At 43.9% G+C, this 57,671-nt stretch carries 57 protein-coding genes and 2 riboswitches (1 of these 59 running past the window's edge); of the genes, 38 read left to right on the top strand and 19 right to left on the bottom strand.

The window, feature by feature from the left end:
* The first annotated feature begins 111 nt into the window (after nucleotides 1–111).
* Both NB463_RS05030 and NB463_RS05025 read left to right on the top strand, forming a co-directional pair.
* On the top strand, nucleotides 112–1,038 hold the full coding sequence (locus NB463_RS05030; RefSeq protein ID WP_258431427.1) for a DMT family transporter: 927 nt from the start codon (nucleotides 112–114) through the stop codon (nucleotides 1,036–1,038).
* Between the two features lie 94 nt (nucleotides 1,039–1,132).
* Entirely contained in the window at nucleotides 1,133–1,795 is a 663-nt protein-coding gene (locus tag NB463_RS05025) for a flagellar brake domain-containing protein (protein WP_046875881.1), read from the top strand.
* Nucleotides 1,796–1,797: 2 nt separating this feature from the next.
* Here NB463_RS05025 and NB463_RS05020 read toward each other — a convergent pair whose 3' ends face one another.
* From NB463_RS05020 to NB463_RS04985, 8 genes are all read right to left on the bottom strand, one after another.
* Complete coding sequence (locus NB463_RS05020; protein WP_046875880.1) at nucleotides 1,798–2,835, bottom strand: DUF2955 domain-containing protein; 1,038 nt, start codon at nucleotides 2,833–2,835, stop codon at nucleotides 1,798–1,800.
* 12 nt (nucleotides 2,836–2,847) lie between these two features.
* Nucleotides 2,848–3,906 (bottom strand): HlyD family secretion protein, encoded by a 1,059-nt coding sequence (locus NB463_RS05015; protein ID WP_053807920.1) that lies wholly within the window; start codon nucleotides 3,904–3,906, stop codon nucleotides 2,848–2,850.
* Between the two features lie 35 nt (nucleotides 3,907–3,941).
* Nucleotides 3,942–4,397 (bottom strand): MarR family transcriptional regulator, encoded by a 456-nt coding sequence (locus NB463_RS05010; RefSeq protein WP_005397727.1) that lies wholly within the window; start codon nucleotides 4,395–4,397, stop codon nucleotides 3,942–3,944.
* Nucleotides 4,398–4,724: 327 nt separating this feature from the next.
* Nucleotides 4,725–7,301, bottom strand: coding sequence for a quorum-sensing autoinducer 2 sensor kinase/phosphatase LuxQ (gene luxQ, locus NB463_RS05005; RefSeq protein WP_258431423.1), 2,577 nt, complete (start codon nucleotides 7,299–7,301; stop codon nucleotides 4,725–4,727).
* Complete coding sequence (locus NB463_RS05000; protein WP_005397733.1) at nucleotides 7,301–8,398, bottom strand: autoinducer 2-binding periplasmic protein LuxP; 1,098 nt, start codon at nucleotides 8,396–8,398, stop codon at nucleotides 7,301–7,303. Before NB463_RS05000 ends, luxQ begins: the two co-directional genes overlap by 1 nt.
* A gap of 320 nt (nucleotides 8,399–8,718) precedes the next feature.
* On the bottom strand, nucleotides 8,719–9,039 hold the full coding sequence (locus NB463_RS04995) for a GIY-YIG nuclease family protein (protein WP_053807922.1): 321 nt from the start codon (nucleotides 9,037–9,039) through the stop codon (nucleotides 8,719–8,721).
* Complete coding sequence (locus NB463_RS04990) at nucleotides 9,036–9,686, bottom strand: YceH family protein (protein ID WP_053807923.1); 651 nt, start codon at nucleotides 9,684–9,686, stop codon at nucleotides 9,036–9,038. Before NB463_RS04990 ends, NB463_RS04995 begins: the two co-directional genes overlap by 4 nt.
* Nucleotides 9,687–9,851: 165 nt before the next feature.
* Entirely contained in the window at nucleotides 9,852–10,055 is a 204-nt protein-coding gene (locus tag NB463_RS04985) for a hypothetical protein (protein ID WP_031780656.1), read from the bottom strand.
* 241 nt (nucleotides 10,056–10,296) lie between these two features.
* Here NB463_RS04985 and NB463_RS04980 point away from each other — a divergent pair, with 241 nt between their 5' ends.
* Together NB463_RS04980 and NB463_RS04975 are read left to right on the top strand one after the other, a co-directional pair.
* Nucleotides 10,297–10,611 (top strand): DUF496 family protein, encoded by a 315-nt coding sequence (locus tag NB463_RS04980; RefSeq protein ID WP_005373603.1) that lies wholly within the window; start codon nucleotides 10,297–10,299, stop codon nucleotides 10,609–10,611.
* A 122-nt stretch (nucleotides 10,612–10,733) separates the two neighbouring features.
* A complete protein-coding gene (locus tag NB463_RS04975; protein WP_053807924.1) occupies nucleotides 10,734–12,071 on the top strand; it encodes an MATE family efflux transporter in 1,338 nt (445 codons plus the stop codon).
* 62 nt (nucleotides 12,072–12,133) lie between these two features.
* On the opposite strand, the gene NB463_RS04970 is transcribed toward NB463_RS04975, so the two are convergent.
* Nucleotides 12,134–14,770: a hybrid sensor histidine kinase/response regulator gene (locus NB463_RS04970; RefSeq protein ID WP_053807925.1), complete on the bottom strand. Its 2,637-nt coding sequence runs from the start codon at nucleotides 14,768–14,770 to the stop codon at nucleotides 12,134–12,136.
* A gap of 615 nt (nucleotides 14,771–15,385) precedes the next feature.
* Between NB463_RS04970 and NB463_RS04965 the strand changes: the two genes are divergently transcribed.
* A complete protein-coding gene (locus NB463_RS04965) occupies nucleotides 15,386–16,819 on the top strand; it encodes a glyceraldehyde-3-phosphate dehydrogenase (protein WP_074190481.1) in 1,434 nt (477 codons plus the stop codon).
* 240 nt (nucleotides 16,820–17,059) lie between these two features.
* A complete protein-coding gene (locus NB463_RS04960) occupies nucleotides 17,060–17,281 on the top strand; it encodes a hypothetical protein (protein WP_005397748.1) in 222 nt (73 codons plus the stop codon).
* 145 nt (nucleotides 17,282–17,426) lie between these two features.
* Here the strand turns inward: NB463_RS04960 and NB463_RS04955 are convergent, their stop codons facing one another.
* The 3 genes from NB463_RS04955 to NB463_RS04945 all read right to left on the bottom strand — a co-directional run bounded on the left by NB463_RS04955 (nucleotide 17,427) and on the right by NB463_RS04945 (nucleotide 19,550).
* Nucleotides 17,427–18,041, bottom strand: coding sequence for a LysE family translocator (locus NB463_RS04955; protein WP_048624827.1), 615 nt, complete (start codon nucleotides 18,039–18,041; stop codon nucleotides 17,427–17,429).
* Between the two features lie 95 nt (nucleotides 18,042–18,136).
* Nucleotides 18,137–19,051: a LysR family transcriptional regulator gene (locus NB463_RS04950; RefSeq protein ID WP_005396380.1), complete on the bottom strand. Its 915-nt coding sequence runs from the start codon at nucleotides 19,049–19,051 to the stop codon at nucleotides 18,137–18,139.
* A 43-nt stretch (nucleotides 19,052–19,094) separates the two neighbouring features.
* Nucleotides 19,095–19,550 carry an Lrp/AsnC family transcriptional regulator gene (locus tag NB463_RS04945; RefSeq protein WP_005396378.1) on the bottom strand — a complete coding sequence of 152 codons (456 nt, stop codon included), beginning with the start codon at nucleotides 19,548–19,550 and terminating at the stop codon, nucleotides 19,095–19,097.
* A gap of 327 nt (nucleotides 19,551–19,877) precedes the next feature.
* On the opposite strand from NB463_RS04945, the gene yjeH reads away from it, so the two are divergent.
* Nucleotides 19,878–21,140 (top strand): L-methionine/branched-chain amino acid transporter, encoded by a 1,263-nt coding sequence (gene yjeH / locus NB463_RS04940; protein ID WP_006741172.1) that lies wholly within the window; start codon nucleotides 19,878–19,880, stop codon nucleotides 21,138–21,140.
* Here the strand turns inward: yjeH and pdxR are convergent, their stop codons facing one another.
* A complete protein-coding gene (pdxR, locus tag NB463_RS04935) occupies nucleotides 21,141–22,586 on the bottom strand; it encodes a MocR-like pyridoxine biosynthesis transcription factor PdxR (protein ID WP_258431418.1) in 1,446 nt (481 codons plus the stop codon).
* Nucleotides 22,587–22,686: 100 nt separating this feature from the next.
* Between pdxR and NB463_RS04930 the strand changes: the two genes are divergently transcribed.
* Nucleotides 22,687–23,343: a pyridoxamine 5'-phosphate oxidase family protein gene (locus tag NB463_RS04930; RefSeq protein ID WP_258431417.1), complete on the top strand. Its 657-nt coding sequence runs from the start codon at nucleotides 22,687–22,689 to the stop codon at nucleotides 23,341–23,343.
* On the opposite strand, the gene NB463_RS04925 is transcribed toward NB463_RS04930, so the two are convergent.
* Nucleotides 23,324–24,646 carry an ATP-binding protein gene (locus tag NB463_RS04925; protein ID WP_258431416.1) on the bottom strand — a complete coding sequence of 441 codons (1,323 nt, stop codon included), beginning with the start codon at nucleotides 24,644–24,646 and terminating at the stop codon, nucleotides 23,324–23,326. The genes NB463_RS04930 and NB463_RS04925 overlap by 20 nt on opposite strands.
* 3 nt (nucleotides 24,647–24,649) lie before the next feature.
* Nucleotides 24,650–25,342: a response regulator transcription factor gene (locus tag NB463_RS04920; protein ID WP_005396371.1), complete on the bottom strand. Its 693-nt coding sequence runs from the start codon at nucleotides 25,340–25,342 to the stop codon at nucleotides 24,650–24,652.
* A gap of 366 nt (nucleotides 25,343–25,708) precedes the next feature.
* On the opposite strand from NB463_RS04920, the gene NB463_RS04915 reads away from it, so the two are divergent.
* Nucleotides 25,709–27,250, top strand: a complete 1,542-nt coding sequence (locus NB463_RS04915; RefSeq protein WP_258431415.1) for a hypothetical protein — start codon at nucleotides 25,709–25,711, stop codon at nucleotides 27,248–27,250.
* 12 nt (nucleotides 27,251–27,262) lie between these two features.
* On the top strand, nucleotides 27,263–27,952 hold the full coding sequence (locus tag NB463_RS04910) for a hypothetical protein (RefSeq protein ID WP_258431414.1): 690 nt from the start codon (nucleotides 27,263–27,265) through the stop codon (nucleotides 27,950–27,952).
* Between the two features lie 91 nt (nucleotides 27,953–28,043).
* Here NB463_RS04910 and NB463_RS04905 read toward each other — a convergent pair whose 3' ends face one another.
* Nucleotides 28,044–29,045, bottom strand: a complete 1,002-nt coding sequence (locus NB463_RS04905) for an AraC family transcriptional regulator (RefSeq protein ID WP_258431413.1) — start codon at nucleotides 29,043–29,045, stop codon at nucleotides 28,044–28,046.
* Nucleotides 29,046–29,152: 107 nt separating this feature from the next.
* On the opposite strand from NB463_RS04905, the gene NB463_RS04900 reads away from it, so the two are divergent.
* The 14 genes from NB463_RS04900 to NB463_RS04835 all read left to right on the top strand — a co-directional run bounded on the left by NB463_RS04900 (nucleotide 29,153) and on the right by NB463_RS04835 (nucleotide 43,821).
* On the top strand, nucleotides 29,153–29,479 hold the full coding sequence (locus NB463_RS04900; protein ID WP_258431412.1) for an MFS transporter: 327 nt from the start codon (nucleotides 29,153–29,155) through the stop codon (nucleotides 29,477–29,479).
* Nucleotides 29,479–30,702: an HlyD family secretion protein gene (locus NB463_RS04895; RefSeq protein ID WP_258431411.1), complete on the top strand. Its 1,224-nt coding sequence runs from the start codon at nucleotides 29,479–29,481 to the stop codon at nucleotides 30,700–30,702. Before NB463_RS04900 ends, NB463_RS04895 begins: the two co-directional genes overlap by 1 nt.
* 98 nt (nucleotides 30,703–30,800) lie before the next feature.
* Complete coding sequence (locus tag NB463_RS04890; protein ID WP_258431410.1) at nucleotides 30,801–32,123, top strand: ABC1 kinase family protein; 1,323 nt, start codon at nucleotides 30,801–30,803, stop codon at nucleotides 32,121–32,123.
* A gap of 112 nt (nucleotides 32,124–32,235) precedes the next feature.
* On the top strand, nucleotides 32,236–33,582 hold the full coding sequence (locus NB463_RS04885; protein WP_258431409.1) for a magnesium transporter: 1,347 nt from the start codon (nucleotides 32,236–32,238) through the stop codon (nucleotides 33,580–33,582).
* Nucleotides 33,583–34,386: 804 nt separating this feature from the next.
* Nucleotides 34,387–35,625: a cytosine permease gene (gene codB / locus NB463_RS04880; protein ID WP_258431408.1), complete on the top strand. Its 1,239-nt coding sequence runs from the start codon at nucleotides 34,387–34,389 to the stop codon at nucleotides 35,623–35,625.
* A 9-nt stretch (nucleotides 35,626–35,634) separates the two neighbouring features.
* Nucleotides 35,635–36,912 (top strand): cytosine deaminase, encoded by a 1,278-nt coding sequence (locus tag NB463_RS04875; protein ID WP_258431407.1) that lies wholly within the window; start codon nucleotides 35,635–35,637, stop codon nucleotides 36,910–36,912.
* Nucleotides 36,913–37,173: 261 nt separating this feature from the next.
* The gene (locus NB463_RS04870) at nucleotides 37,174–37,812 is read left to right on the top strand and encodes an HD domain-containing protein (RefSeq protein WP_258515970.1); all 639 of its coding nucleotides are present in this window, start codon (nucleotides 37,174–37,176) and stop codon (nucleotides 37,810–37,812) included.
* On the top strand, nucleotides 37,813–38,571 hold the full coding sequence (locus NB463_RS04865) for a helix-turn-helix domain-containing protein (RefSeq protein ID WP_258431405.1): 759 nt from the start codon (nucleotides 37,813–37,815) through the stop codon (nucleotides 38,569–38,571). It begins immediately after the preceding gene.
* A 145-nt stretch (nucleotides 38,572–38,716) separates the two neighbouring features.
* Nucleotides 38,717–40,570, top strand: a complete 1,854-nt coding sequence (locus NB463_RS04860; protein WP_258431404.1) for an MFS transporter — start codon at nucleotides 38,717–38,719, stop codon at nucleotides 40,568–40,570.
* Nucleotides 40,571–40,687: 117 nt separating this feature from the next.
* A complete protein-coding gene (locus tag NB463_RS04855; protein ID WP_258431403.1) occupies nucleotides 40,688–41,305 on the top strand; it encodes a triacylglycerol lipase in 618 nt (205 codons plus the stop codon).
* A gap of 104 nt (nucleotides 41,306–41,409) precedes the next feature.
* Nucleotides 41,410–41,549: riboswitch (FMN riboswitch) on the top strand.
* 113 nt (nucleotides 41,550–41,662) lie between these two features.
* Entirely contained in the window at nucleotides 41,663–42,319 is a 657-nt protein-coding gene (ribB, locus tag NB463_RS04850; RefSeq protein ID WP_005396354.1) for a 3,4-dihydroxy-2-butanone-4-phosphate synthase, read from the top strand.
* A 149-nt stretch (nucleotides 42,320–42,468) separates the two neighbouring features.
* The gene (locus NB463_RS04845; RefSeq protein ID WP_371343671.1) at nucleotides 42,469–42,969 is read left to right on the top strand and encodes a glutathione peroxidase; all 501 of its coding nucleotides are present in this window, start codon (nucleotides 42,469–42,471) and stop codon (nucleotides 42,967–42,969) included.
* A 10-nt stretch (nucleotides 42,970–42,979) separates the two neighbouring features.
* Nucleotides 42,980–43,423, top strand: a complete 444-nt coding sequence (locus NB463_RS04840; protein WP_258431401.1) for a DUF3429 domain-containing protein — start codon at nucleotides 42,980–42,982, stop codon at nucleotides 43,421–43,423.
* A 152-nt stretch (nucleotides 43,424–43,575) separates the two neighbouring features.
* Nucleotides 43,576–43,821 carry a hypothetical protein gene (locus NB463_RS04835; protein WP_005373664.1) on the top strand — a complete coding sequence of 82 codons (246 nt, stop codon included), beginning with the start codon at nucleotides 43,576–43,578 and terminating at the stop codon, nucleotides 43,819–43,821.
* Nucleotides 43,822–43,891: 70 nt separating this feature from the next.
* Here the strand turns inward: NB463_RS04835 and NB463_RS04830 are convergent, their stop codons facing one another.
* Entirely contained in the window at nucleotides 43,892–44,491 is a 600-nt protein-coding gene (locus NB463_RS04830; protein ID WP_005373667.1) for a thiol:disulfide interchange protein DsbA/DsbL, read from the bottom strand.
* A gap of 83 nt (nucleotides 44,492–44,574) precedes the next feature.
* On the bottom strand, nucleotides 44,575–44,955 hold the full coding sequence (locus NB463_RS04825) for a hypothetical protein (RefSeq protein WP_258431400.1): 381 nt from the start codon (nucleotides 44,953–44,955) through the stop codon (nucleotides 44,575–44,577).
* A gap of 284 nt (nucleotides 44,956–45,239) precedes the next feature.
* Between NB463_RS04825 and NB463_RS04820 the strand changes: the two genes are divergently transcribed.
* From NB463_RS04820 to NB463_RS04775, 10 genes are all read left to right on the top strand, one after another.
* Nucleotides 45,240–45,536, top strand: a complete 297-nt coding sequence (locus NB463_RS04820; protein ID WP_005396349.1) for an isoamylase early set domain-containing protein — start codon at nucleotides 45,240–45,242, stop codon at nucleotides 45,534–45,536.
* Between the two features lie 214 nt (nucleotides 45,537–45,750).
* Entirely contained in the window at nucleotides 45,751–46,464 is a 714-nt protein-coding gene (locus tag NB463_RS04815; protein WP_258431399.1) for a response regulator, read from the top strand.
* Nucleotides 46,464–47,759: an ATP-binding protein gene (locus tag NB463_RS04810; protein WP_258431398.1), complete on the top strand. Its 1,296-nt coding sequence runs from the start codon at nucleotides 46,464–46,466 to the stop codon at nucleotides 47,757–47,759. The genes NB463_RS04815 and NB463_RS04810 overlap by 1 nt, the downstream gene beginning before the upstream one ends.
* Nucleotides 47,760–47,876: 117 nt before the next feature.
* Nucleotides 47,877–48,269, top strand: a complete 393-nt coding sequence (locus NB463_RS04805) for a glycine zipper family protein (RefSeq protein WP_150916969.1) — start codon at nucleotides 47,877–47,879, stop codon at nucleotides 48,267–48,269.
* Nucleotides 48,270–48,412: 143 nt separating this feature from the next.
* Complete coding sequence (locus tag NB463_RS04800) at nucleotides 48,413–48,769, top strand: diacylglycerol kinase (RefSeq protein WP_145472743.1); 357 nt, start codon at nucleotides 48,413–48,415, stop codon at nucleotides 48,767–48,769.
* A gap of 22 nt (nucleotides 48,770–48,791) precedes the next feature.
* Nucleotides 48,792–50,447, top strand: a complete 1,656-nt coding sequence (locus NB463_RS04795; RefSeq protein WP_258431397.1) for a phosphoethanolamine transferase — start codon at nucleotides 48,792–48,794, stop codon at nucleotides 50,445–50,447.
* Nucleotides 50,448–50,570: 123 nt separating this feature from the next.
* The gene (locus tag NB463_RS04790; protein ID WP_258431396.1) at nucleotides 50,571–51,503 is read left to right on the top strand and encodes a Gfo/Idh/MocA family protein; all 933 of its coding nucleotides are present in this window, start codon (nucleotides 50,571–50,573) and stop codon (nucleotides 51,501–51,503) included.
* 217 nt (nucleotides 51,504–51,720) lie between these two features.
* Nucleotides 51,721–52,152 (top strand): YccF domain-containing protein, encoded by a 432-nt coding sequence (locus NB463_RS04785; protein WP_005373685.1) that lies wholly within the window; start codon nucleotides 51,721–51,723, stop codon nucleotides 52,150–52,152.
* A 633-nt stretch (nucleotides 52,153–52,785) separates the two neighbouring features.
* Nucleotides 52,786–53,124, top strand: a complete 339-nt coding sequence (locus tag NB463_RS04780) for a hypothetical protein (RefSeq protein WP_006741201.1) — start codon at nucleotides 52,786–52,788, stop codon at nucleotides 53,122–53,124.
* Between the two features lie 387 nt (nucleotides 53,125–53,511).
* Nucleotides 53,512–54,360 (top strand): patatin-like phospholipase family protein, encoded by an 849-nt coding sequence (locus NB463_RS04775; RefSeq protein ID WP_258431395.1) that lies wholly within the window; start codon nucleotides 53,512–53,514, stop codon nucleotides 54,358–54,360.
* A 143-nt stretch (nucleotides 54,361–54,503) separates the two neighbouring features.
* Here NB463_RS04775 and NB463_RS04770 read toward each other — a convergent pair whose 3' ends face one another.
* Complete coding sequence (locus tag NB463_RS04770; protein WP_258431394.1) at nucleotides 54,504–55,352, bottom strand: pirin family protein; 849 nt, start codon at nucleotides 55,350–55,352, stop codon at nucleotides 54,504–54,506.
* 391 nt (nucleotides 55,353–55,743) lie between these two features.
* Between NB463_RS04770 and cspE the strand changes: the two genes are divergently transcribed.
* The 4 genes from cspE to NB463_RS04750 form a co-directional block, all read left to right on the top strand.
* Nucleotides 55,744–55,953 carry a transcription antiterminator/RNA stability regulator CspE gene (gene cspE, locus NB463_RS04765; RefSeq protein WP_005396336.1) on the top strand — a complete coding sequence of 70 codons (210 nt, stop codon included), beginning with the start codon at nucleotides 55,744–55,746 and terminating at the stop codon, nucleotides 55,951–55,953.
* A 240-nt stretch (nucleotides 55,954–56,193) separates the two neighbouring features.
* Nucleotides 56,194–56,403, top strand: coding sequence for a hypothetical protein (locus NB463_RS04760; protein WP_053807947.1), 210 nt, complete (start codon nucleotides 56,194–56,196; stop codon nucleotides 56,401–56,403).
* Between the two features lie 50 nt (nucleotides 56,404–56,453).
* Entirely contained in the window at nucleotides 56,454–56,594 is a 141-nt protein-coding gene (locus tag NB463_RS04755) for a PA3496 family putative envelope integrity protein (RefSeq protein WP_005396335.1), read from the top strand.
* Between the two features lie 250 nt (nucleotides 56,595–56,844).
* Nucleotides 56,845–56,944, top strand: a riboswitch (purine riboswitch).
* An 89-nt stretch (nucleotides 56,945–57,033) separates the two neighbouring features.
* Nucleotides 57,034–57,671, top strand: the 5' portion of a protein-coding gene (locus NB463_RS04750) for an adenosine deaminase (RefSeq protein ID WP_104973475.1). The gene runs 376 nt beyond the window's last position; the window shows 638 of its 1,014 coding nt (coding positions 1–638); its start codon is at nucleotides 57,034–57,036; its stop codon lies beyond the right edge, outside the window.

Below are 57,671 nucleotides of genomic sequence, written 5' to 3'. Positions count from 1 at the left end.
TTATACGCGCTTTATCACCAACATCAAGCTTAATTACGTCAAACTTTGCCTCCCTTTGGCACGAGTTTTATTCAACAATTAACACATCATTTACAAATGGACATGCCGACAATGATATTGGGATACGCAGCTATATTAACGACCTTACTGCTTTGGTCTGGTTTCTTTATTTCTTTAAAAGGGGGCGCAATTTCTAGTTTGCAGCCAGCCGATATCGCGTTAGTTCGCTTTCTAATCCCAAGTTTAATTTTATTACTATTTGTGATTAAGCATAAGCAGGCGCTTCGCGTCGTGCCTAAACGCTACCTAACTGGTGTTGTGGTAGGGAGTGGCCTGCCCTACCTGCTGGTCGTCGGCACAGCTATGCACTTCGCTCCCGTGGCGCACGGCAGTGCATTAGTACCTGGTACTTTGCCATTATTTGTTTCTGCTATCGCGGTGTTGTGCTATCAACAGTCGCTGAGTGCTCACCGCTTAATCGGGCTTTCTACGGTGCTGTTAGGGATTTTCGTATTTCTTCTTTCTAATAGCGGTGCAGAGTACAACTGGTCTCAATTACAAGGCCACATCCTGTTTCTAACCGGTAGCATTATGTGGGCTGTTTTCACCATCAGTGCTCGTGTTGCTAACCTTAATGCGCATGTCTGTGCTGGATTCGTTGCAATCGCGTCTTTGGCACTGCTCATCATTGCGGTTGGCTTCGGATGGGTAGATAGTTACCTAGCGATAACGCCGATCAGTCAGTGGCCGTGGGAAGAATTATTTGGCCACGCGATGTTGCAAGGTGTCGGCGCAGGCTTAATCGCCTCTTTTACCTTTATCTATGCAATCCGAATTATTGGCGCCGAAGCCAGTGCTGCTTTTGGGTCATTAACTCCAGTCGTCGCGACACTTCTTGCCGTTCCAATCTTTGGTGAACAACCAGATTCACTGACTTGGTTAGCGCTGATGCTGGTAACCTGCGGCAGTATTGTGGCAAGCCAAATCTTTATGAAAGATGGAATGAGCCAAACTTATCGCCCACCACTTCACAGATAGCGATAATTTTACAAAAACTTTTGTCCTACTATCTTGAATAACAAAATGGCGTTTTGATAGCCTCGATTTAACCAATAATTAAAACGCCAATGTAATGCCTGCCACTCATACTAAAGATGAACTGCATAGATTCCTCAAACCGGGAATGAAACTTTCGACTAATTTCGAGTTTGGGCCTAAGGACCAGTATACGTATTCCACCACCTATCTTGGGATGAAAGAGAACGCGTATTTGATTCTTGATATACCGATGCGTTTGCTTGAAGAGCAAGTGATGAGAAAACTCCCAAACGCCGATGTCATCGTGCGTGGTGTATCAGATACGGAGTTAGGCCATGTCATTGCATTTAAATCCAGTGTTCTAACAACTGCGGTTCGTCCTTCGCCCCTTTTATTTATTCGAATTCCAGGAACATTTGCAACCAAACCAGTCCGGGAACACGAACGATATAAGCTGCAAATGGATTGTAAGATTGTTCACGCGGGGAATGTTTACGACGGTAACCTTATCGACTTCTCACTGGCAGGTATTGGTATCTCAACCTTTATAGAGCCAGAATTCAACGTTGGTGAAAGTGTCACTATCGACTCTTCTCTAAGTCACTATATCGGAGAAGAAAATCGGTGTGTCATTGCCAACATTAAGAAGTTGGTGAAAGGCTGGGTAATAGGAATTAAGTTTGAAAGCCCAATAGCGATGAGTCACGAGCTAAAAACAGAGTTACTGGAGCAGTCCTTTCTAACCAGTAACGTCTGAACTTACTGCTGGCTAAAGCGCGTCGCCTCAAAGCTGTTGAGCACTCTGTGCACCGCATAGGTCACGAGCAGAGTGACAACAATAGCAAACAAAATACTACTCACGCGATACAGCGCGCTGAACATTAAATCGCCATCCGGAGTAAGGTATTGGCCAAATAAAATACCTAATGTAGTTAATCCGCCAAACCCAGCTCCTGACCCACTAGACTCTTTTACATGCATATAGCTGAACATCATCGCGCCAATCCACAGCAATGGGACGATAAACAGCAAGGTATCCGACCAATCGTATAGTACGAGCTGCCCAGCAATACCAAAGGTTACCCCCATCAAGGTCCCCATTGCTCTTTTGCGCGCATACCCTAAAGCACCGTTCCAATGCATAGGAAACAATAAAAGCAAGGTTGTCGCCTGAGCGGACATAGAATCACTGAGGTCAAATAACTGGAATACAAGGAAAGACATTGTAGCGATACTCGCCCCCATAAGGGCTTCATGACGCATGCGGTGACTCTGTTTAGGCTGAGATGGTTTTGCCGGTGGCTGACGAGGCTCTGCATCAGGGATCAAAAATGTCACGACGTAGGCCACGATCACTGAAATAACGTTCGCTTGTAGGTTGCTGAATATTAGATCATTTAAGTCGGTTGTTGGATAACTCGCAAAATGCAGCATGATGCTTAAGCTCAGCACGCTATTTGCCCCAAACAGGAATAAGCTCCCTTTTGACATACAGGCGAACTTATACAAAAACAACCCGAAGGCGATGATCGTCATCATGCCAGGATGTCCACCAAATAGCCCACCAAGAATACCGACCTCTAATCCGCATACGACCGCTGAAAAAATCAGCTGTCGTGCAGCATGCAGGCTCATGACTGGTACCATTCCAAGTAACAACATCGGTGTTACGGTAAAAAATACGCCATAATTCCAGCCAAAGACCTTACATAAGGTGAAGCCAATGGTCGCGCCAGTTGCAATGCGCAAACACTGACGGAAGTCGTTTTCCGACATGGGATGATCCCATAACTTCATATCGCCTCCCCGTTAATAAATGTAATGAAGAAGACTCAAAAATCGGATCTGACATCTCGCTAACCAGCCAGATAACGAGTTTTCTGGCAACAGTTGCACAGTCGCACGTGCCCCGGCCGGAAATGCGCGCTGTTGAGGTTCATCGATAGCTAAATGTAAACGTAAACGCTGCGCGTCTCTCACCCAACGGTTTGAGTCTGTCGGTGTCGCTAAACGGCCATCCGCATCAAACTGGCCCGAGCTTACCCCCGCATCCACACTCGTAATACGAGCTTCAAATACGTCACCTGGCAAGCTATCAAAGGCCACTAACGCCCGACTGTTCTGATTGAAGTGTCGCAGACTCTTTTCACGAAAGTCGGCAATAATATCCACGTCATCCGAGACTAAAGCCACAAGAGGCGTACCAGCTGCCGCATAGGCACCCGTTTCCAGCTGCAAGTTAGCGACAACGCCATCATGTTCAGCAATTACTTGAGTGTAAGACAGATTAAGTTCTGCTTGTTTTAGCTGGTTTTGTGCCACGCGGATATTTACATTCGTTGCACCTAAATCGCCTCGGTTTACTTCCAACTCTTTTAAACGAGCGCGCGCGGCAAGTAAGTTTGCTCTGGCTGCCGTTGCACTACTTTGTGCGTCGTCACGCTGTTGTTGCGAGGTGCCATTGCGATGAAACAATGTATCAAGACGTTTGGCTTCGCGAACTTTTTGCTCGGCGACAATTTTGCTTGCTTCAACGTCCGCTTTTGCCGCTGCAATAGAGGCATCAAGCTGTTCATTATTTTGAATCACACGCTCAAGGTTAAGTTGAGCCTTTTCTACGGCGAGCTGATAAGGCTGTGGATCAATCTGGAATAGTAGATCGCCTTGGCTTATTTCTTGGTTGTTGGCAACATAAAGATGCGTAATCTGTCCACTCACACGGGGAGCTACTTTAGTTACCACTCGCGTTGCCATTGCCTGGGGCGTCAGTGGCATGGCGAGATCTGCGACTAGAAAATAGGCAAAGACAAGGACAAACGCGACGCAAGAATACTTGATCCAACGTGCGAATTTTTGATCTGGAGTCATAGGCGTTTACTTCTCTTTTAATTCGGGTTTCTGACTTATTCGCTAAGTGAATCAAGTGCATTGTGAGCAATCTGATCGAGGATCAATGAAAGCTTTTGAAGCTCTTGGTCATTGATTTCTGTCAGTAGCTTGCTCCGTACTTGAAGAATTCGAGTCTCCATTTGCTTGAGTAGGGTTTTACCTTCTTCTGTAAGGCTAACAATACGTGCTCGCTTGTCATGCTCACTGCAATGGCGAGTGATCAGAGATTGCTCTTCTAATAGCTTTAATGTGCGCATCAGCGATGCCAACTCAATCTCAAGCGCTTCAGCCAAATGCTTCTGACTAACGTTGTCGCCCATTCGATAAAGTTTCCATAACGCAGTCCAACGCGGGTACGTCAGGTTTAAAGGCTCCAACTCGCGATCTGCAACCATTTTCCACAAACGGGCTACACGAGATAACTTTTCAGCCAGAGAAAGGTCGCGCAAACTGTTGATGTCTTGAATCATAAGATCTACTCAATTACTTAGCTTGCTAAGTAATATAAAATAGTTAGCACGCTAAGTAATATAAAATAGTTAGCACGCTAAGTAAATAAGTTTTTGTGATTTAAATCACATAGAATATGCCATTGGGGAACAAGTTTGCGTAACGCAACGTAGTACTTGGGTTGAATAGTAGTGATATACGACACTAAAGGTGATATCAGCACTCCTGGCTTATCAACAAGTGAAGCATTGAGATACAAAAAAAGCACAACCCTAAGTTATGGCGTTGTGCTTTTCGGTTTAGTGAGCGATTGAATTCTCAATTAAGGCTCATAGCGAATGAGTTCATCACGTTCGTTCAATTAAGAATCGCTGCTTGAAGTCAACAAAGGCTTCATGCAGCGCATTTTCTTTAATCGGTTTGAGCAATACGTAATTCGCGCCCGCCTCCATAAACGCATCACTGGTTTCTTTCGCCGTATCGGCAGTACAAGCATAAATTGGCGTGCCTAACTTCAGCTTCTGTCGGATCTCTTTGGTTGTTTCAATTCCTCCAAGATGCGGCAGTTGGTTGTCCATCAAAATCAAATCGTAAGTATGATCTTTTAAGAACTCCATCGCTTCCAATCCATCTTTTGCCCAATCAACCTGCATTTTGTACTTGTTACAAAATGCTTTGAGAATGAAAGCATTGGTATGGTTATCTTCTACCAACAGTACTTTTAGACTCTCTGCGAATAACTCACCAGGTTTAACTCTCGAGCTTGAATCAAGAGGGGTGAGCACTCGCTCACGATCTTTCACCGGCATTGTAATAACAAAGGTCGTACCCAAACCTTTTTGACTACGTACTTGAACGTCACCTTCCAGCATATCGACGAGGCTTTTCACAATGGTCAGTCCCAAGCCACTGCCACCGTATTCTCGAGTGGTCGTTGCTTCCTCTTGAACGAAAGGTTCGAACATTTGGTCAAGCTTATCGGGCTCTATGCCGATGCCCGTATCCGTAATTTCCACTACCAACACACTATTTTCGGCGCCGTAGAACTGCTCCAGTTCAGCATGCAAGCGTACGCTGCCCGAGGGGGTAAACTTGACTGAGTTACTGACTAAGTTAAATAAAATTTGGTTCAGACGAACTTGGTCAGTAAAGATTTCAACATTGGGATCAATCTTGTTTTCAATGACGAGGTTAACGCCTTTATTTTCGCAAATTGGACGATAAATGTTTTCTAACGTTCGAATCGTGTCAGTGAAAGAAAACGGGTGCTTTTGAATATTAAACTTACCCTGCTCAATCTTCGAAAAATCCAAAATATCATTCAAAACAGCAAGTAAGTGCTCACCACTATGTCGAAGTACGTCAATTTGGTTATTCTGTTCTTCCGTTTCGACCGAGTCTTTTAATAATTGAGCAACTCCTAGAATGCCATTGATTGGCGTTCGGATTTCATGGCTCATTTTAGCCAGAAAATCGGCACGTGCTTGGGCGGATTTTTCTGCCTCTTTACGTGCCAAGTTACTTTGTTTTTCCGCTTCAATAAGCGTCGTAATATCCTGACCTTGAACAATGATACCGCTGATATCACCGTCAACTCGAATCGGCGATAAGTTCCAGCGATATACCTTGTCTCCAATTGGTACATTGACGCCAGTTAACGTGGCTCCTTGAGCTGCCATTCGCAGGTGCGGCATCAACTTTTCTTTGAAGCCTTTAAACACTGGGTGCATGGTTTCAATGTCGTTTTCCATGACCAATTCTTTGCGGGCTGCCGGATTGATTTGGATGAGTACACCAGACTCTGACCACACCATAATCGGCGATAACGCAAAGTTAAACAGATCGCGGAATGAACGCTTTTGCGCTTCCAGCTCTTCAAAGGTGTTTTCTAGTGTCGAACCAATATGATCGAACTCCTCGATATCCGATCCGCCAAATCGTTCGAACCCTTTTTCTTCACGAGCCGAACGAGTGTATGCCATCAACGAGCCAAGCTCTTCGACGACTCGATTCTCAATCCACTCTTTGGTCATCAACGCAATCATCACCATCCCGATAACCGAAGCCAGCATCGCCAAAAGGTGCTGGATTTGCAGCGTCACAACACTCTGATTGTCTTGCACGGTTAGTAAACACAAATCCGTCGTGGCAGCATTGACTTCGATAGGGGTTTTAATGATCAACAACTGGTCAAGCTTTTGCTGAGACTCTCGCCGCTTCAGAACATCAAATATCTTGTACGCTTCATCTCCGACTAGTGAGCTGGCTAGTGGCGTATCGTTGGCCACCAAAACAACATTATCAACGTTTCCTTCGTTTTTTAGTCTTTCCATCAACCCGAAGTTGTTATCTAGAACAACAACATTGTAAGAATACCCCATCACTTCACCGGTTTTAGGTTGTAAAACCGGTACACGACGCAGTAACAGGTGGCGAGTTCCCATTGGGGTATGTGAAGGAAGGTAATACCAATTGTTGCTAAAAGTCACTTGGCTCGCGAGATCATTGAGAATCAAGTTATTGATGCCATAGAAATGCGCATTCCCATCGTCCCAAATAATGCCTTGATGATCGGTGAGAAAGCGAAATTCTGGCGTATGGGAAGGATCACTCTGGTCAATACTCATGAAAAAGTAATTGAGAGCTTCTTCATCCCGTTCTGTATAAAAATCTAAAACAACATCACTCTTCGAGTTACTGTTGTGATGAATCTGAATCGCAGCAAAATGGCTATCAAAAATATTAAGAATCAGCGCTGACGTCTGTTGCTTAGTTCTGTCGACTTCCTGCCAAATAATTTGCTTCGAGAAGTAATAACTCTGAACGAAGATACCTAAAATGATCGGAGCAAGTACGAGAATGATTATTTTCGTAATAAGCGTCGACAATGAGCGACGCTTTCTTGTTTTTGATGTAGTTATCATCAATTGTCTGAGTATCTAAATGCGCGTTTTCTTAATGCTTCAATTCTTTCTGGAGAATCAGATTTCGTGACGACTTCAAAATCACCAGAATAAACGGTTGGAACGGGTTTCCCTTCAAGATCCCACTTAATCGCTTCTGCCATTGCAATGCCAGTATCATCGTTCATACGCATAACAGTAACGTCTAACTCCCCTTTCGAAAGCGCTTCTAATTCTGCAGAGCCGCCACCCCAGCCGTTGATCATGACATCTTCACGCCCTAATTCTTTCAGCGCATCAACAGCCCCTAGCGCCACATCTGTAGAACACGCATAAATAAAATCGACGTCAGGGTATTTTTCCAAACTCGCTTTTGCTGCTTCATACCCAGACTGCTTTGTCGCTTTGGTATAGTAAGCAGATTGTAGTTCAAAGTTGTTATCACGGTTGACTTGATTGATAAAGGTATTGCCTCTGATATCGCTGATATACCCTTCTGAAAAGTAGAGCACACTATAATGGCTCTGTTTTGGAAAACGCTTACCAAACTCCACTGCAAGCTCACGGCTGCCTTCAGCATGATCAAAACCAACATAAAGGAACGGTTGGTGATCCTCCCAATCTCTTACCGGTGTAGTGATATTTTGTAAGATCAACTTGGTTTTCTTTGAGTCTAAGACGTGTTCAACAAACTTACGATGCCTAGTGGTATCGAGAGTGAAAATAAGATAATCGGAGTTGCTCTTCAGCGCTTCCATTAAAGACAAACTTTGTTGCTTAATATCTGCGTTGGGACGGGTAAATACTTGATTAAGTTGATAGTCGATATCGAGTTTATCTAAACGCTGTTCAAATGCGTCTATATTTCGAATCCAATAATCCGAAATCTGTTGGCCTGGATAAACCACAGAAATTTTTAACGGACGTTTTTTGTCTCTTTCAACCGGAACAGGAGTCTCTCGCACGGCGTCAGCCAACGCATTCGTTAACTGCTTCTGTTCTGGAAACTGGTCTAAAAATTCTTGATATGCCCAATACCCATTGAGGACTTGAGTGGCTTGCGCTATCGGCGCGACAGTGGCCATTGACATCAGGGAGAATACTAACGCTTTTTTCATCTACTGCTCTTTTAGCTTTTTATGAGCCTAATTCAGCTCTATTCGTTACCTAGCCGAGTCATCCTTTACTCTTGTAATCTACCTTCCTCTGAGTGCCTGTTTCAATAATAAATTGGTTCTTAGTCTGAGTTGGAACGAATAAACGTTTATTGTGTACCTAATTGTAAGGTCACAAAATATCATTTCTCCTTTTCATACTCTGAGTGTTTAAACAGAACACCAACCCATTATGCGTCAGTTTGTTCTTACATGGTACTCCAAAACTAAAAAGAAACCGCCTCAGTGGACGGTTTCTTTGTTATTCGGCATGTCGCGAACGCTTATTTCGATAAAGCAATTTCTAACATCATCTGCTGATTTTCATCAACGACAATACTTGCTTTTGACGTAACAAGCAGCTCTTTCTTAGCTTTTGTTAGTTGCTTAATATAATACTCAGCCCGCATGGCAAGTGTCTTTGAATCAAAATCCGAAGACCACTCCAATACCAAGGGACCTTTTCCTTTTAAAGCTTTCGCTCCTTTGCCCGTTTGGTGCTGATTGAATCTTCGCTCAACATTGTTTGTGACACCGCAATACAGCGCATTGCGGTTATTTCGTATCAAATAGACACTCCAACGCTGCGCTGTATTTTCAATCATGAAAGTAGTGACTCGACCTTAGCTTTAAGTTCATCGAGCTCTTCTTTAAGCTGAGCAACTTCGAGCTCTAGCTGGCTGACTCGATCAGAATTAGAGCCAGCCGCTGACACTGGCACTGCTAGCTCAGAGACGTCAACGTCGCCACAGAACAAATGCATATAGCGTGATTCTCGCTTCCCGGCTTCACACGGTAACTTGACCACTAATGGTCCTTTTTCTTCGCTTGCTAAGTGCTCCAAAACCGTTTCAACTTCTTTTACATCATGAAATGTCGCGAGACGATTGGTACGAGTGCGAATTTCCCCAGGCGTTTGAGCACCACGCAAAAGCATACAACATACGATTCCCTTCTCTTGTTCTGTCAGTTTTAAATCACCAAACTCCGTATTACAGAAACGGTGCTGATACTTGCTAACACGGCTGTTAAACGCACTTTCGTCACTGACGAGCCTACGTTCAATTAGAGCATCAACGGCATCGAGAACGTCTGACTCAGAGAGCGACATTACGGGATCACGGTTGCTTTTTTGATTACACGCGTTGGTTAATGCGTTTAGGCTGAGGGGGTAAAGATCTGGGGTGGTGACTTCTTTTTCGATCAAGCAACCAATGACTCGTGCTTCAATTGCCGTTAGCTCAACTTTCATAATGCATTTCCTTATTATTTTTGCATTTGACTTGGTACCTAAATCGCTTCGATATCATGCATCATACATTGGCAAAGAGATGCAAGAAGCGTTAGCGATTCAGGTGTCGGTGTCAGGCTAAAGCATAGCGCAAGACCTGGCACCCTTTGCGAATCGGGTCAGGTATCAATGCTCCGAGAGAATTGGCACTTTCGTCAAATTGCCATCTTGATCAACCATCATTATTTTTGAACGATTCAGCTCAACTTCGATGATTTCGAGTTGCTCGCGAGCGTTGATATACGCTGTTTTTAACTTTTCAGCCACAGAGCGAGTGGCTTGCTCATTATCTTGACTACTTACTTGCTCCGCAGTGTTCCCAGAGTCCATATCAAGTTCATCATTTTGCATTCAATGGTGTTGATAATATAGTGAAGGCCACGTTATGACAATGAATCGATGGATTCTACGATGTTGCCCAAAACTCGATTAGAGAAGCGTGATTATGTGGACACATCGCAATTGGTTGAGAAATGTTCAACTCTGCATTGTGATTGATCTAAAGACTGTTATGCCACTGGATGTTGTGCTTTAATCGAGGAAGATATTCATAAAATTAGGAAAGAGAACTATGAGTAGCGTATTTGAAATCGTTAACCAAGCTCGTCGTAAAAACAAACTAAAACGTGAGCTGCTTGATAACGAAAAGAAAGTTCGTGATAACCGCAAACGTGTTGACCTTCTAGAAAACCTTCTAGATTACATCAAACCAGAAATGACTCACGATGAAATCGTCGCAATCATCAAAAATATGAAAGCAGACTACGAAGATCGTGTTGATGACCACATCATCAAAAGTGCAGAAATCTCTAAAGCACGTCGTGACATCAGCCGTCGTATTCGCGAACTGACTGAAGAAGACAAGCAAACTAGCGGCAAAAAATAAACGCTTAAGCTAGATTTTCCAACCCCGAGTAAAGCTACCTTACTCGGGGTTTATTTTTGTCTCTAAACTAAGCGCCGTGTACAATCAATCCAACTCTTATTTCCTAACGCATTCAGCTTTCTATGTCCTCAACTACGACAAGTACACAACCAACACTTGCAAAACAATTATTTACGATGACTTGGCCAATGCTATTTGGCGTTCTATCTTTAATGAGCTTTCAGCTTGTAGATAGTGCGTTTATCGGTCAGCTCGGCGTTTTACCTTTGGCCGCTCAAGGTTTTACTCTTCCGTTGCAAATGGTCATTATCGGCATTCAAGTCGGTTTAGGTATCGCCACGACCGCTGTCATTTCTAAAGCGCTTGGTGCGAATGAAAGTCGTTATGCCAAACAGCTCGGTGGCTTAGTTTTGATGATTGGCTCAATCGGCGTAGCCGTTTTTGGAGGGCTAATTTGGCTTTTGCGCTACCCCATTTTATCTCTATTAAGTGCTCCAGAGTCTGTGATGCCGATTATCGACAGCTACTGGCCTTGGTGGCTGCTAAGTTCATGGACTGGCGCGGTTTTATATTTTTACTACAGTATTTGCCGGGCTAACGGCAACACCATGTTGCCTGGCACAATGATGATGGTAACCAGCGGCGTGAACCTTGTGCTCGATCCACTATTTATTTTCACGTTTGACTTAGGTATTAACGGAGCAGCAATAGCAACCATCGTTGCTTTTGGGTTTGGTATTTTAGTCGTCGCGCCTCGCGTGAAGAAGAACCACTGGGCAACAACGCAGTGGCAAGACCTCAACGTAGCTAAAAGTGTTGCGTCTATCGGTAACATCATGGGACCTGCGATGATCAGCCAACTGCTGCCTCCGTTGTCGTCCATGTTAGCAACAAAGTTGTTGGCAAGCTTCGGGACCGCAGCAGTCGCCGCTTGGGCGCTCGGTTCACGCTACGAATTCTTTGCTATCGTTTCGGTGTTAGCGCTGACAATGTCTATGCCCCCAATGGTCGGGCGCTTACTTGGCGCAAAGAACTACCAAGATATCCAATCGCTAGTCAGTATTGCCGTAAAATTCATTCTGGGCTTTCAACTTTTGATCGCAGCCATTACGTTTGTCGTCGCAAACCCACTTGCACTACTGATGACCAGTGATGTTCAAGTAGAGCAAGTATTAGAAATGCATTTGCTGATTGTTCCTATCAGCTTAGGTTCACTAGGTGTATGTATGTTGATGGTTTCTCTTTGCAATGCATTAGGTAAATCTTACACCGCGCTCACCATTTCAGCGCTACGCTTGTTTGTCTTTTTCCTTCCTTGCTTATGGGTTGGCGCTCAAATGGGGGGAATCCGAGGTCTACTTTTAGGCGCTTGTATGGGCAACATTCTGGCGGGCATTTCCGCTTACCTAACCTATCGACAAACCATACGTAAACTCGCTGGCGCTCAAGCAAACGCATAACAATACATGGTTAAAATAAAGCCCCTTTGATTGGGGCTTTATCGTCTTGAAATGTTATCGATTTAGGCGAGTTTTAATTCATTGAAGAGCTCAAATAGCTGATTCGATTTATAAGGCTTAGGTAAATAAGCATCCATACCTGCAGCAAAACAGTTGTGAATGTCTTCTTCCAAAACACTCGCGGTGAGCGCAATAATAGTCGTTTTCTCACGCCCGGCTTTCTTTTCCCAACGACGAATTTCTTTCGTCGCGGTCAGTCCATCCATCACCGGCATCATACAATCCATTAAAATTGCATCGAATTCTTCTCCCTTTGTGATGGCTTCCAACGCTTCTTGTCCATTGCTTGTTATCAAATAGTCATATCCTGCTTTATCCAGAAAGAAACTCGCGATTTTCTGATTCATCAAGTTATCCTCCGCGATTAAGATCCTCCTGTGAGAGCGCGACGTTCGATATTCAGACTTTGGAATACTATTAGTGACAGCGTCACTTGAAATGGTTTTTTCTACCTTCGCTAAATCGTCAATGACATGCTTAAATCGATTGCCAAGAAAAGGCAATGTGAGCACAGCATGTACTCTTTCTGCATTGTCGTAGGGAGTGGATAGATGATGCTGACAAATAATCACACGACGAAGATCATACTTGAGTGACAACTCATCTAAGGCTTCATCCGTATTGGAGTCGTCACTATGGCACAGAAATATGACATCAAAGTCATCGTTTATTGCTTTTACTTCATTAACATTATTCGCACCAAAGAGATTGATTTTCGCTAATCGACACTCTTTCAAAAGTTGATCAGCGTAATCGTAATTTGTGCAGATCAAGAGCCCTTTATTTATCACGTCCGAGCGCCAGCCAAACATCGGAATAACGTCAACCTCAATAGAGAATTCAAAGCATGTGCCCACTCCTTTGGTGGATGTCGCTATAAGCTGCCCTCCCATCATGGATACCAGTTGACGACAAATTGCCAATCCCAGCCCCGTTCCACCGAACTGCCTTGACACCCCTTCATCTTCCTGAGTAAAGGGTTCAAAAATCGTCGTTAACTTATCTTGTTCAATGCCTATCCCGGTATCTTCGACTTTAAACATCAGCGTTCCGCGCTCGTTCTCAGGTAACTCGTCATAACTGACATCAACACGTATATGACCGCTTTCGGTAAACTTGACCGCATTCGATACCAGATTCGTGATGACCTGCTTGATGCGATGATCATCAACCATCACTCGAGTTGGAATGTTTTCAGCTAAGTTAATCCCCAACTCTAGCTGTTTAGATGTGGCTTTGGATTGAAATAAAACCATCGACTGGTACACCACCTCTCGGATATCGGCCTCGACTAACGACAACTCCAGTCGACCAGATTCGATTTTAGAAAGATCCAAAATATCGTTAAGCAAGGTAAGTAATGTTTGAGATGAAGAGTCAATGTCATCAACGACTTCTTGTTGATGGGAAGATAACTCACTTTGAGAGAGTATCTCCGTCATGCCCATAATACCGTTTAGGGGGGTACGTATTTCATGCGACATGTTGGCAAGAAATACTGATTTAGCGCGATTAGCAGACACTGCTGACTCTTTAGCATGGAGTATTTCGTCTGTTTGTCTCTGCTTTTCTTCAACCACTCGATTCACTTGCTGAGCGAAAATCGTCAGTTCATCACTGCCATCGACTTTGACTTTCGTCTGTTTCTCTTCATCGTTGATCAGCGCCGTTAAGGTATGAATAATCGCATCTAGTTTGCTATTAACCCGAAACCAAGTGCCAAAGCCAAGCCAGCAAAGCATGACGATAACCAAAATAACGCCAGAGGTAACCATCGCAATATTGGTCTTTTGTTCATGAACTTGTGTTAGGAGCGACTGCTCTGTTTGTTTCGTGAACCCATCAATGAGTACTTGCAAGCGTTGCACACGGAAATCGAGTTCTCTCAAATACGCTTCATAGTCACTACGTGACATGTCCCCTGACATTAATTGCCCACGAGATGCCAAATTTCTCTGATATCTCGGCGACGTAAACAAGCCTAGCAATTTATCAACTTGATCGTATGACCCTCCTAAATTTAAAAACGCATCCAAATTTTGCTGCTGTCGATCAATAGCCTGAAAAAACAGACTCTGACTCAACCGACTCTTAGGATCTTGAACTAGGCGATGTGTCAACCAGGCTTCTTTCTGTGTCCAAAAAGACAGCTGAGCAAGGTAAGCAATAAAATTCTGCATTCGAATGCCGTCCTCACTGCCATACCACTGATGATTTTGTAGCAAAGAGCGCGACATATTTTGAAGCAGTTGAAATGCCCAATCACCAAGGTCATCCATCTCGTCCAACCTACCTGATAATACCCCTAGCATGGCCTCTTTCAGCTCATCAGCATATTCAGCGGTATTGGGGTTACTGACGAATTTTTGATGCATGGAAGAAATAACACCGTCTTGTTCTTCTATATTAAGTGCGGCTGATGCTTGAAGCGTAGGCTGGCGGCGTGCTTTCTCTATGGAGTAAATAAAATGAGAGGCTTGGGATATCAACTGGAAACCTTGGATATTGATTACCGTTTGATTGAGACGGCTTACGCGCAACGCATTGTCAGAAAACTGCTGAACTGCAAAAACCACTATCACCACCGTGGGTAATAGTGCGAGGAGTGCTAAGCGTGTTTTTATTGATAATCTCAACATCCATCAGCCCAATGGTTGATCTCATCCGATTATTTAATACTAGACTAGTTTCTAGCATTGAAAGGCATATACGACATGGTTACTTTAAAACAACATTCACCTACCAAAACCATGGTCATTCCGCTTATTTCGCCATCGGTCAATGAAATGGTAATTGTGACTCGAATCATACTTTTTGATCTTCAAGCTGAGTACAAACAGTGAAGCTTCACTCATACCTAAGATGCACATCACTTTTCATAAAATTCCAAACCATATGTTCACCTATTTCGTTGCCTTATCGAGACAAATCACACAAAAATGCAAACGAATTAACAGTGACAACAAAACTAATTTGAAAACACACATTATCATCGCGAAAAAAGTGGATGACTTTTTAAATGTCAATACGTGAAAACCACCGCTTTAGTCACATTAATTCACCACTAACACGACCTTAACTAGTGTTTTACACTGGATTTAATTTTCCTAGCAGAATAAGGGCTCCGACCTTAGAATCCGCACACATAACTATTACAACCCGATTACATAACCCACCACACTCTTGCACGCTGCCGAAGAGGCAACAGCAGAGAGTATGGTTAGCCCCCAAAACGTGAAAGGTCTAATACAACAATGAGTCCAGAGAAATATCTCCAAGACTGGCAAACTAGCCAAACGATTGCTGAATCTATTTCCCCTCTAATTGGTAAGCTATATCGTCAAAAAGGAATCGAAGTGGTTCTGTTTGGTAAAACGCTTATCAATGCTACTACTATAGACATTCTCAAAACTCATCGCGTTGCAAGACGTTATACAGGCAGCCCACTCTCACTTGAGCACACAATGCCTATCATTCAAGCGCTATGTGAAATGAGCATTTCTTCGTGTCGTGTCGATGTTGGCCAATTGGCAACTAAGTACTGGAATGAGCATGACGATACTGCGTCTCTAAATGATTTCCTTATCACTGCACTTGATGGCGCACGCGATGCAGACTCTTCATTGAAAGCGCGTGATGTAGTTCTTTACGGTTTTGGTCGCATTGGTCGACTACTAACTCGCCTTCTGATCGAGAAAAGTGGCCCAGGTTACCCACTACGACTACGAGCGATTGTGGTTCGTGGCGGTAAAAAAGGCGATTTAGAGAAGCGTGCTAGCTTACTGCGTCGTGACTCAGTCCATGGTCAGTTCAACGGTAGCATCGTGATCGATGAGGAACGTAAAGCTCTGATCGTTAACGGTAACTACATCCAAATCATCTACGCAAACAATCCAAGCGAAGTAGACTACTCTGCTTACGGTATTAACAACGCGCTTGTTGTTGATAACACAGGTGTTTGGCGTGATTCTGAAGGCCTAAGCCAACACTTAGCGTGTCAAGGTGCAGAGAAAGTGCTGCTAACGGCACCAGGTAAAGGCGATATTAAAAACGTTGTATTCGGTGTAAATGAATCAGTTATTCAAGAAAATGACACCATCATCTCTGCAGCGAGCTGTACCACAAACGCAATCACGCCGGTTCTTAAAGCGCTGAATGATAAATATGGTGTCCTTTCTGGTCACATCGAAACCGTGCACTCATACACAAACGACCAAAACTTGATCGACAACTTCCACTCTGGTGACCGCCGTGGACGTAGTGCTTCTCTGAACATGGTTCTAACTTCAACTGGCGCAGCTAAAGCAGTAGCAAAAGCACTGCCAGAGCTAGCTGGTAAGCTAACAGGTAACGCAATTCGCGTACCGACACCAAACGTTTCGATGGCAGTCGCTAACCTAAACTTAGGTGAAGACGTAGACCGTGATTCACTGAACGATTACTTGCGTGAAATGGCGTTGAACTCTGAGCTTTCGGCACAGATTGACTACACCGATTCAACAGAAATTGTATCAACTGACTTAGTTGGTTCTCGCCATGCAGGCGTCGTGGATGGTCAAGCGACTATCGCACAAGACAAACGTTGCGTACTTTACATCTGGTACGACAACGAATTCGGTTACAGCTGCCAAGTTGTGCACTGTATGGAACAAATGATGGGTGTTCGTTACCAAACATTCCCTCGATAGGTGAACTTTGCTCCACAACGTTAACCACATAGCGTAACGGACAATATCTCATATTTGTTCTAAATAATAAGCGCGAAGCGCATTACTAATATTTTTCCCCGTTTATACGCCTGATCACCCTCAGGCGTTTTTTCATTTCGCTCATTTGACACTCTCCGGACAAAGTGAAGGCTATCATTCATGTTTTGTTCATGTTCACAGCATTAATCTGAACACATGAATTACAGAGAGGTCATGATTATGAATCGGATTATTGTTACCGCACTGGCACTGATTACGGGCTTTTTTACATTAGTATTTAGCTTGATCATTGCGATTCCGTTGACCATCGCAGCATTGATTACAGGCAAGCGTATTGAGAAGCGCGTGAAGAAAATGCAGAAAGAAATGCATGAAGAGTATGAATTCAATACTGGTAAAGCCGATGCTATTGAAGGTGAGTTCGAAGAGGTTCGCCGATAAGTAAATAGAATTTATATAAGTTTCTCTCCCCCGACTGCTCCTGAGAAACTTCTTGCTTTCACCCTGTCTTTACAATGGCAGGGTGCTTTTTTACAAAAAAGGCAGCCATTCGGGCTGCCTTTAATATTTTGTTGTCTTTGCAAATTTATACGGTTACGACCACTCGAAGTGCCAATAGCATTAGAACAATCCCTGACAAACGATCAATTAACACCGCTTTAGAACGAATTCTGTCCACCACTTTAGAGCTTGATAACACTAGGGTGATAAAGGTATACCAAAGCCCGTCCACAACAAATGGTGTAGCAACAATGATCATTTGATTGCTCAAATCATTACCTAGCGCTACAAACTGACTGAATAATGCGATAAAAAACAAAGCAATTTTAGGACTTAAAATCGAGATAAAAAAACCTTCTCGAGCAGACTGGCTTACCGTTGTTTCCTCGCCTGACTCCAACTTCGCCGCCACACCGCCTTTCGAACGCAGCGCATTGAACCCTAAATATGCAAGATATGCCGCGCCTGCAAGGCTGATCGTCTTGAACAACATCGGGCTTTGCTGCAAAACAACAGCGAGGCCAATCAGCGTGATAAAGGCATAAACGCCAATTCCAAAAGCGTGTGCCCAAGCCGTTGCCAAGCCATTGATGCGTCCACCAGCCAAGGCATGTTTTGCCACAATCGCTAGGCTAGGCCCAGGTGACATAGCACCGAGTAAACACACGGTAAAAAGTGATAACCAAACTGTTAGTGTCATAAATAACCTCTCTCCATTTGAATTCAATCTATCAATTGAAGAGCTATAATTTGAAATCAAAGCTTCGCATAAAAGTCATGATTTAAAATCATAACCTAATGGATGGAGTATTCCGATATTTTCATCACCGCGTGGATTTGCTCTCGCACCCACTGATGAGCTGGATCATTGTCGTATTTAGGATGCCACATCAGCCAGTATTCATGGGTAGGTGTCTCAAAAGGAAGCGCTTTATGAACCAAAGGCCAGTGCTTGGCCAAATTATTTGCAATGTGCTCCGGAACTACCATTAAGTGCTCACTTGAGACCAAACGATTTACCGCCGCAGAGAAAAAAGGCACTTTAAAGGTAACATGACGCATCAGCCCCCTGTCTTTTAGTGCCATATCAGTACTTGAGTCTTTGTCTCCCCCACCCGTCACTTGAATATGCGAATGACTGATGAGGTCCTCTACAGAAATCGAAGCCTTACCTGCTAAAGGGTGAGACGCCTTCATCAAACAAACTGACTTATCAGAACCAATATTGATGCTAGATACACCTTCAGGCTGAGTGGGATACATAGAAGAAGCAAGGTGGATTCCTAACTCGTGAAGCTTATCGATAAAATCTAGCTGCCACAGTCGATACGCCAAATCCAATTGTGGTGCTTGTTCACCCAAGTGAGATGCAATATCGGGCAAAACGTATTGTGCTACGTAATCACTTGAGGCAATAACCAGCTCGCCTTGCCACAGTTGCGGCTCAAAAGGTTTGTCATCGAGTAAATGGTCAAACTCAGCCAGTAACGCATCAAGCTTTGATTTTAACGCTATTGCTCGCGGGGTTGGTATCAGCTGATTACCTTGACGAATAAGCAGTGGGTCACCACACAGATCGCGCAATTGTGCAAGCTGTCGGCTAACCGCAGACTGCGTAATGTGCAAACGTTCTGCAGTTCGGCTGACATGACACTCTTCTAAAAGTACATGCAAGGACCTAAGTAGATTCAAATTGATGTTGTTTAACATACCGGCTCAAGAAGGTTTTAATAAATAATGGCACCCATGATGCTTATTTCACAAACTGGTTGCCAGTCGTATTAAAGAACTCAGCTAAAACGGTATGAGTCATGAGGTGCCTTAGCTCTGGGTAACGTTGAATTTGATCTCTGATTTCGTTCAAACGAGTCATCGTAGGTACTTCGACAAAAACCATCATATCCGTTTCACCACTGATTGCATGGCACCATTTTACGCCATCGATTTTGTATAGTTCGTCGGCATATGATTCGCAATAATACGTGGATGTAGATTTATCGAACTTTAGAGCAAAATAAGCACAAATCGAGTCCCCGCCTGAAGAGGCAATTTCAGCGTGATACCCGAGAATCACTTTGTCATGTTCTAACTTACGAATACGAGCCGTCACCGCAGAACGAGAAAGGTTCACTTTATCCGCAATTTCAGTCACCGACAGCCGAGCGTTGTGTCGGAGAAGATCCACAATCTTGTGATCAAACTTGTCCATATACTTACCAAGCTTTCCTTATTTTTCTCATTCTATACCGATTCTAACTGCATAAGAAACCAACATTTTGTTGGAAATATTTAAAACAACCGTCATATTGACGGTTCAGTAAATCATTTTGTTATTAAGATTTTGGATATGCTATTTGGTAAGCATGAGATGAGCACCGTTATCCATTCAAATAAAAGAGCGATAACGCATTGAAATCAAATACGCTTCTTATGTATTCAGCGCACTAGCGGGCTCATTAAACTCCAATAAATGAGATAATTAGAAGCCACAAGCGTTTTCGTCATAAGCCCTACAACATTGGATAAATCAATTAGCATGGAACAGCTCAAAAAAGACATTTCACTCACATCCGGTATCGCCCAACTATCCACAACATTAATGGGAACGGGACTTTTTATGATACCAGCCATTGCAGCAGGCATAGCGGGTCATTTTTCACTATGGGCCTGGATTTTATTATTCATCGCCATTTGTCCTATTGCGCTGACTTTTGCCCAGCTAGGCAAGCGATACCCCAACGCGGGCGGAACCGCATTTTTTGTGCGTAAAGCATTTAACGCCAAGCTGGAAAGTAGTGTAGCTTGGCTATTTGTTAGTGTCATTCCGGTAGGGGTTCCGGCCGCGATTGCACTCGCCGCAGGCTTTCTACAGCAAATATTGCCAGAGCCTATTAGCAATAATCTGTTTGCACAAATTCTAACGGTATTACTTCTTGTGTTCGTCAACTTGATGGGCACTAAGTCATCAGGTCATTTACAAACTCTTATTGCTTTGAGTGTCTTTGCGCTCGTTGGCACATTTTTATGGAAAGGTGATGTTAACAGCGCCGATCTCGTGATGCCAGCTATCACACAAGAGTCAATTTGGCCTATTACCGCAGCGCTTGGCGTGATGTTCTGGTGTTTTGTTGGCATAGAGGCTTTTGCTCATATGGGGGAAGAATTCAAAAACCCTCAAAGAGACTTCCCTATTGCCATTATTGTCGGTTGTTTTGTAGCGGGAGCTACGTACTGGGCTTGCTCTGTTGTTATTTTAAAGTTTGGTGCATATGGTAATGCTCAATTCGATAATGCATCGATTCCATGGTTGAGTGCTCAACTACTTGGCGATGGGGCCAAATGGATAATCAGTTTGATCGGATTCTCCGCTTGTTTCGCGAGCGTTAACTTATACACACAGAGCCTAGCGCGAATGGTCTGGGCTCAAGCTCGGGAACATCGTCCTTACAGCCCACTAGCCAAGATTTCGCGTCGTGGTGTCCCTTTCTCAGCCACCTTATTAGTTGGCGGCGTACTGCTAATATCTTGCGTGATAGGAACGCTATCGCAGCTCGATCTGGAGTTTTTCCTAAAACTAGCAAATAGTGTATTCGTTTTGGTTTACATGTTGGCGATGTTAGCCGCTTATAAATTGCTTCGTGGGTTTGGTAAAGCGCTTGCGGGACTTTCTCTACTGCTTTGTACCGGTGTTTTTATATGTTTAGGCTGGTCAATGTTTTATGCACTTGGCATTTTCACTCTACTTTTACTGCCTTGGAAACAGTGGCGACATAAACGACAAACACGCGCAGTTGAATAGTCACCGCTTCCCATGTCGAAAAATTTGGGCTAAACGTTGGATACCAGCGTCTATGTTCTCTAACGCGATATTACCGTAACCAAGCACGGCACCATGCCAGTAACGTGCTTGGAAACCTGGATGTTCATAATAGCTCAAAGGTCGCAAGATGATCCCTTCATGCTCTGCCAGTTTTGTAAAACGCAGCTCATCTATACCGTTTTGCCATTTCAACGTAATATGAAGCCCCGCCGCTTGGCTAACGACGCAAACACTGTCGCCAAAATGCTGTTGAATGGATAAATGCACCTGTTCATGCTTGGTTTTATATAATCGGCGCATTTTTCGGATATGGCGCAACAACCCACCCTCGGTAATAAAATCTGCCAACGCTTCTTGAGTGTGCGTCGGTGAATCACCATTTAACGCATCTTTAACCACCAAACATTGCTCTACTAAACGTTCAGGAACTACAAGGTAGCCAAGCCGCAATCCGTTAAACATCACTTTACTGAAGGAACCCACATACAACACACGATCATCTCGACCCATTTGAGCTGCTAGCCCCTGTAAGCTGGTGTAGGGACGATGAGCAAACTGAAATTCGCTGTCATAATCGTCCTCGATTATCCAACTTGATTGTTCGACCGCCCAGTTGATGATCTTTCCTCTTTGCTCCGTATTGAGCGTGGTACCCATCGGATATTGATTACTTGGTGTGATATACAGTGCATCGGCATCGCTTGAGGTCACAGCTTCCACATCAAAACCTAATTTCTCTCTTACGAACAAAGGCTCAAATTGATAGTTTTGGAACTGAATCAACTTCCGCATTTGCGCGTAACCTGGTTGCTCCATCAGAACCTTATCACCTTGTTTGAGCACTACCATCGTCGCAATTGACAACGCTTGCTGCGCCCCAGAGGTAATAATAATGCGCTCTGGAGAACAATTCACTGAACGGCTTGATGCGAGGTAGTCAGCTAAAGCACAGCGCAATGCCCAACTCCCCTGAATATCTTGATTCCCCAGCAAGCAAGTACGAGACATATGGCGAGTGAGTAACTGTTGCCATTGCGCCATCGGAAATGCGTCCAAATCCGGCACACCCGGTGCAAATGCGCGGTTGATGTCAAAGTTGGTTTTCGGTGATGAGTCTCTCTGAACTGAACTAGGTTCAGGCAAGTACTGCTCAGGCAGTTCTACGGCAACATAAAAGCCCGAACCTTTCTGACTGTTCAAGTACCCTTCCGCCACTAACTGTTCGTAGGCAGAAATCACGGTATTCCTACTTAGATTAAGCTCTTGTGAAAGCTTTCGCGTAGAGGGTAATTTCCCGTTCTTCAACCACAGTCCTTGAACAATTTTCTTGCGAATAGCAAAAAACAACGCTTGCTGACGCGTTCCATCACTGTCTTTTAAATGCAGGTCACCGATATCAATCAAAGACAAACTGGATCCATCCATTAGTTAAAAGTGGCTCTCTTTAAGCTACCAGTTAAACGCTACATTGCAATCAAAGAATGAGGATCAATCGCTCGTAATCGTGAGCAAACAAGGAGAGAAAATGCTATCCAACACCAATAGAACGGAAATTAAGAAAGGCGCACATAAAGCCGTCTCTGATGTTAGCAAACTGCACGCCATCATAGACGAAAGCCTAATCGCTCATATTGCGATAACCAACGAGTCAGGCCCTGTGGTCATCCCTATGCTGGCATGGCGTGTCGATGATTACGTGTATATCCATGGTGCCAACAACAGTCGACTGTTACGCTCACTCAAACAAGGAGTGCAAACGTGCTTAACCTTTACTTTGTTTGATGGTTGGGTATTGGCTCGAAGTGCGTTTCACCACAGTGCGCATTATCGCAGTGCTGTGGTCTTTGGCCAGTTTGAGGTGGTGGAAGATAACCAAGAGAAAGACAGGTTGCTGAATCACTTTATTGAACAGATCGCTCCGGGGAGAACAGAACAAGTCCGTTTGAGTAATGAAAAAGAACTCAAAGCCACCATGCTGCTGCGTATTCCACTCCTAGAAGCATCAGTGAAAATCAGCAATTTTGGCGTCAACGACGATGCGGAAGACATGGACATTCCTGTTTGGTCAGGTGTCCTACCCTACCGAACCGTCGTAGGTCCACTGCAAGCTTGTGAAGATTTGTATGAAGGTATCGCTGAGCCAGACTACCGCAGAGCCTACTCTAATCGTTGGCAGGAATAAGCACCGTAAAACGTGCACCGCCTAAGTGACTCTCGCCGACAGAAAGCTCCCACCCCAGTTGCCGCGCTGCACTGGTAGCGATGGCAAGCCCTAAACCAAAGCCTTTCATGTCGGCGTTGCGGCTTTTGTCTAAGCGCGAAAATGGCATAAATACTTCTTCTCGCATCGCCTCAGGGATGCCCGGGCCATCGTCCTCAATATCGATGCTCCAGCAATCCGCTACCGTTCGAATCGTCACCTCAACGCAGGATTCACCGTAACGCTTGGCGTTTTGCAGTAAATTATCGAGGACGAGGTTACCCAAAGTAGGCTGAAAGTGAATCAATTGGTTCGCGAGTTCATTCTCTGCTCTCAACATGGCGGACTCTAAGCCTAGGTAATTCATGCGGCTTTTACACCAAAGTCGCAGTTCCATGGTTTCAACAGAATCGATCCATGAGTGGTTTTTCACACTCAAGCGAGACAGCATGACGATGTCGGATGTTAAATCCGTCACTACATCAACGTATCGTTCAATATCGTCATGTAACTCTGCCTGCATTTCACCACTCGTTCGTCGAGCTAAATCCGTCGCTAGCTGAATACGACTCAGCGGAGTGCGCACTTCATGAGGAATAGCTTGAGTAAAGATGTGTGTTTGGCGCACTCGTCTCTCAATCTCTTCAGACATGCAGTTGAAGCCTTGGGCGAGCTCTTTCACGGGTTGCGAAAATTGCTTTAGATCGACTCGCGTATTCAACTCACCAGAACCAAATTGTTGTTGCGCAGCCGTTAGTTGCCGAATTTGGCGGTCAAGACGTCGTACAGGTATGTAAACCATAATGCCTAAACTGCATACAACAACCAAAAGCAGAGTAAGTATAAATACAATCTCAGAATCTTCATTCCAATCAACGTGTGGGCTAAAGAAATCCGCTTTTTCTTTGAAAACTAAACTCTTCGAAGTGTTAGGCAAAGGGAATACCGCAGCATAGGTACTGCCATCAATAAGATAAACAGGTATCCCTTGTATTCGGTACAGCAGCTTACAATCTCGACAAGGCGGTGATCCGTCCCAGTTTTCAACCAATGTTAAATCAAAGATAAAGAAATCTTGCTTGCCGTTTTCGGTTAACTTCTTGTAGAGAGAATCCGGAGTGCCTCGTTGCTCAATGTATTGATCGACAAAATAAGCACCGTCACTCAAAAAAACGCCGACTTCTGTTTTGCGCATGTACTCTTCCCCCATAAAGAGAAACAAAGCAACAGTCAGCGCAAGGCCAGTAACTAACCCCACATATAGACGAGTAAACAGGGAAAACATGCGTCATTTACCTGTCAGCATGTAGCCGTGGTGACGTATGGTCTTAATGGTAGCGGTATGGATATGAGCCTTAGAGAATTTCTTCCTTAGTGAGGATATACGCATATCAATCGAACGATCAGTAATGCAGTATTCAATACCTCTGGCAAGACGGCAACATGATTCACGAGATACTGGCTTATCGACATTCAGCATCAGGAGCTCTAAAATTTCAAACTCAGAACTCGTCAAACCAATATCTTTTTGCAAATAAAATGCTTGGGAGCGACGAAGACAAAGGCTAATGCCATATCGGCTCAGCTTTTCTTCTTCAACGGTATCAACTTGACGACGATAGCGACGCAACGCCGCTTCAATACGGGCGAGAAGGATGTTGCCTTTTATCGGTTTGGTAAGGTAATCATCAGCACCGAACTTAAATAAGCTCACCTCGCTCATTTCATCATCGGTTGCAGTCAAAACAATGATAATCCCATGATAAAATTTACGTGCCTCTTGGCATATTTCTGCGCCATTTTTTCCTGGTAACATCAAATCTAACAGCACTAGGTCCGGCTTGAGTTCCTTAATCGTTTCTAATGCATTTTGACCGTTGTCGATAACAGTTACTGTATAGCCTTCGGCTTCGAGGTACATTTTGGTTAATCGAGCAATCTCAGAGTCGTCTTCTACCAGTAAGATTGTATTGCCCACCATGAATCATTTACTCCACCAATATGATGGAGGGAGTATATCGCTCGTCCTATACTGCGCAACCCACTTAAATGATAATTTTAATAAAAAGCAGGCTTACATACGCTTACAAACTATACATATACGATAATCCTAATCATTCTACGCCCCTAAAACCATGCAATAACCTGATGTTTTATTCATTAGCAGAATATAGCTTCACATAAAAAATAAAGTTCGGAATAAAAATCTACTATATTTTTAAATATATCGAATGATAGTCCTTACCAAAAAACAATATCAATATATATGACTCGATTTGCTTATATAGACAGGACTTTATGTTGCTTCTAAGTTTCTTGCTCTAATAAAGTCTACGAGTAACATGAAATGAGATATTCCCAATTAACACCTTTAGCCATATTTTGCGCTATAAGTCTAACTGCTTGCGGCGGCAGTGAATCTAATTCGAAACCATCAACAACGACACCTCCAACACCACCAGCGCCAACATTGAGCACTGTCACAATACCAACTGTCGTTTCTACAGAGCTTCCAGCCAAGTTAAAAGTGGCTGCTGATGCTGGCTTCACCCACTATGTGAAAATCTCCCTTTCTGAAGCAAATAACAATGATACATTTCACATTGTGGCTGTTGATGACGGTGCGAATAATGAAAAAATCTTTCGTGCAGCCAAAATCATCCAACACCTTCTCACAAACCAACCAGACTCTAAGTACGGTGCTGACAAGTCTCGTATCGCTAAGACATTAGCCGAGCGTGATGCCACACTAATGCTGACCGAAAACGACGAACAGAATGATGAGATGTTAACCAAAATCTTTATCAACGAACTGATTCGCCAAGACAAATTGAACGATGCAGTGACAAACTCGGGCTTAGCACACTCTTTTGATACGAGTTCTCTAGAAAAGTTTGTTGTAAGCATGATGGTACTTAACGAAGAAGATATGAATACACTTGTCACATCTATCGTGGCAACATTAGTAAATAGTAAAGAAACACCAAACTGGCTAAGGAACAGCCAATCTCTGATGTATCGAGAACTGACAGTTGAAGGCGATTGCCATTACATGAGTAATTTTGCCGATTACTGTGCCAATCTTGGTAAAAAAGCCGAACGAGACGCCGCTTTTGAAGAAATTTTACACTTGGTCCAAGCGCAAGGTATTGCACCTAACACGGGGACTGCGGCACTGCAAAATGACGTTCAAGCTCATGCGTTAACAATCTATAACGATATTCAAGCGGGCAAACCGACGGTGTGGCGCCCAACTCAGTATGACTGGGACGATTGGAAATCGGACGACTTCGATCCTGAAAGTGTTAAACAAACGGGCCCTTCATATTCTCACGAATATTTTGCTGCCGCTTTTGAAGCTTACATGGGCGTAGCAAAAGCAAACGGACATGGTTTAGATGGCTACCAAGCGTTAACGCGTGAAGAAATGCAAACCCAAGATCCACAAGCCGTTGATTGGATCAGTGGCTTATTCCACGGATACTTGCAATATACCGCGAATATCGACTCTGCGGGCGTCAAGCTCTACACAGAAAAGACAAATCCAGGCACAGTACCTACCTTCCGTATGGCTCCCAACAAAGACGGTTTGATAGAAGCGTACACCTACAAATCTCAGTGGCTAACAAAAGTGAAGATCATTGGCGACGACGCGATGAATGTGATCGGTAATGATCAAAACAATACTTTTGAAGGCAACAGCAAAGACAACAGCATTTATGGTGAAGGCGGTATCAACACCTATATCGTGCCACACAAACTGGCGGAATGTACTGTTATCAAAGCAAAGAGCGTTTCTGTTGAGTGCCCAAATACAGGCACTGACGAGTTGTACGACATTCAGAACATCCAATTCACCGACCAAACCCTAGATGTAACCAAGCTATAAACAATGAAAAACATGAAGAAACTTATTCTATTCGCTCCCTTGCTCCTTGCTGGTTGTGGTGGCCTAGCCGTCATGGATCGTACTGATGCCGTAAAAGCACAACCAGAAATGCTGATCAAAACCGACGGTGATTTTTGGGGATTCGGTGCAGATGGCCATTTTGATTTTGCTGGTAAGTACAAAGGCAAGTATTCACGCAGTGCTTCTAACTCAAGTTGGTTTAACCGTATCTCTTTCAAAGAAGGTTCAATGGGCGCAGAAGTGACTCGTATCGACAGCGGGGAAACTTGGCTTTTGAACTGCACTGGAGGCGGTATGTCGGTTAACTACATGGGCGTCGATTTTGGTGGGAATGATCCTTACACCTGTGACATTGCTCAAGATGGTAAAAAAGTCGGTGAGTTTGCGATGGAGCCAAAATCGGCTCTCATCGACATCAGCTTTGAGAAAAAAGAGGCAGGCGTAGTGCGTATTGGTAGCACCCACTTTAATGTAGAAACTGTACATACTAGTCCTGACGCCATGATGGCGGTAGACATTCCATTGGGTTATAGCTTTAAGGAAGGCACACAAGAAATTGCCGCTGTGCAGACGAACGGTACCATTGCGGTACAGATGCTCCCTGAACTTAGCGAACAAAAAAAGGATGTAATTGCCATCGGCGCTGTTGCAAGTGCACTAAGTTGGCGCCCTAAAAAATAGCCATTACATAAAACAACAACACACAAAAAAACAAAGCCCTCTACTTTTTTGAGGGCTTTTATTGCTTGTACTCATAGAGATAAGTGGAGCACTACTTCTCTAATCTTCCCGTATACTGCTTGGGCGTTAATCCACGATGCTTCTTAAACATACGATTGAAGCTCGCCACATTGGTGTAACCAAGGCGCATGGCTATGTCATCAATACTCACGCGCTTACTCAATAACCCAGCCGCAACATTACTCAATACATAGCCGGATACCATCGAGAAGTTGAGGCCTAATTTGTGCAAACGACGTTGAAACTGCTGTTCAGATAAATCAAGCAGAGAAGAAACGCGCTCTAACGTTGGCAATCCATAATGACTGCTGTAGTTCACCACTTCATAAATCACTTTCAACTCATCTTCTGGGTCGGGCATATTAAGCAAATCATCCAAATCGGAAAAACTCATCGCTAGACGGCTGTCCTCGCGATGGCTCACTTGGCGGGAAGCTAATCGGTCATCTCCCGGGATCCATATTTCTGTTTTTGGCTGACTCCATTCCACCTCGCAGCCGAAATATTCCCGGTATCGCTCAGTATTTTTTCTCGACCCTGAAATCTTGACGCGCAAAGGCTGATAGTCTTTACCAAGAAATTCGCGTAGCACTTTAATCATAAATACCGCACAGCGGATACTATCGTGCACCTTTACTGACGTTTCTATAAACGGATTGTGGTAAGTCCATTTGATGATTTTGCCCGACTGTTCGCCAGCGAAAAACGCCCCAGATTGTAAGTTACTCGCACCATAATTAACGCGTCGAATCGCGCTGGCTAAATCATTCCCAGAAAATAGCCAGCGTCCCACAGGTCCAAGCTTTTGCAGTTCAATACCTCTGCTGAGACTCAACACCACATCCGGGTCACTACTGGCTTGTTCAACACAACGATACCATTCTGCGACGGCTTTTAGCGGGATCAGTGTCATTGGGTTGTGAAACACCGACGACGGAATCCCCAGTTCCCCCGAGCCCACATTATATTTAGATAACGCGAGGTTATGCATGTTTAGAATACCCATCGCGCGAATAAACCGAACCGTCTTCATTACCAATCACATCAAATTCAATCCTCTATTGATTGAATCTGTCACAAAGAAAGACCTAAATCAAATCCAGATCACAATACGCCAACCGTTTGATAGAGGAGTGTTTAATGAGTTTACTGAGTGTCCCATTTGTCGGTACAGGCGCAGATACGGCGTTACATGTTGTCGCTGCTGTCATTTTAATCGCGAGTGTCGCGGGCGCGTGTTACGGCTTTTGGAAAATCCATGAGTTGCCAATTAATAAGGCGCACAGCAAAGACCATCATCAGATAGGGCTCATCACTGCGCTCACCTGGATAGGGTTTGTCTGGCACTGGGTTTGGGTGCTAGCTGTTATCTTTGCATTCGTTGATATGGAAAAAGCCATCATCAATCTGCGTGATACATGGAGAAGTAAACCGCAAACAGAAACACAGCCAAAAGAGGAAGCGTAATGTTAGAAGGTTTAGCGGTATGGGCTCTCTTCATCTATTTGCTGCGTTTGGTTGGCATGCCTTGGAACAAAGCAACCAAATCGTTCGCTTATCTTGGCGGTTTGAGTTGGCTGATGTTCGTATGGGTAGGTTTGATTAACTTCACCCCGATGGATTTATCCGGTGGTTCTGTCGTGCAGTCACCACACATCCAATTGCGTCCAGATTCAACCAATGTGAAGGGTAAAGTTGACCACATTTACATTAAGCCAAATCAACAAGTTAAAGAAGGTCAGCTTATTTATGAACTTGACCCAACGCAATACGAAATCGCATTAAATCAGGCGAGCGTATCCGCCGATTCTGCACGAGTCGCATTAGCTACGGCAAAAGGCGACATCGAGATTGAAGAAGCGAATCATCAAGCATTGGTGCAAGATCTAGAAACATCAAAGAGCCAATTGGAAGCGGCGAAAGTTGACTACAAATTGCAGAAAAAGATGCTAGATCGTTATGTTGAGCAAAACCGAGTGGTGCAAAACACCATCACGGAAAGCGACATCGACAAACAATCGAGTGCGGTTGATATGGCACGTCACAACGTGTTAACCCTTGAGTCTCAAATTAAGAAGAAACAAGTCGATATTTCACGTGCAAAACTGGCGATTCATAAAGCAGAGCTCGCAGTTGAAACCAAACAAACCGAACTGCGCCAAGCTGAAGAGCAAATTGCAAAAGCGCAATGGGATTTGAACAGCACCAAAGTTCATGCCCCAACAGATGGCTTTGTCACCAACTTTATCCTGCGTGAAGGTCAGCGTGTTTCGATGATGCCACGTATTAATATGTACACTAACGAGAAGTATGTGCTGATGCGAGTCAACCACCAGGCGATTCGTAACATCAAACCGGGTCAACCTGCGGAATTCTCTTCGTCCGTTTACCCAGGCAAGATCTTCTCAGCGACCGTCGAAGGCATTGTTGAAGCAACAGGTGAGTCACAAGGTAATCTGCTGGGTTTCGATGATTCTGTTCGCGTTACAACCGGCAAGAACTTACAGAACAAACACCACTTTGTTCGTCTTAAGATTGATGAGCCAGAAGGCTACGACATTCCTGTTGGCTCTGTTGGCCTCGCATGGATCAGCGGTGAAAAACCGATAGGCTTCATGGCCTTCTTGGATGTGATTCGCGGGATCATCATTCGAATGAAGTCTCAGCTGTACTTCTTCTACTCCATCTAAACTCACAAACCGCCAGTTTCGCTGGCGGTTTTTTCATTTGTATCCAAACACATCCTTTTCCCGTATAACAATTAGTTAGTAAACAGCGGAGAAGATTCATGTCGGCAAAGGAAAGAAGCCTACCTACCCATCGTATCTCAAGGTTCAGCAAGTTCGCTTCACTTGCTACCCGTGTCGCAGGCAATGTGATTGCAGAAGGCACGAAACAAATCGCCAAAGGCAATAAACCAAAAGCGAAAGACCTCTTGCTGACGCCACAAAACATCGCGCGGTTGACAGACCAACTTGCTCACCTACGTGGCGCTGCAATGAAGCTTGGTCAAATGCTCTCAATGGATGCTGGTGATGTTTTAGAACCTGAACTCGTCGATATTCTCTCCCGCCTTCGCTCCAACGCAGACCCAATGCCTGCAAAGCAACTGAACGGAGTCATGGAAAGTTCGCTAGGAACGAGTTGGAAAGCTGACTTTCTGTCATTTAACTTCAAACCAATCGCCAGTGCATCAATAGGACAAGTGCACCAAGCCTACAGCGATGCGGGCGATAACCTAGCCGTCAAAGTGCAATATCCGGGCATACGAAAAAGTATCGATAGCGACGTAGACAACGTAGGTACGTTGCTTAAAGTGGTTGGGTTGATTCCAGAATCTGTCGACTACAAAGGATTGCTCGAAGAAGCGAAAAAGCAACTGCATGATGAAGCCGATTACGCACGAGAGGCGCAATTTGCCATTCGTTATCATGACGCTTTGAAGGAGCATCCTCATTTTGTCGTACCAAAGATTCACACTGAAAGTTGCTCAGACTCCGTTCTCGCCATGGAATTTATTGACGGCGTACCCATTGAACACATCGAACATTATGATCAAAGTACGCGAGATTTTGTCATGCACAGCCTACTCGAATTACTGTTCAGAGAGCTGTTCGAATTTAAGATGGTACAAACTGACCCAAACTTCGCCAACTACTTATATATCGAAAACACTCGTCAAATCGGCTTGCTAGACTTTGGTGCGACCCGCGAATACAGCGAACGGTTCAGTACCGGCTATCGCCAAGCTTTTGCGTCCGTTATGAATAATGACGAACAAGGCTTGAATGACGCGCTTGAGCAAATTGGCTTCTTCAGCCAAACCATCCTACCTGACCAGCGCCAAGCGATTCTCGATTTAGTAAAAATGGCATGTGAACCCATGTTGGTTGATGAGCCATATGATTTTAAAGCCAGTGGCTTAGCGCAAAAACTTCGCGAAGCTGGCACTATTTTGAGCATGGAACAAGAGTACTGGCATACCCCACCTGCCGATGCCCTATTTTTACATCGTAAAATTGGTGGAATGTATTTGCTCGCAGCGAGAATTGGCGCAAAAGTGAACATTCGCCAATTGGTACAGCCATATCTCACTATCAACAGCGAATAGCCTATTGTTTTTCTGTTACTTTCAAGTACCTTGAGCAAGGTTAAGATGCATAGTTGTGCATCTCAATAACATGCCATACTTCCATAAAACGAATTAACTATCGGGGTACTCGGTGAGCAAGTTTCAAGATCTCTCCACTCTAATCCAGCAAATTGGCCAAGCCGAAGAAGCGGATCAAGTCGCAACGCTCAATGAATCTATTGAAGCGGGTCTCGAACCTGGCGCAGTCGCCCTAATTCTGGAAGCCTTTCCAATCGATGATCGTGTTCGCTTGTGGCGAGCTTTGCCACTAGAACTGCATATCGACGTGTTAACGGAAATGCGTGCCGACGTACGTTTTTCTATCATCAATGCATTATCTGAAATCGAGCTAAAACTCACCCTCGCTAAACTTGATAACTTATCGCTGATCGAATGGGCAGATTCGTTGCCTGAGTCGATCATCAACGAAGCGCTCGCGTTAATCGAAAAAGATGAGTTAGAGCTTTACGATCAGGCAAACGAATATGAAGATGAAGAACTCGGCCACTGGGCTGAGCGTAAAATCATCACCCTACCCTTTAATATTACGATTGGAACGGCTAAGCAGTTAATGGAGCGCTATAGCTACGACACGCCTCAACAGGTCTATCTGATCAACCGTAATAAACAGTATCGAGGGACAGTCAATTACTACGAAATTTTACGTAGTGACCCTGATACTCGCTTGAAAACACTCGTTATTGAAGCGGTGACGGTGCTAGACAGTAAGATGATGCTTCCCGAAGCGGTAGAAGCATTAGAGCACAGCACACTGCCCGCTCTGCCTGTGACTGATGCAGACCAAACTCTGATTGGTGAAGTCGATTGGCAATTTGCATTAAGTACGCAACGTGAAATCTACGAAGCGCGCTTAATGGCTGGTACTGGTATGGATGAAGGCGATGACTTGTTTGCGCCAGTATTAAAAAGCTCGCAAAAGCGCGGGGTTTGGTTAGGCATCAATCTGCTTACTGCGATTTTGGCGTCTGTCACTATCGGACTATTTGAAGATGTAATTGCTCAGGTAGTGGCTTTGGCGGTGCTCATGCCAATTGTTGCATCGATGGGTGGCATTGCAGGCAGCCAAACGCTGACTCTAATGGTTCGTGCGATGGCGCTTAATCAGATTACCCCAGGTAACCGGTTCAAATTCTTAAAAAATGAGCTGGGTATTGGCTCACTGAACGGCATTGCTTGGGCGCTAATCATCGGCGGGTTAGCCGGATTGTGGTTCCAATCGCCAGTTTTAGGTGGAACCATCGCGCTGGCCATTATCGTCAACATTATTACCGCTGCTTTATTTGGCGTGTTGATACCCATTATTTTGGATAAGTTTAAATTGGATCCCGCCTTAGCAGGTTCGGTTATTCTAACGACGGTGACAGATGTGGTTGGTTTCTTCGCCTTTTTGGGAACGGCGAGTTTAGTCATGCTCTAAAAAGTCCACTGTTTATTAATCAATCATTAGCATAATAGAATCAAATTGCATAACGCAGTTGCAAATTGCAAAAAAACTCAAACTTTAAGCAACGCATGTCACAGAAACTACGTATTTTAGGGCATATTAAAGTTGGCACAGTAACTGCATTATATAAATCGACCCTTCTTAAGCCGAGGGTCACCTAGCCAACTGACGTTGTTAGTGAACTTGATTTTGTTCACATGTATATAAGCCAATCGCACTCTTTGCGGTTGGCTATTTTTTTATGTGGCTATTGCTCTCTTACCCTCCGACCGAGCTCGGTTGTACTTTTCTTGCCCACAACAGATTGTTTACTGTTTATAAAATTCAAATATTCGCCCACTAAACCATTAGAAACACCAGCTTCAACAAAAACAAATCACCTACATGAAATAAAACCAAGAAAACACACCAAAAAAAGAGTAAATAACGCCCAAACCAAAACACTCATCATGAAATCGTTTTTTTTTCATAGAAATCGACTGAACAATCTAGAGTTATAGATAAATTTAATCCATAAAAACAAATAGCAATTCAAAACATTCATTTCACATAGAAAACCTGTCTATAAATCATAGAAAACACGTAAAAACAAACTTTTCACTTTTAGAATTTAAAAACCAAGACATTGTTATTAAAAGAAAAAATAGACACCAAAAATCAAGCAAACGTTCAAATTGCAATTTTATCATTGACTATTAAATTTACATCACGATAATACGCGCCGTTTGCCTGAAAACCAGGTGCTATAATTTAATATTTCAATGTGCGGAGGTAATAATGGCTGGAGACAATAACTACAGTCTTGGACCAGTTCCCAACACGGCCAGAAAAGGCGTGGCATCACTAACCATGGTGATGTTAGGACTCACTTTTTTCTCCGCAAGTATGTGGACAGGGGGTTCTCTCGGTACTGGGCTCTCCTTTAATGATTTTTTCCTCGCTGTTCTCATCGGTAACCTAATCCTCGGTATTTACACTTCTTTCCTCGGTTACATCGGCGCTTCTACTGGTCTCTCTACTCACCTTCTTGCTCGTTTCTCTTTTGGTTCTAAAGGCTCTTGGCTTCCTTCTGCTCTTCTTGGCGGTACTCAAGTTGGGTGGTTTGGAGTTGGTGTCGCGATGTTTGCGATTCCGGTGCATAAAGCAACGGGCATCGATACCAATACATTGATCCTCGTTTCCGGTTTGCTCATGACCGCGACCGTTTACTTTGGCATCTCAGCACTGATGGTGTTGTCAGCAATTGCCGTTCCTGCCATTGCGCTACTTGGCGGCTACTCTGTCATCGAGGCAGTAAATAGCGTTGGCGGTATTAGCGAACTGCAACAAGTTCAACCAACCGAGCCACTCGATTTTTCAATAGCTCTCGCGATGGTTGTCGGCTCTTTTGTCAGTGCTGGTACATTAACGGCAGATTTCGTGCGCTTTGGCAAAAAGCCGCGCAGCGCCGTGATGATCACCATGGTGGCATTTTTCATCGGTAACTCATTAATGTTTATCTTTGGCGCGGCAGGTGCGTCGGTGACGGGTCAATCAGACATCTCTGAAGTGATGATTGCGCAAGGTTTATTGATTCCTGCCATCATCGTACTTGGGTTAAACATTTGGACGACCAACGACAACGCGCTCTACGCATCGGGTCTTGGATTTTCCAACATCACTGGCTTACCAAGTAAATACATCTCGATGGCGAACGGGCTTATTGGCACACTTTGCGCTCTCTGGCTCTACAATAACTTTGTTGGCTGGCTAACCTTCTTATCGTTGGCAATTCCACCGATTGGCGGCGTGATCATCGCTGACTTCTTCACGAACCGTAAGCGCTACGCAAACTTTGAAGCCGCCCAGTTCCAAAGCGTAAACTGGGCTGGCATTATCGCTGTAGCGATTGGCGTTGGTGCGGGACACTTCCTTCCTGGCGTAGTACCGATTAACGCTGTACTTGGCGGCGCAATTAGCTTCCTGATTCTTAATCCTATTCTCAACAAAAAAGCACTGGCTACACACCCAGCGTAAGGAACCATCATGACAACACTACTGATCAAAAACGTAACGCTAAAAGGACAAGAAGGTCTGCAGCAAATTTTGATTGAAGATGGTCAATTCAAGCGCATTGAAAGCAACGATGTGGAGCTTAATCACAACGGTGACCTCATAGATGCTGAAGGCGGCATGGCGGTGGCGCCTTTCTGCGAGCCGCACATCCACCTAGATACAACGCAAACCGCAGGCGAGCCAAGCTGGAACATCTCTGGCACATTGTTTGAGGGTATTGAACGTTGGGCTGAGCGCAAAGAAATGCTGTCGATTGAAGACGTGAAAGCGCGCGCAAAACAAACCTTAAAATGGCAGATCGCAAATGGTGTACAACACGTTCGTACCCACGTCGATGTTTCAGACCCTACCCTAATTGCCCTAAAAGCGATGGTAGAAGTGCGTGAAGAGATGAAAGAGTGGGTAGACATCCAAATCGTTGCGTTTCCGCAGGAAGGTATTCTCTCTTACCCAAATGGCAAAGAGCTACTAGAAGAAGCCGTCAAATTAGGTGCGGACGTGATTGGCGCGATTCCACACTTTGAATTCACACGCGAATACGGCATTGAATCGCTGCACTACGTGTTCGAATTGGCGCAAAAATACGACCGCCTGATCGACGTGCATTGTGATGAAATCGATGACGAACAATCTCGCTTCGTTGAAACACTGGCAGCATTAGCGCACAAGTTTGATATGGGGAATAAAGTCACGGCAAGCCACACAACGGCAATGGGTTCCTACAACGGTGCGTATGCATCTCGCCTGTTCCGTTTATTACGCATGTCCGGTATCAACTTCGTGGCAAATCCATTGGTGAACATTCACTTACAAGGCCGCTTTGATGATTACCCAAAACGTCGCGGCGTAACACGAGTGAAAGAGATGCTGAATGCCAACATCAACGTCTGCTTTGGACACGATGATGTATTTGACCCTTGGTACCCACTAGGCACTGCAAACATGCTGCAAGTGCTGCATATGGGTCTGCACGTGTGTCAGGTGATGGGTTACGACCAAATCAACAACTCATTGGATCTGATCAGCACCAATTCAGCACGTACACTGAACATTCAAGATAAGCACGGCATTGAAGAGGGCAAACCAGGTAGTTTACTGATTCTTCCCGCAGAAAATGGTTTTGACGCAGTACGTCGCCAAGTGCCGGTTCGCTACTCTGTTCGTCACGGTAAAGTGATTGCAGAAACACAGCCTGCGACAACTCATATTCATCTTGAACAAGCAGAGCATGTGACGTTCAAGCGCTAAGGTTAGTAAAAATACCGACTAAAACGAAAAAGGGTCTGACGAAATCATCAGGCCCTTTTACTATTGGCAAACCTCACTGCTGCTCTGTGTCTTACCACCTTAGTAGCCAACCGAACACACAAAAATGCTATTTAAGATGACCCGGTACTTACTAAGTTGCATAAGGTTCTGATGGCTAAATCTCAATTACACTATCGAACTTGGAAATTCCTCTCTGCGTTCGGCATACTTCTGCCTTCACTTTAGTTGTAGATATAACTCATGACCTTATTAAGCCAGATAGAATCGCAATTTTTGGAATTTATGCAGCAAGAGATGCAAGTCGATGCGGCGCATGACATAAGCCATGTTCAACGGGTCGTAAACACCGCAAAAAAACTGGCTATGGAAGAAGGCGCCGACTTATCTATTGTGCTTCCCGCCGCCTATTTACATGATTGTTTTACCTATCCGAAAGATCATCCAAACCGCAAGCAGAGCTCAATCATTGCAGCCAAAAAAGCGGTCGCGTTTTTAGAAAGTATCGATTATCCGCAGCAGTACCATGATGCCATTGCCCATGCGATAGAAGCACACAGCTTTAGCGCTAATATCAGACCCAACACATTGGAGGCAAAAGTCGTTCAAGATGCCGACCGTCTGGACGCTTTAGGCGCAATTGGCATTACTCGCTGTATACAAGTGAGCACTGAGTTTGATGCGCAACTTTACGATGACAAAGACATCTTTGCTCAACAGCGAGAGCTCGACGATAAACAATTCACCCTGGATCACTTTCAGACCAAGTTATTCAAAATCGCTGAAACCATGAACACAGAGTCAGCAAGACGCAAAGCGCAAAAACGCAAAACCTTTATGCAAACGTACCTAGAGCAGTTACACGACGAGGTAACAGCGTAAATGTCAGAAAGCTATACGTTAATTAAAGAGCTTAAACGCCAACTAAAGTTAGCTGGGCTGCATTATGCTGATGTTGCACAACGCCTTGATTTAAGTGAAGGAAGCGTCAAACGTTTACTCGCTGAAGGTCAACACATTAGTCTTGAACGCTTAGAACGCATTTGCCAATTGATTGGTTTAGAAATGGCGGAACTGTTTAAGCTTGCGGCTGCGCACAATAAAGGTCTAGAGTCGCTAACGTTAGAGCAAGAAAAGCAGTTGGTTGATGATAAAGCCCTGCTACTCGTGGCAATCTGTGTTGTAAATGGCTATCAGTTTGAGCAAATCGTTCAGCAATACACCTTCAATGAGTTTGAACTGGTGCAAAAGCTTGCTCATTTGGATCGTCTGAACATCATCGACTTGCAGCCAAATAACAAAATTCGTTTGCGTATATCTCCGACATTTAAGTGGCAGATGGGCGGCCCTATTCAACGGTTCTTCCAACAGCAAGTTCAAGACGCCTTTTTCCAAAGCTACTTTTCTGGTGAAGATGAAAAGTTCTCCATGGCAACAGGATTGATGAGTGTACCAACCAACAAGAAGCTACAACAGAAACTGCAAAAGGTCATCGATGAGTTTTATCAGGCTTGCCAAAGTGATAGCTCTCTCGATATGGACGAAAAACACGGCACCTCTCTGATTATTGCGATGCGTCGCTGGACGTTCCCTCTGTTTGAACCATGGGAAAGAAAACTCACCAATAAGTCTCGCAATTAGTAACTCAATAAAAAATGGAAATAAAAGTAACGAATTTCGTTACTTTTGGTGGCATACAACGTCACTTGAAAGAGAAAGCTGGTTTAATCGTTCATTGAGCATAAAGTGCTCCCATCTCATTCGACTTTGTTTAATCGGTGCCCGTATGTTTTTCTCAAAACGCTTTTTTCCTTACTTTGTGACGCAATGCCTTGGCGCACTCAATGACAACATCTACAAAAACGTTCTGTTATTGATGGTGACATACAGCCAAATTGATAACCTACCAATATCCGTCAATCTATTCGTTAATTTGGCGGCAGGCTTATTCATCCTACCTTTCTTTCTATTCTCAGCGCATGCTGGTGCCGTCGCTGACAGCATGGACAAAGCCAAATTAATCCGACGTCTAAAGCTCATCGAGCTGGCTATCATGTCTTGCGCAGCAACCGCTATTGCCACCCAAAGTGCCATGCTGATGCTGGTTTTGCTGTTTATGACAGGCACTCAATCGGCCTATTTTGGCCCCGTGAAATACGCCTTACTACCACAAGCGCTCAAACCAAATGAGCTTGTTAAAGGAAATGCTTGGGTTGAAATGGGCACGTTTCTTTCGATTCTTATAGGTACGCTTAGCGCAGGCCTGCTGCTAGCCATTCCTAATGGTACCTTGATTGCTTCTTGTACCGTGATTGCCTTGTCTTTGCTTGGGTTCATGAGCAGCGTGAATATTCCAACGATGCCTAGCCAATCGAATGACAAAGCGAAATTTGAACCGATTTCTGGTTTAAAGAACACGTTAAAAGTGGCAAAAAAACAGAGAGGCATTTGGATGTCTATTCTAGCCATCAGTTGGTTTTGGTTCATGGGTGCGACTTACCTGACTCAATTCCCTAACTTTGCGCGTGAACATTTGTTTGCAGACAGCACTGTCGTTTCTTTACTGTTGGCATTGTTTTCCATTGGCATCGCGACAGGCTCTTGGTTGTGTGAAAAACTTTCCTTCAACCACGTTGAGCTTGGTATTTTGCCATTCGGTATCCTTGGTCTGACAGTCTTTGGCGTCGACTTGCTATGGGCAGTCCCAAGTTATCCATCACTTCCGATTCACTTTTATGATGTGCAAAGCTTCGTTGCTGAATCAAAACATCTGCGCGTCATGATTGACCTGTTCCTTGTTGGTGTAAGCGGCGGTGTCTTTATTGTTCCTCTTTATGCGTTCATCCAATCGCGCTCAAACAAAGGGGAGTGTGCACGTGCCATTGCTGCTAACAACATCATGAATGCGTTGTTTATGGTGGTGTCTGCTTTGGTTTCTATCGTTGTACTCAGCGTACTAGAGCTTTCTATTGTGGAACTGTTTGCCATGATGGCAATAGGTAACTTCTTCGTGGCAATCTATGTCTATCGTCAAGTACCAGAATTTACACAACGCTTTATCAGTTATTTACTCAGCCATTGTATGTATCGTGTGTCAGTAAAGGGGCGCCAACATATTCCTGAACAAGGTGCTGCGTTAATCGTGGCTAACCATGTTAGCTATGTCGATGCGTTGATTTTGATGGGAACCTCTACTCGCCCGGTTCGTTTTGTGATGGACAAGTCCATCAGCGAGCTGCCTGTTCTTAAATATGTTTTCCGTCATGCCGGTGTTATCCCGATCTGTTCTCCACGTAAGTGTGCCGACACTTACCGTCGAGCATTTGAACAGATTGAACAAGCGCTTAACGACGGTGAGGTTGTCTGTATCTTCCCTGAGGGTCGTTTAACGTCTAACGGTGAATTGGGTGAGTTTCGCCCTGGTGTGGAAAAAATCCTTGAACGTAATCCTGTTCCTGTCATCCCTATGGCGTTAAAGGGGCTTTGGGGTTCTTTTTTCAGCCACAAAGGCGGACATGCTCTCACAAAACGACCGACTCGTTTTTGGTCAAAAGTGGACGTTGTTATTGGTGAAGTGTTAAGCCCAGCTTCTTTAAATCGTCATCAATTGCAACAACAAGTACAGGATTTACTGGGCTAATACGCTTGCTATACCGATCAAACTTTTCAGCAAAACGTAAATATGCACCACAAAGCACAAGTAGTTCTTTGTTAATTAGAGTAGGATATCTACAACGTCATAAATCTAGGAGGTATTATGAAAATCATCATCTTACATGGTCTTTATATGCATGGGCTGGTCATGCAGCCTCTTAGCCAAAAGCTGCGAAAGCTCGGATACGAAACGCAAGTACTCAGCTATAACACTGTTGCTATCGATGAGTCTTCACTGTTTGATTCTATTGACCATTCGCTTAACCCACTGACCGCAAACGTGCTCGTGGGGCACAGCTTGGGAGGCTTGATGATTAAGCGCTATCTCGCCAACAGAAAGCCAACCACCAGCTTGATCTCTCATGTTGTCGCTATCGGTTCGCCTCTTAAAGGCGCGTCCATAGTAGGTAGGATTCAAGATCTCGGATTGGGTGCCATTTTAGGCAATTCGCCACACCACGGATTAAACAGACATGATGACGCTTGGGCTTTTCCGCAAAAACTCGGCAGTATCGCAGGAACGATGCCGATTGGTGCTCGCCCATTGTTGATCCGTAATGACAACACCATGTCGGACGGTACGGTTACCGTAGAAGAGACAAGACTGCACGGTATGCAAGATCATATCGAAGTGAAGCAAACGCATACGAGTCTGATTTACAACACCTTCGTGCCCCAGCAGATTGATCACTTTATTCGCACAGATTATTTCCGTCGGTAGCACACTTTTCCATCATACAGATGGAATCGACTTTCCAAGCTATTCAGTTCGCAGTACTATCCTAGCTCCACTTCTTCACAACTTGAATGAAGTGGCACATTTTTAATTGTTCTCAGGGCGGGGCGAAATTCCCCACCGGCGGTATACTTTTCAAGTGAGCCCGCGAGCGCTCGATTCGTCGAGGTCAGCAGATCTGGTGAGATGCCAGAGCCGACGGTTATAGTCCGGATGAAAGAGAATAAGAATACACCAGTATCGCGAGTAAGATCGCGTTGAATGCTGGTGCACTTCTTTTTGATCGTATTTTACGACGATCTCTCATACCGCCCTGATTCTGGTGAAATTTAGGAGTTAACCATGAATCAGTCATCACTACTTGCCGAATTCGGCGACCCAATTACTCGCGTTGAAAACGCAATTATCGCTCTAAAAGAAGGCCGTGGCGTACTTCTTCTTGATGATGAAGATCGCGAAAACGAAGGCGATATCATTTATTCAGTCGAGCACCTCACCAACGAGCAAATGGCGTTGATGATCCGCGAATGTAGCGGCATCGTTTGTTTGTGCTTAACAGATGCTCAAGCAGACAAACTGGAACTGCCTCCAATGGTGGTAAACAACAACAGCGCAAACCAAACCGCATTTACGGTTTCTATTGAAGCGAAAGTTGGTGTAACAACGGGAGTTTCAGCAGCAGATCGCGTGACGACCATTAAAACGGCGGCAAACCCGCACGCAAAACCGGAAGATCTTGCTCGTCCGGGTCACGTATTCCCTCTGCGCGCACGTCCAGGTGGTGTAATGACTCGCCGTGGTCACACAGAAGGTACGATTGACCTGATGCAAATGGCAGGGCTTCAACCCGCTGGCGTACTATGTGAAGTGACCAACCCAGATGGCACGATGGCAAAAGCACCTGAGATCGTTGCGTTTGGTCGCCTGCACAACATGCCAGTGCTGACTATTGAAGACATGGTGATGTACCGCAACCAGTTCGAATTAAAACTGGCATAATTAAATCCCAGCTCTGAAAGAAGCCGCGCATTTGTGCGGCTTTTTTGATCGATCCTCTTTGCACTTGAGTAGTTATACTTATTGAAAACAAAGGGAACAACACCATGAAAGGATTACTGAAACTCGTCGCTCTCGTTGGCTTTATCTCCATGACTTCGCTTACTCTTGCATCTGAGTGCCCTGATATTCTTCAAGGTAAGCAAAGGTTGTTAAACTCAACAGAAGAAGTCGATCTATGCGAAAGCTTTAAGGGAAAGACACTACTAGTCGTCAATACAGCAAGCCAGTGCGGCTTCACTCCTCAGTTCGAACAGTTAGAAACCCTCTATCAAACTTACAAAGAGCAAAACTTCACCGTTATCGGTTTCCCGAGTAATGACTTCCGACAGGATAGAGGAAGCGAAACAAACACAGCGAAAGTCTGTTATCTCGATTACGGGGTCACCTTTCCAATGATGGCTCGCTCCTCAGTATTAGGCGTAGATGCAAACCCCGTATTCAGCGAGATTACTAACCAAGCTGGCATCAAACCAAAATGGAACTTCTATAAGTTTCTAATTAGCTCTGAAGGCAAAGTTATTGCCACTTTTCCAAGCTCCACATCACCGACAAGTACTACGCTTACCAATATGATAGAGCAACAATTGTAAGGTGACGACCATGACAACACGCTCAACCATGCTACAACTCGGTTACTTAGGCCTGGTTCCATTTGTGTTTAGTTTAGGGCTGATTTTCACTGACATCTCACTGTTCAATTTAAGTGGCCAGAAATTTTTCATCGCATACAGCGCCGTTATATTAAGTTTTTTATCCGGCATCCTTTGGGGTAACGGCATTGAGCATTACTACCACCGCCTTAGCAGAAATATATTAATTCTCAGCAACCTTTTTGTCTTACTTGCTTGGGGCGCATTACTGCAGGGTCACAAACATTACGCGGTCGCTACCCTACTCTTAGCAATTGGGTATCTTGCTGTTTGGTATGCAGAAAAACTCGTGAGGAAAGTCGAACAAGACGCCGAGCCCAAGGGATATCAAGGAATGAGGAGCAAACTGACCTTCGGCGTAATCGTGATGCACGGATTGGCTTTAGTTTCATAGCCTGGTCTGTCCAGTGCTAAGATCACAAAAAAACGTCTTTTTATAAAACAATGTTCATTTCGTGAATGCACACATATTTTGAACACTGTTTTGTTTCATTTATGAATCAATCCACATATAAGTATTTCAAAGCATTCACAAAGGATATGAATATGTTTTTTCGCAAACTTTTGTTTAGCACAGCGATGATCAATGCAACGACAGGTTGCGTGTCTTACCAGGCACAACAAGCCGCCGCTCAAACAGTAAACAATACAGGTGCCGTGCTTACCAATGTGATTAAAACCACGATTGCTCAGCCATGTAATGTTGCAATCACTGCTGCTAGCTTGTTTTATCCGCATGCCATATTTATGACTAGTGTTCCGACTCAAGCATGTACAAGCGTTCTTAGATAATGCGAAAGTGATAAGCATAAAAAATGGCGACTCTATCGTCGCCATTTTTAAGCATCAATGCTATTTATAGTTACAGCGTCAATAAGTAATTAACTAATTGATTGTACTCGTCGTAAGTACGAATTTCGTTGGCCAAAACAATGTATTTATTGTTCACAACCACACCTGGAACCCCTCTTAACGTGCTGGCTGAGAATTGCTTATCAAAGCCCTTCTGCATTGAGTTTACGGCAAAGCTATTGTAAGCGGCATCAAACTTCTTACCTTCTACGCCATTATCAACGAAGAGCTGTTTCAGCTCAGCTTCATCTTTTGGCGCTTGTCGCTTTTGATGAATTTGGGCAAACATGGCAGGAATCATTGTATCTTCAACCCCGAGCGACACCATCGTCGCGTAGGACTTGGCCATCGGAATCGCCATATCTCCGCCCATAAACCCCACATGTACCTTTTCAAACTTTGCCTCTTTTGGCAGAGCAGGTTTTAAACGCTCAATAAGCGACTCAAACTTGTAGCAATGTGGGCAATAAAAAGAAAAGAATTCCGTCACAACAGGTTTCGATGCTTTCTTAACATCCAGAACTTTGTAGTGCTTCCCTTCTTCAAATTGCGCTGCGTGAGCGGTAAAAGTCAGTAAAAGTGCACTACATAAGGCAAGTAGTTTTTTCATTGTTTATTTCCTTGTGGCATTCAAATGCCAAATCATTTCATTTGGTAAAAAGGGGGAAACCCCAAGTAATTTGAGATGAGGGATTAAACAATCGGAGGACGATAAGGCTTGGTGATCACTGTCACTACTTTTTCGACTAGAGGCCTATCAATCAATGCAAGGCTGTAAGGAAGAAGCAGTAAGTCGTTTTGAGATAAGTTGGCGGGAATTTTGACCATGCAGGAAGAGCTACAACTCGTGTGAGACTGTTGTGCCTTATTGATGGTTGACTCATCGTGATGTGATTCTACACAGTCGTCATTGACACCAAGTTGTTTGTGCAGAGCAGCCTGTTGAACAATAATATCGCGTACTTCAATTGTTTTCACCGGGGCTGAAGCCTTCGCCATAGGAGCGACACTGCTCAAAAGCATAGCGGCTAAACAAACTATCGCGGTCAACAATGTACGGTTAAACTTCAACATAGCTACATCAACAAAAATGGTGATTTAAGATAATACATGATAACGATTTGACTTCAAGATACGGACTCTGAGTTCCGCCTCACCTAAAAACTTGGTACGTTAACGGTTCTATATCCTTGAGGCTTCTCAATACCGCTCCCCCCTCACATGAACTCATAGCGATTAAGCTATTCATCATTCAGATAGTTCTTCACCTGATACCAGCGACAATTCGATAAAACTTGAAATCGTTATGAAACACGAGTAATAGTTAGAGCAGTTTTTGTACGAACAAGGAAAGATCAATGCTTAAAAAGAGATTCTTTAAGACAAAAGATGAAGTTGAAGTCACGTTCGAGCTAGATAAAGACCAGTGGGACTCCATCCATATTGCTGGGGATTTTAACAACTGGCAGCCAGAACCGATGAAATTAGTGAAGAAAAGCCGTCAATTTAAATTTAAAACGCGCTTACCTAAAGAGCAGAATGTTCAGTTCCGCTACTTGCTCAATGATGCAAAGTGGGAAAACGATCCTCAAGCCGACGCTTATGTTCCCAATGCTTTTGGCAGCGACAACAGCGTCGTGTGCACCACCGAATAAAACGTAAGTTCACTCTAATATTCCATATTAAGGCGCAGCAGTTGCGCCTTTTTTAGCCTCTTCATAATGTGATTAATGATTAAGTTTGAATCATTACTTGGGGTATTTATCGAATCAACTCATCCGATAACCTTATTCTGAGAAAGCTTTATTTGAAATAATTCGTAAATTTGTTTAAGTTCCAGTGATATTAAATATTGTATACATCACTCAAATGAACGCACAACAAGTCAAACCATCTTTAATCATCGTGGAAGACGATCCCAAATTACAAGCTATGCTGGGAGAGTATTTTGTTGAACAAGGTTTCCAGGTCAAATGTATCGACAACGGGACAGACGCACCCGAAGCGATTATTGACACACAGCCAGACGTGGTTTTGTTAGATTTGATGCTACCTGGACAAGACGGCCTGAGCGTATGTCGTCAAATCCGTGAATGCTACAAAGGCAAAGTGTTGATGCTGACAGCGAGTGATGACGACTTCGATCACGTCGCCGCATTAGAAATTGGCGCCGATGACTTTGTTACCAAGCCAATCAAACCTCGCGTGCTGCTGGCACGCATTCGCATGCTATTGAGAAGAAAAGAGGCAGCCTCTACCGAGTCCAAAAACGGTCTACAAGTTGGAGTGCTGTGTTTAAACCGATTACGTAAATCATGCGTCATGAACCAGGAAGAAATTGCGCTGACTGACGGTGAGTTCGATTTATTATGGGTTCTCGCAACACACGCAGAAAAAACACTCTCACGTGAGTGGTTAACGAAAACACTACGTGGTATTGAGTACGACGGTACAGATCGCACCATTGACAACCGTATTGTGACATTGAGAAAAAAATTAGGCGATGCCTCTTGCTCTCCACAAAAAATTATTACGGTTCGCGGCAAAGGCTACCTATTTATGCCTGACGCATGGAATGAATAATGAGACGGATTTATCTGGAAAGCTTTGTCGGTCTTATCATTCTATTTATGGTGAGTTTGTGGGGTTACGAATTCTTAGTCTATGAGATCAACACAGATTACGATTACCTGCTACAAGAGCAAGAAGGCCAAGCTTTCCACGATCTGATCTATCCTATCTACGAAGAGCACGGACTAGAATACACTCAACAACAGCTTGAGCAATTTGCCACGTCCAGCCATCGCTTGTTGATTCCTCATACGCTCGAAGAACTTCCAGAGGACATCAGAAAAGCATTTGAAAGTGACACCTCTGTTAACGTTGCTTACGACGAAGAAAGGGATATATGGTTCCGCCTAGATGCGGACACCCCTATTTTCAAAATGATCGATGATCCGGATAGCTCAGTTATTCAGGCGATTAACTTTGATGACAACATTGTATGGTTATTCTTTTTAGCCGGATTTGCTCTGTATTGCATACTGCTGATCTGGTTTTTGAGTCGTCGAATTCGTGAGTTAGAAAGAGTCACGGTAGAGTTTGCTTCAGGCAACTTCAAAGCACGAGCAAGCACCTCAAGTGCCAAGTCCGTTGGAACGCTGAACAAAAGCTTTAATACGATGGCTGACAAAGTTTCTCGCCTGATCACTAGCAATAAAATGCTGACCAATGCAGTTGCGCATGAATTACGCACTCCTATTTTTCGTTTACAGTGGCAAGCTGACTTGTTATCGGACTCTACATTAACCGAACAACAGAAAAAGCATGTACGTAGTATCGTCGAGGACATTGACGAGATGGAAGACATGGTTGAAGAGTTGCTTTATTACGCCAAAATGGAACGCCCAGATACGGCGTTGCAAACAGAAAACGTAGCACTCGCCAAGTTAGTTAGTGAGTTAAAACAGAGATGGCAAAAAGAGACCAAATTATCTATCTCAGTCAATGAAACAAACTCTGAAAACGCGCGCGCATTCGCCGATCCAAAACTGCTAAAGCGTGCCTTGGATAATCTGCTACGCAATGCAATGCGATACGCAAATACTCAAATTATGGTTGAGATAAAAAGTGATCAGCAAAGCTGTTTAATCCATGTACATGATGATGGTATAGGTATAGAAGAGCAGCATTGGCCTCACCTTTTTGAAGCATTTTATAGCGCGGATGAGTCCCGAAACAAAAACACGAGTGGATTTGGGCTCGGTTTGGCGATCGTCAGGCAGATAATGGAACTTCAACATGGTGAGGTTTCGATTTCTCATAGCCCACTTGGTGGTGCTTGCTTCACACTTCGTCTTCCAAAATCAGACAGTTAAGCTAACGTCTTTCCTCCTTTACAGAAGACGACACTTCAATACACTCCAGCGACAGAGCCCAACAATAAAACAGTGTACATTTAATCCATAAATTCACAGAACAAATGGATAATACTCATGTACAAACCTTTTATTCTGGTTATGACGCTTGCCTCTACTCTTACCGCTTGTACTTATAATCAAAAGCCTGTTGTCGACATGACCAATGTTGATCCTGCTAAATATGAACAAGATTTTCTTTATTGCCAAGGGTATGCGGATAACGTAGACAAAGCGGAAGCTGCTAAATCTGAAGCCGCTAATGGTGCTGTTACAGGTGCACTAATTGGGGCAGCAGCTGGAGCGCTAGAAAGCGGGATAGGTGGGGCTGCTGTAGGTGCTGCTGCAGGCGGTGCTGTAGGGGCTGGGGCCGGAGCGTTGAGTGGAAGCAATGACTCCACCAAGACACAATCTCTCGTACTGCGAAAATGCCTTCAGAATAAAGGCTATACCGTCTACGACCTTGATTAATTCAACTCTTTTTTCTTATTCAAACCCTATATCGTTGTGTGATGAATGCCATTCACAAATGTTTCACGCAAGAACGATTAGTCTCTTTTCATCGTTTGGATAGATGCACAATTTAAATTATTAAGCTGTAGTAAGGTCATATTTTGAAGCCAGGAAAAACAGGTCTACGCCGTGTCATGGATGCGACCGGCTATTCATTTCAGGGATTGAAAGCCGCATGGAAATACGAAGCCGCCTTCAGACAAGAACTGACTCTAGCCTTAGTGCTTTCCGTCTGTGCTTTTTTCCTTCCAGTCACCACATTTGAAAGAGTACTGATGATCAGTAGCCTGTTATTGGTCCTGATCGTCGAACTTATTAATTCCGCCGTAGAAGCGGTTGTCGACCGTGTTAGCGATGACTGGCACGAGCTCAGTGGTAGAGCCAAAGATATCGGCTCGGCTGCAGTATTTGTTGCGCTCACTCTTGCCCTTTTTGTTTGGGCTTCGTTCTTGCTCTGATTTTGATTCAAGACATTTACTTATGAAGACACATAATTTGCAACAAAAAGGTATCTCGTACGTTACCTTTACTTTCTTGTTGGCACTCTATTTCGCGCTGGTTGTAAACATTCCTATTTACAAAGAGCTGAATGGTATTTTTTCAAGCCTAGATAATGTCAAAATTGGTTTTATTATTACGATACCCATTTTCTTTCTTGCCGCGCTCAATTTCCTTTTTAACTTATTTAGTTGGCCTTGGGTTGGAAAGCCATTCTTTATTATTTTGCTCATAATTTCGAGTATGGTGAGCTACGCAAGTTACAACTATGGCACGCTTTTCGATTCTGGAATGATTGCTAATATTGCTGAAACCGATTCGAGCGAGGCAAGCTCTTACCTGAGTACTTATTCTGTAATCTGGACGCTACTTATGGGGGGCGTCCCTGCGATGATTGTCTATAAGGTCAAGTTGCAGTCTCAGCGCCACCAATTGCTGTATTTTTCTCTCACGAAGTTGGTGTCGATGTTGTCATCTCTTGCAGTAATTGCTGTTATTGCCAGTGTTTACTACCAAGACTATGCATCTGTCGGTCGCAATAACAGCTATCTGAAAAAAATCATTATTCCCACTCAATTCGTTTACAGCGCGACTGGGTATGTAAAGGAGAAATACTTCACCACGCCAGAGCAGTATCGCGAGATTGGCATCGATGCAAAGCAGTCAGATAGCGCAGTAAAGCAAGCACAGAACAAGCCGACACTACTGGTGTTTGTTGTCGGAGAAACCGCTCGAACGCAAAACTACCAACTCAATGGCTATAAGCGAGAGACAAACCCTTACACCAGTAAGCTGGATGTGATTTCATTTCAAGAGGTTGCGTCTTGTGGCACTGCAACTGCAGTATCTGTGCCTTGCATGTTTTCTCAGCTCACGCGAAGCGAGTTTGAACGGACCAAGGCAGATAACCAAGACAATGCTCTCGACATCATGCAGCGCGCTGGAGTGGACCTCATCTGGAAAGAAAATGATGGCGGAGACAAAGAAGTCGCCCACAAGATCAAGAAAATTGAAGTGAACCGAAAGCAAGCAAGTCCTCTGTGTAACGGTCAAACCTGTTACGATATGGCGCTGTTAGATCACTTTGATCAAGAAGTTGCGGATATGCACGGCAATCGCGTTGTCGCCATGCATCTTATAGGAAGCCATGGTCCTACCTACTTCCAGCGTTATCCTAGAGACAAAGCGTTTTTCAAACCAGACTGCCCACGTGCAGATATAGAAAACTGTAGCGTCGAACAAATCGTGAATACTTACGACAATACGATACGCTACACTGATCTTGTGTTGGCAGAAACCATCAACAAACTCAAAGCATTAGAGTCTCAATATAATACCGCTCTCATTTACGTATCGGATCATGGGGAATCGCTAGGCGAAAACGGATTGTTCTTACATGGCATGCCTTACGGCCTTGCCCCAGACTTCCAAAAACGTGTTCCTTTGCTCATGTGGTTATCTTCCGGCTTTAAACAAGCGAAAAAAATCAACACCGACTGTTTGTCGAATGAAGCGCAAAAGGCAGGCCAGTACTCACATGATAACGTGTTCCACTCTTTATTAGGCGTTATGGATGTACAAACCCAAACTTACGACGGCAAGTTAGATATATTCAAAGACTGCCGCACGACTTCCTAAGTGGACCAATAAAGCCTGACTCAAAATGTGAGTCAGTCTCTTTTCTAACAAGGCATTTAAACTCATCACCTTGCCAAGCGTTATACTACAACCTGCCATCCATACATCGAAATAAGGACTAGGATGAAAATTGGTATTATTGGTTTAGGAGATATTGCTCAGAAAGCATACCTTCCCGTTATCACTCAGCTTCCAAATATCGAACTTGTATTTTGTACCCGCAACGCAAATGCACTTGAGAGTCTGGCTAAGCAATATCGAATCTCAGAGACCTGTCAAGACTACCAGCAGCTTCTGCACTTTGGCGTAGATGCTGTCATGATTCATGCGGCAACAAGCGTACATCCTCAAATCGCAGCATTCTTTTTGCAGAATGGAATCCCAACCTTTGTCGACAAACCATTAGCGGACAACGCTGATGACGTGGAAAAACTGTACGATATTGCCGAAAAAGAAAAAAAACCACTTTATGTGGGCTTCAACCGACGTCATATTCCGCTTTACAACCAACACATGCCAGAAGTACAGCAAGGCAACATTTCTGACCTAAAATCGCTACGCTGGGAAAAGAACCGTCACCAACTACCAGGCGATATTCGTACCTTTATATTTGATGATTTTATTCACCCATTAGACAGTATTAACGTGACAGCCAAGACCGATTTAAAAGAGGCTTACATAACGCATCAACTTGAGGGTGACCAATTGGCGCGTTTAGATATTCAGTGGCAACACGGAGATACTTTACTCCACGCTTCGATGAATCGTCACTTCGGTATGACTATGGAACGCGTTCAAGCTTGTTATGCAAACAAAGCAATGGAGTTCGACTCCTTCGTTGAAGGGAAACGATGGCAAGCGAACCAAGAGCAAAAAATCAATTTGAAAGATTGGACGCCAATGCTGACGAGCAAAGGTTTCCATGCGATGTTGCTCGACTGGTTTAACGTCGTTGAATCTGGGAAAATCGCCAGTGAAGTAGTGAAACGCAACATTGCTAGCCATCAGTTAGCAGAGCAAATTTGTCAATATATCGAGAAAGTTACCTCTAGGTAGCTTAATTCTTGGCTATATGCTTAATCGAGTATTACGCTCTATACTAAAACAAACGTAGCTTCAGGGAGTCATTCATTCTCTGTTAATACTTATGCGGCTATTCTATCAAGCAAGTGAATGAGGGAACGGATCACGTTTATTAACGGAGTGGTTCTAGTTTTACATTACGATACCCTCAGGAACCTGCATCGTCATATTCAAGAGTAAAGGAAATAGAATGAGAACACTCGGTAACATCATTTGGTTTGTATTTGGTGGCGTATTTATGGGGTTGCTATGGTGGTTTTTCGGTATCTTAGCCTTTATTAGCATCATCGGAATACCTTGGGGGCGTGCGTGTATCGTTATGGGTAATTTTTCCTTTTTCCCATTCGGAAAAGAAGCCATTTCACGCGATGAATTGACCAATGAAATGGACATTGGTACGAGCCCTCTAGGCGTTATCGGCAACGTCCTTTGGTTTGTCTTTGCAGGTCTTTGGTTAGCAATCGGTCACGTACTTTCCGCCGCAGCGTGTTTTGTAACCATCATTGGTATTCCGTTTGCACTCCAACACCTGAAGCTTGCGGTTATTTCACTCGCACCAATTGGTAAAACGGTTGTGTCGTCAGAAGAAGCTGCAATGGCTCGGTACAATATCAACCGCTAACAAACAGCCAATATACTTTCTATCCTCTGGGCAGTATTGCTCAGAGGGCAACTCCCGTCAAAAGTAAGCCTATTATCGCTATCGCATATTCAATAATGATTGATTGTATATCCATACCGTCACCTTTAAGTTGAAGTTCACCCTAGCTCTGTACTACTTTACTTTTTTATTAATCAATGGATTAGCTTAACCCTCCAAGCTCACCCACGCTCAAAAATCAGTATTATTTCCGCTCCTCTAAATTGAGTTTATTTACGAAAAGTCGAACTATAAGCATAGTTGATATTAATGATTTTTGACGATAAATAACTCACACCAATCCAGCGATAGTTCCAGCGTTTACTTTTTCTCAATAAACGTAAGCCGTTACGAAAGCGGGTTTCTTCCCGATCAAAGCCACCACTTCGCATCACTATCGCTTTTCTTTAAAAGGCAACAAATATTCGTTGTTATCTTGAGTAAATTATTTTGTTTGTCGCATTTAAGTTCAATCAATATTATTCGCGACATCAGAGAAATAGACCATTGAGCTCCTTAGCATTTATCACAGACATAGAACGTAAAGCCCCTTTTTTGCTCGTTTTTCTTTTTACAAATGTTCTAACTCAACGTCTATTCAGACAGGAATACACCGTGGATAAATATCAAGCTGCTTATGCCAAACGTCTAGAGAAGTTAAAGGGTAATCAATCTCCAAAAACGATAGCCCGTCTTTCGGCTTGGGAGGCATTTCTTAACAAAGAGTACGAACTCCAAGACTTAGAATACCAACTATCAGACGCAGCACACCTACACTATGAACAATCTCATGTGAAAAATGATATTTCTTTTAAGGCGTTCAAGCGGGCGTTCTATAACGAATCCATCAAAATCTACAACCTAACCGATGGCGCCTCTATACAGAAAGTATTCACTCCGCTGCTCGCATTAACAACAGTTTGGGTGCTATTTATCTGCTTTTTTGACAAGTGATCATCACTTTTATTAGAACAATAAACTTAGGGCGCTTGCATTATGATTCCAAACGATAACCAGACGCACAACGCCCCACTTAAATATAAAAAAGGAGTTTGATCTTGTATGTCTAAGATGACACTTCTTTTAATTACAACAACGATCAGTATTGGAATTACAGGCGCCGCTTTCTGTGTGGGAGTAACATATTTATTCAGTGCGCTTTCACTAAATGAGCTGCTCAATAACCTGTAACTCTCTAGGCTTAATATAAAAAGGGCATCCATCGATGCCCTTTTCTTTTACTTAAGGAGATGCCCTAGCACTTAGGACCACTTGGGTATAAAACCGTTATGCGTTAAGCTGCATTCTATTCATCCAATAGGTAAAGAATGGAACACAGTGATGGAACAAGTAGGAGAGCGTGCGTTGATTGTCGAAGGTGGGGCGATGCGAGGTGTATTTTCTTGCGGCATACTCGATCATTTTCTCGCTAACGAGTTCTCTCCATTTGATAGCTTTTGGGGCGTATCGGCGGGCGCAAGTAACTTGGCGGCGTATTTAGCTAAAATGCCCGGGCGCAACTTAAAAATCTATCTCGATTACAGTTTAAGGAAAGAATTCATCTCACCATCTCAGATTCTACGTGGCGGCGATATGATGAACTTAGATTGGATGTGGAACGTCACTCTCAAAGAGCTTGGCATCGACAAGTCCGTACTAAAAGCGGATTCGAGACCTTTCTTTTTAGGCGTAACACGTCAAGACAATGGCCAAGCCGAGTACCATACTCCTAATGTCGACGAGCTCGCAGAAACAATGAAAGCCAGCAGCGCGCTTCCATTACTTTACCGAAATGGTGTCTTACTGAACGGCACCCGATACGTTGATGGTGGGGTTTCTGATGCACTTCCTGTCGCAGAAGCAATAAAGCGGGGAGCCAAAAAGATTATGGTTTTACGCAGTCAACCCTCTAGCTATCAAAAGCCGAAAGGAAAGTTCAGCGCACTAACCAAACGGATGTTGAAAGAAACGCCAGGATTAATTGAGCCGATGTTGACGCGTGAAGTTCGCTACAATCAAACTTTAGCACTGATCGACAATCCACCATCGGGAGTCGAAATCATCCAAGTTTGTCCTCCCGAATCATTTAAATTAAAACGATTGAGTCGCTCGCCAGTACCATTGCGCCAAGCTTATGAGTTAGGTATTGAAGCAGGAAAAGAAGCCATCATGCGATGGAATCAGAAGTAGAAAAAAGCCACGTGGATTAGACGTGGCTAACGCAAATTCGATGGCAGTGGATTATCGTATTTGCTTCTGGTCGAGCCCAATAGTCAGGCTCAAAACTGTTGATAACTGCGCTACTCACAGAAAAGGGAGTTAGGATGTTGACGCTAGTAGGTTTCAAACAATCCTGAATTGTAGTCTTGGATTGCTTGTTCTATTTCTTCCATGCTATTCATTACAAAAGGGCCATAGTGAACCACTGGTTCATTGATTGGTTCGCCAATAAAAATCAGAGCACCACTCTCCTTTTCGGCTTGTAATTCAACCCATTCACCTTTCGATAGAATCGCCATTTCGCCTTGATTGATCTCACGATCTTTTAACTGAACACGACCTTTATAAACGTAGATCATCATGTTGTGGTCTTGCTCCGTGGTCAAATTCAAAGCGTGGCCAACCATCGCTCTCCAATCGGCCACCGTGGCAGCAACACCTGTTTCTGTTAGAGGCCCCTGAATACGTTCGTTGTTTATAGTCAGATGACCAGCAATCAAGCGCACAACGCCCGAGCTTTGAGTTTCGAATTCCGTTATCGTTTCAGGTTGAAAGTCATGATATTGAGCCGGTGCCATCTTATTTTTCGCAGGCTGGTTTATCCAAATTTGGAAACCATGCAATTCACCTTCCTGCATAATAGGCATCTCACTATGAATGACGCCTCTTCCTGCCGCCATCCATTGAGCGCCACCAGAACGAAGCTCACCAACATTATCCATATGGTCACGATGCTGGAAATGACCTTTCAACATATAAGTAAGCGTCTCGATGCCGCGATGAGGATGAGGAGGAAAGCCACCCACATAATCAGCACGGTCGTCAGACTTAAGTTCATCCATCATCAAAAATGGAGAAAAACTCTCATTATTAAACCCTGCTACTCGACGAATTTTCACTCCGTCACCATCAGCAGTGGGTTGTGATTGAATAAGCTGACGAATTTCTCTGAATGTGCTCATACTATTTCTCCTCGTTTACCTTTGTGGCTGCTTGCAAACCGCATGTTCAGCCATGGCTATCGATATGGTTCTATTTTAGATTGAAGAAAAATAATCATGAGCCTTGCTATTTGAGCTACTTATTCAAATTTTTCGAACAGCACACTTATCCAAGCTATCGACATATATTTAAAAATAAGTGTAGCTATTTCCTAAACAAGGTGTATAGTAGGCCTTGGCTCTTAGAAGAGAGCTGTTAATGCAACATTTAGTTTAAGTTTCCTCTCAGTAAAATCTTGAATCCCCCAATTCAGACACCTGCGTACAACTTCCTCTTGATTGAACATTCAATAGCTTAGAAAAGATCCACAAAACAAATTCAAATTTTAATGTTTAATTCAAAGGTATTTTTATGTCTAAAGTAAACGGCTCAGTAAAATGGTTTAACGAAACTAAAGGCTTTGGCTTCCTATCTCAAGACAACGGTGGTCAAGATGTATTCGTACACTTCAACGCTATCGTTTCTGACGGTTTCAAAACACTGACTGAAGGTCAGAAAGTAAGCTTCAACGTAGAGCAAGGTAAAAAAGGTCCTCAAGCGACTGAAGTAACTCCTCTATAAGACTGCTTTTCTTGGTGTAGCATCCCCATGCTGCACCAAACCTCTCTCCTTCAAAAATATTCTCACATTAATCACTCAGCCTAATATCAGGCATTGCTTTGTGCTACCTAAAATAAATAGGATAGTACTGCTTAATTTATTATTTATAGGAAAAATCATGTCCTCAAAAAGAACAGGCCGTCAAAGGCATTGGTATCAATTACTTAACAAAGACAAAATCACTAAGAAACAGGAGAATAAATGTTAGAAATTGAATTTAATCTAGAACAACCTCACACCTCTTGGAACGCTAAAATACATCAATTAAATGGTGATATTTTACGAAGGCACGTATTACCTAAGCTTCATTCTCATAGTTACATGATCGATTTTGAATATTGTGAGAAAACGCAATCTGGAACTATTCTCTGTGATTCAGGTTCAAAGTTAGGAAGTTTTACTGTTAACTAATTCAGTTTTCATGCATTAATGAATGATGCAACTAATTTGGAAGGTATCCAATGGCTAGAAAAAGTAAGAAGCAAGCAGAAAAAGACAAGAAAGAGTCTGAGCAAAACGCGGCGGCGGTAAAACAAAAAACGCGACGCCGTATAGAAGACATTATGGAACAAAGAGAATTTGACAAGTTATTTGATCTATAAGCTATCCTTGACTCTCTCAATTCTCTCTCTGCTCCATCGTTGTGCAAGGTACCGCCACCTACCTTTGCTCAAACGAAGCCTCACTCTTTTTCCTCACTTCTAACAACACGATAAGCCTCGTGCACGCCCAAAAACCAATTTGCTCCTCTATACCCAAGTGACTTATACGGTTGCCAGTTACTTTTCTTAGAAAAACCCTTCGACTACTGACAACTAGGTTATTTGCGTATAGCCAAATTGAGAATTTTGCGTATAATCGCCTCGTTTGCTTCGTATAACCCCAATGATATGGTTTGGGGGTCTCTACCAGTTCCCGCAAAGTGCTGATTACGAAGAGTTGAGATCATCGTGGGTCTTACTCTTTGTGATAGCGTTCGATTTATTCTTATCTATACCTATTCTTAGAGTAACTGCATCCACAATACACATAAGGTGGAATATGAACGCATTTATTCAAGGTCTTCCAAAAGTAGAGCTGCACTTACATATCGAAGGTTCACTTGAGCCAGAACTTCTCTTCAAGTTAGCACAACGAAACGGCATCGACATTCCTTACTCTTCTCCGAGTGAACTACGCAGCGCGTATCAGTTCGAAGACTTACAGTCATTCCTTGACCTTTATTACCAAGGGGCGGATGTTTTGCGTACAGAGCAAGACTTTTACGATCTCACTTGGGAATACTTACTGCACTGTAAAGCGGATAACGTTATTCATACCGAAATCTTTTTTGACCCACAAACGCATACAGAGCGCGGTATTGACTTTGACACCGTTATCCACGGGATCGCCCGCGCACTACAAGATGGGCACGAGAAGCTCGGCATTACTTCACAAATCATTGCGTGTTTCCTCCGTCACCTTTCAGAAGAAAGCGCTATGGAGACTCTGCAAGCCGTTCTGAAACACCGTGATAAGATCATCGGTGTCGGTCTAGATTCTTCAGAACAAGGCCATCCACCAGCTAAGTTCAAACGAGTATTTAAACAAGCGGTAGAAGCAGGCTTACTGACTGTTGCTCACGCAGGTGAAGAAGGCCCCGCACAAAACATTACCGATGCAATTGAAATGCTTCACGT

The organism is Vibrio sp. RM-41-2B, from assembly GCF_024744415.1.
Classification (GTDB): domain Bacteria; phylum Pseudomonadota; class Gammaproteobacteria; order Enterobacterales; family Vibrionaceae; genus Vibrio; species Vibrio diabolicus.
Note: the sequence above shows the minus strand (reverse complement) of the source record. Positions and strands in the feature narration are given on the sequence as shown.

Bases quoted from the DNA above. Each gene is read 5' to 3' on its own strand.
- NB463_RS05030 (WP_258431427.1), top strand. From the start codon at position 112: ATGATATTGGGATACGCAGCTATATTAACGACCTTACTGCTTTGGTCT.
- NB463_RS05025 (WP_046875881.1), top strand. From the start codon at position 1,133: ATGCCTGCCACTCATACTAAAGATGAACTGCATAGATTCCTCAAACCG.
- NB463_RS05020 (WP_046875880.1), bottom strand. From the start codon at position 2,835: ATGAAGTTATGGGATCATCCCATGTCGGAAAACGACTTCCGTCAGTGT.
- NB463_RS05015 (WP_053807920.1), bottom strand. From the start codon at position 3,906: ATGACTCCAGATCAAAAATTCGCACGTTGGATCAAGTATTCTTGCGTC.
- NB463_RS05010 (WP_005397727.1), bottom strand. From the start codon at position 4,397: ATGATTCAAGACATCAACAGTTTGCGCGACCTTTCTCTGGCTGAAAAG.
- luxQ (WP_258431423.1), bottom strand. From the start codon at position 7,301: ATGATAACTACATCAAAAACAAGAAAGCGTCGCTCATTGTCGACGCTT.
- NB463_RS05000 (WP_005397733.1), bottom strand. From the start codon at position 8,398: ATGAAAAAAGCGTTAGTATTCTCCCTGATGTCAATGGCCACTGTCGCG.
- NB463_RS04995 (WP_053807922.1), bottom strand. From the start codon at position 9,039: ATGATTGAAAATACAGCGCAGCGTTGGAGTGTCTATTTGATACGAAAT.
- NB463_RS04990 (WP_053807923.1), bottom strand. From the start codon at position 9,686: ATGAAAGTTGAGCTAACGGCAATTGAAGCACGAGTCATTGGTTGCTTG.
- NB463_RS04985 (WP_031780656.1), bottom strand. From the start codon at position 10,055: ATGGACTCTGGGAACACTGCGGAGCAAGTAAGTAGTCAAGATAATGAG.
- NB463_RS04980 (WP_005373603.1), top strand. From the start codon at position 10,297: ATGAGTAGCGTATTTGAAATCGTTAACCAAGCTCGTCGTAAAAACAAA.
- NB463_RS04975 (WP_053807924.1), top strand. From the start codon at position 10,734: ATGTCCTCAACTACGACAAGTACACAACCAACACTTGCAAAACAATTA.
- NB463_RS04970 (WP_053807925.1), bottom strand. From the start codon at position 14,770: ATGTTGAGATTATCAATAAAAACACGCTTAGCACTCCTCGCACTATTA.
- NB463_RS04965 (WP_074190481.1), top strand. From the start codon at position 15,386: ATGAGTCCAGAGAAATATCTCCAAGACTGGCAAACTAGCCAAACGATT.
- NB463_RS04960 (WP_005397748.1), top strand. From the start codon at position 17,060: ATGAATCGGATTATTGTTACCGCACTGGCACTGATTACGGGCTTTTTT.
- NB463_RS04955 (WP_048624827.1), bottom strand. From the start codon at position 18,041: ATGACACTAACAGTTTGGTTATCACTTTTTACCGTGTGTTTACTCGGT.
- NB463_RS04950 (WP_005396380.1), bottom strand. From the start codon at position 19,051: ATGTTAAACAACATCAATTTGAATCTACTTAGGTCCTTGCATGTACTT.
- NB463_RS04945 (WP_005396378.1), bottom strand. From the start codon at position 19,550: ATGGACAAGTTTGATCACAAGATTGTGGATCTTCTCCGACACAACGCT.
- yjeH (WP_006741172.1), top strand. From the start codon at position 19,878: ATGGAACAGCTCAAAAAAGACATTTCACTCACATCCGGTATCGCCCAA.
- pdxR (WP_258431418.1), bottom strand. From the start codon at position 22,586: ATGGATGGATCCAGTTTGTCTTTGATTGATATCGGTGACCTGCATTTA.
- NB463_RS04930 (WP_258431417.1), top strand. From the start codon at position 22,687: ATGCTATCCAACACCAATAGAACGGAAATTAAGAAAGGCGCACATAAA.
- NB463_RS04925 (WP_258431416.1), bottom strand. From the start codon at position 24,646: ATGTTTTCCCTGTTTACTCGTCTATATGTGGGGTTAGTTACTGGCCTT.
- NB463_RS04920 (WP_005396371.1), bottom strand. From the start codon at position 25,342: ATGGTGGGCAATACAATCTTACTGGTAGAAGACGACTCTGAGATTGCT.
- NB463_RS04915 (WP_258431415.1), top strand. From the start codon at position 25,709: ATGAGATATTCCCAATTAACACCTTTAGCCATATTTTGCGCTATAAGT.
- NB463_RS04910 (WP_258431414.1), top strand. From the start codon at position 27,263: ATGAAGAAACTTATTCTATTCGCTCCCTTGCTCCTTGCTGGTTGTGGT.
- NB463_RS04905 (WP_258431413.1), bottom strand. From the start codon at position 29,045: ATGAAGACGGTTCGGTTTATTCGCGCGATGGGTATTCTAAACATGCAT.
- NB463_RS04900 (WP_258431412.1), top strand. From the start codon at position 29,153: ATGAGTTTACTGAGTGTCCCATTTGTCGGTACAGGCGCAGATACGGCG.
- NB463_RS04895 (WP_258431411.1), top strand. From the start codon at position 29,479: ATGTTAGAAGGTTTAGCGGTATGGGCTCTCTTCATCTATTTGCTGCGT.
- NB463_RS04890 (WP_258431410.1), top strand. From the start codon at position 30,801: ATGTCGGCAAAGGAAAGAAGCCTACCTACCCATCGTATCTCAAGGTTC.
- codB (WP_258431408.1), top strand. From the start codon at position 34,387: ATGGCTGGAGACAATAACTACAGTCTTGGACCAGTTCCCAACACGGCC.
- NB463_RS04875 (WP_258431407.1), top strand. From the start codon at position 35,635: ATGACAACACTACTGATCAAAAACGTAACGCTAAAAGGACAAGAAGGT.
- NB463_RS04870 (WP_258515970.1), top strand. From the start codon at position 37,174: ATGACCTTATTAAGCCAGATAGAATCGCAATTTTTGGAATTTATGCAG.
- NB463_RS04865 (WP_258431405.1), top strand. From the start codon at position 37,813: ATGTCAGAAAGCTATACGTTAATTAAAGAGCTTAAACGCCAACTAAAG.
- NB463_RS04860 (WP_258431404.1), top strand. From the start codon at position 38,717: ATGTTTTTCTCAAAACGCTTTTTTCCTTACTTTGTGACGCAATGCCTT.
- NB463_RS04855 (WP_258431403.1), top strand. From the start codon at position 40,688: ATGAAAATCATCATCTTACATGGTCTTTATATGCATGGGCTGGTCATG.
- ribB (WP_005396354.1), top strand. From the start codon at position 41,663: ATGAATCAGTCATCACTACTTGCCGAATTCGGCGACCCAATTACTCGC.
- NB463_RS04845 (WP_371343671.1), top strand. From the start codon at position 42,469: ATGACTTCGCTTACTCTTGCATCTGAGTGCCCTGATATTCTTCAAGGT.
- NB463_RS04840 (WP_258431401.1), top strand. From the start codon at position 42,980: ATGACAACACGCTCAACCATGCTACAACTCGGTTACTTAGGCCTGGTT.
- NB463_RS04835 (WP_005373664.1), top strand. From the start codon at position 43,576: ATGTTTTTTCGCAAACTTTTGTTTAGCACAGCGATGATCAATGCAACG.
- NB463_RS04830 (WP_005373667.1), bottom strand. From the start codon at position 44,491: ATGAAAAAACTACTTGCCTTATGTAGTGCACTTTTACTGACTTTTACC.
- NB463_RS04825 (WP_258431400.1), bottom strand. From the start codon at position 44,955: ATGTTGAAGTTTAACCGTACATTGTTGACCGCGATAGTTTGTTTAGCC.
- NB463_RS04820 (WP_005396349.1), top strand. From the start codon at position 45,240: ATGCTTAAAAAGAGATTCTTTAAGACAAAAGATGAAGTTGAAGTCACG.
- NB463_RS04815 (WP_258431399.1), top strand. From the start codon at position 45,751: ATGAACGCACAACAAGTCAAACCATCTTTAATCATCGTGGAAGACGAT.
- NB463_RS04810 (WP_258431398.1), top strand. From the start codon at position 46,464: ATGAGACGGATTTATCTGGAAAGCTTTGTCGGTCTTATCATTCTATTT.
- NB463_RS04805 (WP_150916969.1), top strand. From the start codon at position 47,877: ATGTACAAACCTTTTATTCTGGTTATGACGCTTGCCTCTACTCTTACC.
- NB463_RS04795 (WP_258431397.1), top strand. From the start codon at position 48,792: ATGAAGACACATAATTTGCAACAAAAAGGTATCTCGTACGTTACCTTT.
- NB463_RS04790 (WP_258431396.1), top strand. From the start codon at position 50,571: ATGAAAATTGGTATTATTGGTTTAGGAGATATTGCTCAGAAAGCATAC.
- NB463_RS04785 (WP_005373685.1), top strand. From the start codon at position 51,721: ATGAGAACACTCGGTAACATCATTTGGTTTGTATTTGGTGGCGTATTT.
- NB463_RS04775 (WP_258431395.1), top strand. From the start codon at position 53,512: ATGGAACAAGTAGGAGAGCGTGCGTTGATTGTCGAAGGTGGGGCGATG.
- NB463_RS04770 (WP_258431394.1), bottom strand. From the start codon at position 55,352: ATGAGCACATTCAGAGAAATTCGTCAGCTTATTCAATCACAACCCACT.
- cspE (WP_005396336.1), top strand. From the start codon at position 55,744: ATGTCTAAAGTAAACGGCTCAGTAAAATGGTTTAACGAAACTAAAGGC.
- NB463_RS04760 (WP_053807947.1), top strand. From the start codon at position 56,194: ATGTTAGAAATTGAATTTAATCTAGAACAACCTCACACCTCTTGGAAC.
- NB463_RS04755 (WP_005396335.1), top strand. From the start codon at position 56,454: ATGGCTAGAAAAAGTAAGAAGCAAGCAGAAAAAGACAAGAAAGAGTCT.